The sequence below is a fragment of the Actinomyces timonensis DSM 23838 genome (assembly GCF_000295095.1).
GTDB lineage: Bacteria > Actinomycetota > Actinomycetes > Actinomycetales > Actinomycetaceae > Actinomyces > Actinomyces timonensis.
In genome coordinates this window covers 112262-168937 of sequence record NZ_JH806633.1, presented here as the reverse complement: position 1 = coordinate 168937, position 56676 = coordinate 112262, and the positions used below count along the sequence as shown (strand labels likewise).

Here is a 56676-nt window from a genome sequence, read left to right as displayed (position 1 = left end):
TCTGCGCCAGCTGGCGCGTCGTGGCATAGCGATGAGCCGCTAGCAGGGCCAGCAGCGCCCGATCGGTGGCATCGAGCCGCTCGGCGATCGCCCGCAGCTGGGCGCGGCCAATCCGGGCCGGAGCGCGGCGCTGAGACTTCGCTGCCTTTGTCTTCGCTGCTGCCTTCATCGTCGTTGGTGTCGTCGCGGACGTCGGCACTGTCAGACCGGTGTCTGTCTCGACGCTCGCGTATTCCGATGTCGATATCGCTGTGTTCATGACTGTTTCCTTTTTCGTGATCGTCATGTGGTTGATCGAGTCGCTGCTGCGAGCCAGGGGCCGTGAGGCTGGGGCCGTTGCCAGTGGTGATGGGATGGCCACACGGGGCCATCAGTCGCCTCCCGTAACCGCGCCTGTGCCGCACCACAGCGCCGATAGCCCCCACCTGCTCGCTGCAGCGATGCGTCTAGCGATTCGTCTCCCGACACGTCTCGGCAAGCCAGTGGTGGAGACAAGCGCAGGGGCCAGATAGGGGCGATACATCGCAGCGAACTTCGTAGCCCCGATGGTGTCTGAAGCGCTGCCCGGGCCGCCCTCCCTCCTCCGGAACGCTGTAAGGGTCGGCATTCACTGAATACCGTCCTCTTGCGCTGGGCTGAAAACCGCTCATTGCGATCGGTTTTCACACTCCTGCGGATTGAGGGACGGCCCGTCAGCGCCACCAACGCGCTGCGGAGGACACGCTCAATTCCTCCGCCTGTCATGCTGTTCCTCCATCCCGTCCAGGCCTGCGGCCGAACACCACGCCAGCTGTCGAGCCAGGTACGCCGTTCGCTGGCCCGCTGTCTCCGCCCGTGACTTCTCCCCCGAGCTCACCTGTCGCGTCGTCCGTTGCCATCTGAGCCATGTCATCACCGGTCATCTCGCCGTTCTGCCTGAGCCGCGCGAGCAGGGCGGCCTCAACCTGCGCGGCGTCCTGGCCGTAGCGCGCTTGGCTGCTGGCGCGTAGGGCCAGGGCGTCCTGCACCGGTGGGGTTGGTGGCAGGGTGGTGGCGTGGCACCAGGGATTCTCCCGCCCGTGGTGCATGGTGCGGGCGTAGACGCCAAAGCGCGGCAGCAGCTGGAAGTCGGTCGCCTCCAGGCCAATCGCCTGACGGGCCAGCTCGGCCGCGTCTGCCGCGCTCAGGGAGAAGATGATCTTGTTGCGCGCATTGGCATCGATCCCGGCTTTGAGCGCCGGGGGCAGCTGCCCCCGGTACTGATGCGCCAGGTGAAACGCCGCGCCCAGTGACCGGGCCTGAGCCAGAGCGTCGGCCAGGCTGCCCGGCAGCGACAGGTAGTCCTGTACCTCGTCAATGAAGACACTGACCACATGCCGCCGCGATGGCTCCACCGCTGCCCGGGCCAGGATGAGTGGCCAGAGCTGGCCGACCAGCAGCGACCCGAGCAGCCGCGCTGACTCCGCCCCCAGCACCCCCTTGTTGAGACTGACCAGCACAATCCGCCGCCGGGTGAACACCTCTCCCAGGTCGAACGACGGCGCGGCCTGACCCAGCGTGGCCCGCAGGTGGGGGCGGATGAGGAAAGGCTGGAGCCGCGTCAGCACCGGCCCAACCCACTGCTGACGCTGCGCCTCACTGAGCGCCTCATAGGCCGCCCAGAACTGCCCCGTCCCCAGTGGATCCGCCTCCGAGGCCGCAATGAGCCGCTGGCGGTAGGCCGTGTTCGTCAGCACAAGGGGCAGATCGACCAACGTCGCCCCCGGCGTGCGGGCGAGCGTCACCAGCGCCGCAGAGAGCACCTGCTCCACCCGCACACCCCACGACTCAGCGAACACCCCCTTCAACGTCGTCAGCACCGTATCGGCCACCAGCTCCGGCGACGCACCACCACCTGACACGCCGCTACATGATGACAATGCGCCGCTGCGCGTCATCTGCGTCCGGGCCAGCGGATTGATCCCCACCGGCCGGCTACTGGTCGGGTCGATCACCACCACGTCATCACGCCGCTGCTCAGGAATCCGCGCCAGAATGTCCGCCACCAGATCCGTCTTCGGATCGATCAGGAGCACACCCCGACCCGCCTGAATGTCCGCCAACGCCAGATGCGCCAAGGCGGTGGACTTACCTGCCCCCGTCGGCCCCAGCAGCACCGTGTGGTAGAGCGCATCACTAATCGAGATACCAAGCCGCTCACCCGCCTGATCCGCCACCCCCGTGGCAAACGCCCGCTGCGTCTCACGCGCCACAGGTAGCGGCAGCACCCGCGGATGAGCTGACGGCGTCGCCGGCAATGGCAGCTCACCCACCGGCCAACCAGCCATCCCGACCACCTCCGCCGCACCAAGCTCCAACCCCGCCCGCCACGGCCGCCGCACCGCATTGAGCTTGGCAGGGTGCTCCGTGCGGGCGCGCAGCCGCACCCCCGGCCCCTCCAGCAGACGCAGCGCTCCCAGCAGCCCCTGCAGCAGCACCCGCTGGCGCAGCGGGGAAGCTGCCCGCACCCCCAGACGCAGACACGCCGCCGCCCGATGCCGCCCCACCTGCGCCCGCAAGCGCCGACCCCGCTCACCACTAAGAGACGGAATCGGTACGAGGCCAAGCAGCTCCAGCCAGCCCTGCGGCTCCACCCGCCCCAAAGCCTGCGGGGCAAAGCGCTGCCCCAGCTGCAGCTGCACCACCAGCTCCTCGTCCTTAGCCGTCACCGCCAGTGCGGCCAGGACGGCCCGCACCACCGCGCTGAGGCGCTCCGTCGCCAGTCCCGCCCCGACTGGCCGGGCCGACACCACCACCGCTTGGCTCACCGCCCGCCGCGAGAACCCACGCGACACCCGGCAGCCCGGCACCAGCTCCCGCACCACCGAGACCAACCGCTCACCCGCGCTCGAGCCCACCGCCCATGTCGCCCGACCACCACAGGCCCGCAGCTCCAGCACCACCCGACCAAGCGAAGCGTCCGTTAGGATGCGCTCCACCAGACCCACCGCCGCGTCCTGGGCAAGCGGCAAGGCAAAGCGGAGTTGGTGCCACACCAAGGGGCGAGCGGGGCGGGCCATCACGGGGTACCTCCCGGGGTGGAGAACGGAGCCGCATCCTCGTGAGGTGAACGGTGAGCGCCATCATGACGCTGGCGAGAACACCGACCTGCCAAGACACCACTCCCAGGCAATGCCGACGCGGGCTCATTCGCAGCACAGCGCCCCACCGAGGCGACACCGCAAGCACTCTGCCCGCTATGAGCGCCAGCCCACGGAACCGCAGCATCACTTGCGGCAGCCGCCCCATCGCTGCTGCCAGGCTCACGCCCCGCGCAGAGCCCCGCACCTGAGGAAACCACCTCGTCAACCGCCGCCGACTCCACAGCCTCATCTACCGCCATCTGCCGCGCCAAAGCCAGCACAATCCGCGCCACCGCCCGGTGATCCATGCTGCTCTGCCGCACCGGCACCAAGCGCACCCGCCGCGACGAACCCGGGCGACCACCAAGGTGCGGGGCCATCATGAGTGCCTCCTTGGGGCATAAGGCCATCCACCGTTCTTCCGGTGACCTCCAGCCGTGGAGTGAGTGCATCGCTTCCGGCTGGCTGTCTCAGTATCAAGCGCGGGACTCGAACTGCGACCATCCCATTGCGACTGATGCCGTTGCTCAACCCGTTCCATCTGACGACGCCTATCCGTCTGCTGATGGCTTCTGAGCGGCTCCCTCACCACTCCCGTCGGCTGCGCCACCAGCGCACTGCCAGCCAGGCGGCGGCGCTCACGGCGAGCAGCCCGACGAGCCAGGGCCAGCTGCTTTGCACGATGGCGACGATCCACCTCAGCCCCATCGCGATCAGGAGCAGACCGACGCCGCATCGCAGCAGACTGCCAGCAGGCGAATGCCTCGAATCGCTCATCATCACCATCTCCTCGAAGACTGCCGATTGGGTACTTGTCATGCCACGGCCGACTCATCGCAGGGCCTCCTTGCCGTTACCGTCATCTCTGTCGTCACCACAGGACGCACCAGCCACCACCGTCTGCACCGGCTCCGTCCGCTCCGTTGCCGTGGTCGTTGTCTCGGCGTCTGCCTCACGCGCCCGCTCGCTATACCGCGGCACGGCAAAGCCGGGGATACGGATATCTGAGTCCACCTGGTCGCCCCACACCGCCCAGGGCTGGTTCGACTCTGGCCGGCGGCGGGCAAACAGCTCCAGGTACGGCCCAGGGCTGACCCGCTCGATGATGGCGAACTGCTCAGCCGGCTTGCGTGAGTGCTCGGTGACGGGGGCGTTGAACCAGGTCGGCTGGGAGCGCGAACCCAAGGGCGCCTTCCCCCGAGTGCAGAACAGCAGCTGCTCGGTGGCATTGCGCAGCTGGTAGCGGCCACCCAGGCCCAGGCGGAACTTCACCCAGGTCAGCGGGCTACGCACCGTAAAGCCCCAGGCCTCAGCCACCTCATACGCCCTCGGCAGCAAGGCATTCGTCGTCCAGAGCCACAGATGGGCATCACGGGCCGCCAGCGACCCCACCGGCAACGCCGTGATCCGCGCCAGGCTCATCGTCCGGTAGTGCTTCTCACCACTCTGCAGTGGCCAGGGCGGATCGACCAAGATGGTGGCGAAACCACCAGGCGGCAGGCCAGGGATGGCGGGTGATGAGCCAACGCCACCAGTCGGCACGCCGGCTTTCCCGCCGCTGCCGGCGGCTTTGCCTGGACTGTCTTGGCTGAGCACCGCAGCGCTGCTGGCAACGCCCCCAGAGTCACTTCGACCGGCCGAGCCAGGCCCATCGCTCATAGCGTCACCCGGTCGCGGCACACCAACGTTCTGACCTGCCAGTGATCCCGCCTGCCTGGCCGTCTCACCGTGCCGAGAGGCTGCTCCCCCAATGCATCGCCGGGCTGCTTGTTTTGTCTGCTGCATGATGTCCCTCCTTTTTGTTCATACGTGCTATTTGCTCCGGGCTATCCAGCCGCCAGATTTTCGCGCATCGGAAGCCGGTTGCCCTTATCCCATACATTCCACGAACACTTGTTTGTTGCAAGGCCTCCGGATTCAGATTGCAAAGCGACGCGACACGTACCGCCATCGACCGATTTCTGTGGTGCCACCCCAGGAAACAAAATGGACACGAATGCCATTTAGTGGCTATGAAAGTCGGTGCTGTAGTTTTTGCAACAAGTGGGAGAAAATGCTCAGAATGCGAGTGAGGAATGGAGCCGATCGCTCACGGCTGCCGCTCGTCCGACCGAGCCGGCCTGTGCTGCGTGCACCGCCTGGGACGCGGCCGCGGTGGGCGGCGCGAGGGCGCGTGAGCCGGCCAGGTAGGGCGGGCCGTTCCAGCCGCCGACTCACCACTGGTGCCGTCACCGTCCGATGCATCCGGCACCGCTCCAGGAGACGCACCACCATCGCTGGTGTCGCACCTTCCGCTGGCCGCACCAGCCTCCCACACCGCCTGCTCGTTGTCCTGCAGCACCTGGGCCATTGCTGCCTGCATGGCTCGGCCGGCTTCTTGGCGCTGCTGGCTCAGCTCACTACCCAGGGCCAGGGCGGCCGCCCAAGATGAGCCGGCTGGTATGCCCGCCGCGCGCCCCGCTCTGGCCGCCTGGTGTGCCGAGTGCCAGCTGGCTGCAACCTCACCGGCCAGCTGGCCGGCTTGGTAGCTGCTCGGCAGCGCGGCGGACAGCGACAGCGGCGGCTCACCAACGGGCACCGGCTGACTCGTTCCGCCCGGTGGCGCCTCCCGCCACTGGGCCAGGCCATCGCGCACCCCGTGGGCAAACGCCCAGCCGATTGCGCCCACCACCGCCAGACCGATGAGGGCCAGGATCCCGACTATTACCGTCATGATGCAGACCTCCGAAGATGAGAAGAAAAGAAGGAAGCGAAGAGAAGGAACGTGAGGAGACGTCGCGCCGTCCCTGGGGCTACAACTGCCCGATCCGCTGCCCAGCGCCCAGCGCATACCCCGTGATGATCGCTTCGTAGAACTGGGCACCGCCGGGGGCGATGCGGGTCTGGGCCTCGGCCTGAGTGACCAGCGTGGCGATGTTGGTCAGCACCTGGGAGGTCAGGAAGGCCCGGGCTTGCTCGGCCTGGGCGGCTACTTCTGCCTGGGCGGCGACCTGCTCGATCTCTCGCCTGGTCACCCGGGCCTGGCCATTGCCCAGCACCATCCCCATCCGGGTGCGCTGGGGCGAGAAGAGACTGAGATTGGTAGAGGCCATGAGGAGTCCTTTCGAGGAGAGAGGAAGAGAAGAGAGGAAGACGACCAGCCGGGCTGGTCATCTCGGGCCGACGGCCCGTGCTGCCGCTCTGGGGAGAGCGGGCCGTACCACCCGCCACTTGCCGCGCCAAGCCGGCGTTTTCCGCCGGTCTGGCCTCATGCTCGTGGCGTTGGTGAGAACGGTAGGCAGGCCGCGCCGCAGTGCCGTCAAAGTTGGAAGAAAGTTGGAAAAGAGGGCTCACTCAGGCGTCCACCACTGGCGCACACGAGCTGCTACGAGCCAGCCCCCTTGCGGTCGGCAGGCCAGCGACTACGCCGAGAAGCCAGTCCGCCAAGCCAGGAGCAGACACCTCGCCGCTGTTCTTCGGCCCCCCGCGCTATCTCCTAGTTTGTCCCGGCCGCTCGGTCTAGGCTGGCTTGCGGCCCGTCCCGTCCGCCGATGCCCGAGTCGCCACTCACGACAGGCCCGTCACAGCAGGCGTCTCAGCCAGCACCGGTACTGGCACCTCGGTCGCCTCGTCGCTGCCCTGCCCCAACGACGTCATCTCCGCTCATCCCGCTCCTGACTCCCGCCCTGCCCCTACTTCCCCAGGAGGCTTGCTCATGTCCCGCGCTCGTCTCGACGCCGATGATGCGGCTTCCTTGTTGCGTGAGCTGGCGTGGCTGCGTAAGCGCGGTGGGTTTACGGCGGCGCGGCTGGTGCACGCCCCGATCGTCGATGAGGTGCTCCGGGGCAGTTTGGAGGACTCCTTTGAGCGGCTACGGCATCGCTTTGTCTCAGCCATCCACAGCCTGAGTGAGAACGGGAGTGAGCAGGACGAGCCGCTGGTGGGTGTGCTGCTGGCGGCCTTTGCGCTTAGTCCTGAGACGGTGGGTAGTGGCAGTTTGCTAGATCGGCGGCGGGCGATGGCGAGCCGCTTGGGGTGCAGCATGGAGACGATCGCTTCTCGGGAGGAGGCAGGCCTGCGCCTGCTGCACAGCCGTCTGGTGGCTGGGCGCTACTCCCAGGCACCCTTGGTGCTGGATGTGCCGGAGATGCACGGTGGGATTGTCTATGAGGAGACCACCACGCTCATCGTGGTGGAGCAGCGTCAGTGGCGCGGCACGGTGGAGCACTACCGGCTGGCCAACATGGCCGGCGAGCTGGACTTCGTCACCATCTCCCGCTCCTACCCCGCCCATGTCACGGCGCAGCCGGGCGGGGAGTTCAGCGTCAACAGCCGCCCCGTCGAAGGCGCTGGGTGGAACGACCACTTCTGGCACATCGACCCGGCTACCGGCAGGCGCACCCCGATGCAAGACGCCACGCGCTACGACCTCGTTTTCCGAGCCGAGCCCCTGCCAGGCGAGGAGCCCACCACGCCGATCTCCTTGGCCAGTCGGGCCTTCCACGCCCGCTCGCTGCTGGCCACCATCCAGGTGCGCTTCATCGGGGAGGTGCCGTCCAGCATCTGGCAGTTCACTGGGGCTAGCCCCTTTGCCCGCCCACAGGCCGCCAGCCAGTACAACCGCACCAGCCTGGATGCCCAGCAGCGCGCCACTCTCACCCAGCGCGATGTGCATGGTGAGCTGTTTGGTGGGTTTGGGTGGGAGTGGTGAGGGGTGATGTGCCCAAAAGTGGGCCTCGCCGTTGGAGGGTTGTGCTAATTGCCGGTTGGTCAACTCTGGTATTCGTCAATGGTGATGCGCGCTACCAGGTTGCTAGCGTCAACATCGCCTGATCCACGCTCCTTTCCCCGACGGTTCGTGAGGACCCAGAGATGACACAGCCACCTGCTAACGGTGGCGGCTCGGTTACCGGAGTCGCCCCGCATCATCCCGACTCCATCGCCCAGCAGGCACCCGCCGGCGAGGTGCTACAAGTCGGCACCGTTGCCCTGATCGATGACCACGATGTCATCGCCCTGGGTGTGACAACCATGCTGGCGATGACCGCCAGCCTTCACTTTCGGGGAGGGTATCCCAGTGTTGCGCAGCTGCTGGAGGAGACGGCCGCGACGAAGGAGCGCTTGCCCGATGTAGTACTGCTCGACCTGCGCCTACCGGATGGCTCCGACCCCTCACACAACGCCCGTACCCTGCGCACGCGAGGCGCAGCGGTGATCGCCTACACCAGCGGCGATGACCCCTACCTGATCCGCCGCGCCTGTGAGGGCGGCGTCCTGGGTGTTGTTCGCAAGTCCGAGACACCGGATGTCCTGATCAGCACAATCCGGGCAGCGCTGCGTGGTGAGCTGACGCCATCACTGGACTGGGCAAGTGCTCTGGATGCAGACAGCGCATTCGTCACTTCTGCGCTCACGTCCAGCGAGCAGGAGGTGCTCTCGCTCTACGCCACCGGCGCGGAGGCGAGCTTCGTCGCCCGTCAGCTCAGCCTGTCGATCCACACCGTCAACACCTACGTCTCGCGCATCCGCCGCAAGTTCATGGACGCTGGCGTCCCCGCTGGTAGCCGCGTCGATTTGCTGGTACGGGCCCAGGCCGAGGGACTCGTGCCCACACTGGATCTCCAGCACTCGTTCTGAGCGCTATGGCAGCCTCCGCCGCTCCGTTCGCTGCCGACACCGGCTTGACCAGTGCTTCCCAGCAGAAGCGAACCGGCGTGGTCAACCGGATGCTACTCGATGGCACCAACCAAGACGCGTATCAGATCATCCTGATTATGGGGGCAAGCGCGTTCGCGCTTCTGTTTGAGCTCATGCATCAGCAACCGTCGCTCTTGCGGCAAGTCGTGGAGGCACCAACCTGGTACAAGTGGGGAGCTGGGTATCCTTTCTTGTGCGCGCCAGCCATCCCACTCATACTATGCCCAACTTCCCTCTTGGCATTGTCGCGGCGTTTTACAACACGGAGCGCTGCAGCTGCTTCAGGAGCCCGCTTGGGCGCCAAAGCATACTTGACCATTCACGTCTGGACATGCCTCGCCACCGCATTCCTGCACCATCTCGATACGGCCCAGCCGCATCTCGTATCAGGCATCCACGTCCTTCCCACATTTGCGCTGGTCGTACCGGCGGCACTCCTATCCTCGATATCCACATGGAGAACATCCGTTTGCGGACTTGGTGCACTTTTTATCCTCGAACTATACGTTCGGGCCACCATAGGAAACGAAAGCACCCTGACGATATGGTCACGGTCTATCTATAGCGCCGTCCTTGCTGGCGCTTACAGTTTGCCCATCAGTTGGCTCATCGAGCGCGCACGCCAGCTCGATCACCAAGAACAGCGAAATAGTTTAGAAGAGAGTCATATCGCCTCTCTCGGAGCCCGGTTGGCAGGAAGCCGCCATGCACGTAACCTTGCACACAACCATATTTTGGCTGCACTGGTGTCGGCATTTCCCGAGAGAGGGACACCCGCACAAAGACTTCGATCGGTCGCCAACGATGCGCTTAGCCTCATGGAGCAGCCAGAGTCAGGCCATGATGCCCACAACACCGCCGAACTTATCGATCAGCTACGCTCATGGTGCTGGCAGCAGCCACAGACCTATATCGAGTATGATGTTCATCCCGCGACATTCCCAGAAAACGACGATGCAGGATTTGACATAACGGAAGACGAGTACGCCGAGATCCTTGCAGCCGCTCTTGAAGCGCTACGAAACGTTGCTAGCCACGCAAGCGGTAAGAATGTGAGACAACACGTTCGCTGTACAGCATCCATATATCAAAGCGCTGACACGTTCTCACTTTCTATTGCCGACGACGGTGTCGGCTTTGATATAAATCAGTTGAGTCCGCTGCGGCTCGGACTAAAAAACTCCATTATTGCTCGCATGCAAAGCCTATCAGGTGGAGACGCATTCGTCTCTTCCGCAATAGGAAGCGGCACATCAGTAACACTCGAATTGAAGCGAGCAACTACCGCTGTTCCAGCGGAACCGTCACTTCCTCTCACCGGTGAGGGGCTGTCAGCTACCGTGCACGGTTCCTGGGGACGTATTGGAATCGCGGTCATCCTGCTATCCTGCTGGCTGCACGTCGCACGAGCAGCCGACTCTCAGATTCATCTCTACGCATCCGTTTTGTGTGCGACAGCGACCACCATCACGTTCACATTATTTGCCTGGCCACCCACTGGCCGGACGCGCATATTTCAGCAGTATGCCACACTCATATGTGTGGCGCTTGGCGTTATCCCATTTCTTGTTTGGGGGCCAGTCACACCAACACTTGAGTTAGCATCCTGGCCTCAGGGTCATCACGGTATCTTGATGGTGATCCTCCTACACCAACACCGTTGGAGGCTGATGCTAACCAGCCACTCCATCGCCGCAATGGCTCACACGATCCCCGTACTCGTTCTCCATGTTTCGGCCATGCCTTTCGTGCGTTCTATGGCGTTTCAAAGCATCAACATACTCACCGTCGCCACCGTCATTGCCCTGGTGCGCTCAATCGAGCCACGCATCACCGCCATGCAGCGCCAAGCCCACCAGGCACAGGTGCTCCGCACCGCCAGGCAAGCCCGCCTCGAGGCCGAAACCACCCTCCTGGCCGACGTCAGCCAACGTTCGCGCCCAGTGCTTGAGCAACTGAGTTCACTCACCGACGCTCCAAGCGACGCCTTGGTGCAACTGGCCCGGCGGGTCGAAGCCGAGCTGCGCGATCTGATTCGTGTCCCGCGCCTGGCTGGGCACCCATCCCTCGGTGATGCCGTTCGGCAGGCGCGCGATCGAGGCGTCGACGTCATCCAGCTCGACGACTCGCAGCAGGACACAGACCTCACCATCACACCACCACCGCTCCCCACCACGCTGGTCGACACCGCCACTCGCATGCTGCACCGCGCGAAGAACGGCGAGTCAGTCGTCCTTCGCCTCTGCCCGCAGCACTCGCCGTACGCCGCCACCATCCAATGCCATAGCGCAGCGGGGGCGATCGCGCTAGAGCGGATTCGGCGCACGAGTTGACGTTGGCATCAGCGATTGACACACCCAGACAGCCCTCGAGCCCCAGCAGAGGCGTTCAGCGCCGCTCAGCCACGACTCACCAGTCGACACACACGCTGTAGGCGTTCTCGAGCTCTCAGCAGCCAGCAAACACGCACGTAGCACCCGCATACATGCATGACTCATACCGTTGCGAGCAAATCGATAAAGACTACGAATCAAACTTACGAGACCGCACTGCGCCAGACCTTCCCACCATTTGTCTAACAACTTGCAGTTGATACGACACCCAGCCTGGGACTTCCACACAGGACACACCAGCTCACGTTCACGTATCCCACAAACCGCGTTAATACCACACCGCAAACCACTGTCTCAGTACTCAGACTGGTCGATTACGCCACGGTCTCACTAATCTCGGTTCCGTCAAGCGAATGCGAGCCAGGACAGCACCGGTGCGTGTGCGCAACGATGCGTCTAGAGCTCGCTTCGCTTTCCTCTCCGAATCCCGAATCGTCGAGTAAGGAACCCCCGAGATGGCATATGAGCAGACTGTCGCCGTGGTCGACTACTACGAAAAGTTCAGCCAACATAATGCGACGCGGCCGCTAACACTAATCAACAACATAGGCACTCCGGTCTACAACCAGCATGCCGCCTGGCGCTAAACGTGTTACTTGCAAACAAAAACAACTTTAAGAAATCCCGACCGATGCGGTATTACACAACACCACACATACGCCGTCTACAATGGCATACCCGACTTCGAGTCGTCACGCTTCTGGCGGTCTTCTTCGTAGGCGCGTGCAGCAATCACGCAACTAGCCCTGCTTCTCCGTGGGCTCGGCCAGCGATGCCTATCGAGGCACCGACACTGCCTGATTTACAGTGTGTGCCAAACGGCGATGGATCATGCACAGCAACGTTGGACTCCGATACGCTGTTTGACACCGGCAAAGCAACATTAACGGCGGAGGCGATGACGATCGTCGACCAGCTAGCAAAAACCGTACGATCACAGAGTGCCTACGTACAGCTTGTCGGTCATGCTGACGGACAGGGCGACCACGCCAGCAACCAAGTGCTGAGTGAACATCGCGCCAATAGCATCAAGCAGGCCTTGATCGAGCGCGGGATTGCAGAAACCGCAATTAATACGTGTGGCGTCGGCGATACCGGAGCTGCGCCGCAGCAAGACGATCAGTCCTTCCGGCGCGTTGATGCACTGATCGCCAAGAGCAAACCATCCAGCTGTCCGGCACGGTAGGAGAAACCATGAAAAGAAGCCCACTCTCCCTCTTAGTAGCCGCTACATTTAGCTTTGCATGCTGCGCCCCTATTGCTGCCTGCGAGCAGCAAAGCGCAGATTGTAGTCAACTTGGCGTTAACTCGTCCGACGCACCCACATCTACCAACGCGCAGAGCGCAACCATAGTAGCTCTTATCGACTTGCCCAACAATGAACCCTCCACCATCCAACGGGCAACAGACGAGGTATACAGCGAAGTCGCACGCCAACTGGCAAACAAAACCGAGGTCACCTTGATCGGCGCGATCTATACCGGCGATGGTAATAGCGTCACGGAGTTGACATGCATGGATGGCGCTCATCGTTCGTTCACCTACATCCCCAAGCACAACAACCAAGTAGCTATGGAGCGAAAGAAACGTGACTACCTCGGCGAAGTCAAGAAAGACATCACCACTACGATGAAGTCGCTGAGCCTTGATAATAACCAACGAGGTGACTTCCGCAGCCTGTTGACCTGGACGAAGGACAGGGTGAAATCGCAAGGCAGTGCCGATGTCAACATTATCCTGTGGAGCAACTTTCTTTCCAATGGCACTGATTGTCTCGACATTGCCGATGCAGCGCCCGCTTCGTCAGAACTTGCGAAAGAGATCGTCCAACGATGCGCTGATCAACAACTGCTCCCCTCATTCGGTGAAACAAACATGACCGTCCTGGGAGCTGGCAACGTAAGCAATCCCGCCGTCACAACGTTCAGTACGCAACTAGCTGCCGAGTTCTGCGCCCAGCTATCTAAGCACTGTGTTGTTGCCCAGAAGGAGGAGTAATGAACACTGAAACGCTGCAACCAAATGAAGCTGCCGCCGAGATTAGATCCTTGCGGCTTTCGACACCGATTCTGTCGGCAATTGCGGGCGCAGTCGCCCTTCTGGCGGCCGCCTTGCCGGCCTGGATTATTCACGACCAGATCCCAAGCATGCTATGCGCAACGTCCGATCTATTCGCTTGCGGTAGCGCATTCTTGATGGGGAATGCTTTTCGCCTTCGGGACGCTCGATCAAGAGCTGGATACAAAGCACGTCTCGCAAATAGGCCACCAATTGAGACACTAAGCATGATTCCGCCCCAGCATGTCACATTTGCCCGCATGCGAGCAGCAAGACGTGGAGTACTTGCCTCAATGGCGATGCTGTTGGGAACGTTTTTGACAATCGCGTACACCCAAGATACTACCAAGACTATCGCCGCAATTGCTATTCTCGGCTTAGTTTCCGCAACGATCTGCTATCTATGCGGAACATGGACGCGTCCGCTCGATTGAACTTAGGGAAGAATAATGGCAAAGGGAACCAGGCTAGGTGCCACAGCAGCTCAGATTGTTACCATCGGAGATCTGGACGTGCTTGTCGATCGTGCAGGACACCAGAAAATCCTAGACGGAATCGAGCAAGTAGAACTGGCAGAAACCGAGCAACGGGCCGAACAATACGTTGGTCACATCGAAGCACGTATTCGACGCGTAGATCAACGTATCGACAGAAGAGATCAACGTCGACAGGAGGAGAACTCCACCACTATAGACAAACAAAACCTGGCACAAGCCTGGCGAGAATCTGGAATCCGATCTAAATTCGTACTGGTTGATGCCCCTTTTGTAGTACGATTTGTTTCCTGGATAGTTTTCGGAGCGGTAGACTTTTATCTATTTGCCACAGCAATGGCCATCGCCTTAAATGAAGATCAGTATGATGAGTCTGGTGTTCTTGGCATGTCTTCCGGGTTTTGGACTGGAGGAGTCATGGGGCTCATGGTATTCGCTATTGGCGTCGCTCTTGCTCATCTACTTCGTCAGTCAGACTACATAAGAGCGCAGCGAGAACTAAAACGTGAACTGAAGGAAAAGGGGCAAGAACTTATAGTTGGCGCAAATAGCTTACACCTCTACTGGTTCGTCGGCGTACTGTTTGGAATTCTGAATCTTGTAGCTCTGCTTGTTCGCGCTCAAAGCGTAGATTTCCGCTGGTGGCCGCTTGAATTCACAAAGATTGGGCCGTTACTCCTCCAGATGCTTGTTCCGTTTGTCGCGGTGGGGGCAGAGGCTATCATGTTTGATCCGACCGAAGTTCGACTACGAAAGCCCGGCCCTATCGACAGTCTTCTGTATCACCAACGGCGAAAGCTCGAAGAACGTCTCGAACAACGTCGACTTAAGGTGAGTAAATTCCGAGACATCATGGCTGCTCGCTACAACACGGAGAGAGCATCTCTGAAAGTATTCCACGACAGCCAAGGATTCCCAATCACGAACGATAATGACGGAGCCTGATACGCATGCCATCCCCACTCGGTAAAGGGCCATCAATTCATCGTTCGGCACGATCATTAAATAAAATGCTTTCGTCGCATATTGCGTTAGCGAAAGCAGGAAAACTTCCGGAGCCCTCTACCGCTAGCCTTGGGTCTACGACTATGTCTATCGCAAAGAAAGCGAAGCAAGCATTCCTCGGCCCCAACATTTATTTAACAACAGAAAGACATACGGTTGCTAAACAGCCGGATAGAACAGAGCATTCGGTGAGAGGCCCTCGCGTGAAGGACTCTGGGGTACTCGAAGGAAAGAATATAATGAACTTTGAAGCGTGGTGGAAGTTTCCTAAAAGCAGAAGAGGTCAAGACTGGAAGAAAGGAAACAAATTCTACAATGGTCATCTTGAAATAATTGATAACATTAACGGCGTCGACCCTCGAGGCAGCGAAACTTTCAAAAATGACTCTTGAACATCAGCTGGTTAAGTCGTTGATAATCAGCCAGCACTATGCTACTGTTAAATCTATGAAATCTCACTACACGTTACTGAAATTAAGCGACGATTGTCGGCATGTAGGCATCGATTGGACGCTAGACTCCGGCGGAACAATATGTAGAAATAAATTGACGTCTGACACCATTACTTTTGGCGCTAACAATAGATGCCCTTGGTGTATTGAACTTGGAGTCGACCTTGTTCAACTAAAAGGTGCCGGAATAACTGCTCCCCACCCTCTAGAACCTGGTCGCTACGCAATCGTTGTGTGTTCTCCATCATTCATTGACGACCCCTGCGGAACAATGTATTTCGGAGATGGTGATGTAGAACCACTGATTATGGACACGCTCAATTATGATGCTGTTTCTAACTTTGTTCAAGAGAAACTAAAGGAATACTTTTTTATATCCACGCCGGAGCATCCATACGGCGACGAAGCAGCCTTTCATAATGCCACAAAACATTGGCTTTGTGATGTAGATTGGAATGACTATCACTAGTCACCCTATCGCCGACTGACTAAATAGCTCACTCATCAAGTATAAGGTAATTTACAAACTGAGACCAATATAGTAGGTATTCACCATGCCATCCACCTACTCTCGAGGATAAATACCTTGCCTCTCTCCCCCGGCAGGTCGAGATTCCTCTCGCGACGCCAGGGCACTACATCACTGGCCTCTATGCCTTGAGCTTGGCTGCGCCGGAAGGTACTAGTGGGGACTGGCACGACGTCTTCCACTGGCAGGACGGCACTGAGCAGCCACGTGAGATTGTAAGGCCAGTTCCTGCCATACTCTCGATTGTGAACAGGCTCCCTGTGTGGTCTATAATCAAAGCCCACAGGATCGAACGGAGCATGGGAATGGCAGGGATCGATAATCTTGGCGCATACGGGCAGTTGACGAATGCGGCAAAGGCAGCTGGTGGTGTGGAGAAGTTGATCGCCAATCTCGAGTCAGCTGCCGTATCACGAGCGGCGATGGGGTTGCGCATGCAGGGCGTAGTTTTCACTGCGATCGGCGTGGGTATTGTTGGAGTTGCGTACAAGTTCTATCAGCGAAAGAAGCAAGTGAACGTTGAGTCACAGAAGACTGCTCGGGCTGAGCTACGTAAAGCCGTTGATGCAGGAGAGCAAGAACAGGACGATGATGCAGACGGCCAATGAATAATCTGGCTTACTGTCTGAGCCTGCAAAAGTCGATGGGCGGTTGTTTGTTCTCTAGCCTCGATCTTTCATTGGTTGGTTGAGTGGGGTGTGGGTGGCGTCGTTGCCGGTGTCGTGGCTGGGATTATGCCGGTTGGGTGTGACGGCTTGCCGCGTGTGGTCTCGCGGTGGTCGGGCCTTTCGGGGGGCCAGAGGGTTCTTCCTTCAGGATCGTGGTGGACAGGAGGCAGGAGCCGTGTGTCTACGGAGCCGGTAGGGCCTGGAGGTGCCCGAGGCCGTCAAGCAGAAGGCTGGTCCAGGGGTGGCGGGCCTTGTAGCGCAGGACGGTGCGGCGGGCGTGGTGGGCGATGACAGCGGGGATGCTCATCAGCCGCAGGCGGATCGTCCTGGGCTCCCAGGCGCGGGCGGGAGCGTCGGCCATGGCGAGCAGCTGGGAGAAGGCCAGCAGGTCACAGGCCAAGGCCACGATCAGGCACCAGACCCGGTTGGCCGCAAACCCCTGCAAGGGAAAGCGGTCAAGCCCGGTGTCCTTGGCGCAGCGGATACGGTCCTGGCAGCGGGCCCGCAGCCGGTGGCGCACCTCGAGATCGGCGAGCTGACCCACCCTCGTGCTGGTGGCGAAGGCGGTCAGCCGGTAGCCGCCCACGTCCTCGAAGCGCAGCTGGGCTCCCTGGTGGGGCCGCTCTCGGCGCATGATGACCCGCATCCCCTTGGGCCAAGCGGTCAGGTCCAGCAGGTCGGCGGGTCTCAGCGACGTCCGCACCCTGTCTGGGCTGGCCGTCAGCGTTGTAGGCCGGGGCCCAGGCAGTCTCAGGGGATGGTGCCCGTGGATCTGCGGCGTGTGCTCGGGAAGCGTGAACCCCGCGCTGTAGGACACCCGCCGACGGGCCAGGAACTCAGGTGGTCTCCTTCGTGCCTCCGGCCCCGTCGATGCGCACCAGCACCTTTCTACCGGGGCTGGGGCCGAGCCCGGCCTGGTCCAGTGCCCGGCGGATGATCTCGATGTGGTCGGCGCCAGTGTTTGATCCCGCGTTTCCAAAACGCAGCATGATCGCCGCGCGCTCACCGGCCCCCTGGCCGGGGCCGTGGTCGAACCATGCGGTCAAGGGGGTGGTAGCCGAACCCCTTCTTGAAGGTCGGGGCCGCCCCCTCTTTGTCTGAGTGGACGCCCACCAGGGTGGCGTCGACGTCGATCACCAACGGACGCTCAGCACTGATTCCAGCCGTTGGTCAGTGCTCGCCGGCCAGGTCCCACACCCGCTGCCTCACTGTCCTGCGGGCCCGGTTGACGGCGGCCTCGACAGCCTCGACGTGGTCGGCCAGGGCCCCCACAAGTCGCGAGACCGTCGGGTCAGAGCCAACAGGCCCGAAGACCTCCTTGTCGCACCGCAGCAGCGAAAGGTCAGACAGGCACCGACCTCCCAGGGCCACGCACACCGCCAGATCCAAGATGATCTTGCCCGGGTCGTGCACCGCCCACGACCGCCGCCACGCAGACAGGACCTGCGAGAGCTCGTCGCCCAGGCCCGTGACCCTGCTCGTCTCGGTCAGCAGCCTCGCCCCGGCCAGCCCCACCGCAGGAACACCCCCCGCACTCCACACCCACAACCGAATACAACCCGCTATTCTTCACCGCGAAGGTGTCCTTCCTCTGGAGTTCTCGGATCTCAGCAACCCGCATTATTCCAGGCGAAGCGACACCTTCACCCCATCTTCAACACCCCGACGATGAAAACTCGAGGCTAGAGCATATTCGGCGAGATAGTTGACGGCGGCTGCGTCGGCATAATGCAATTCAACACCGTTGTGGGGTGTCATACCGCAGCGGTATGACACCCCGCAACGACATCGATGGCGATTCTGGTCAGAATGCAACCTCACGCAGGTTCGGGTCAGCCTCTCTAAGAGCATCTTCGACGCTGCTTTTCAGTTTTAGGCTAGCCCCTTTAGAGATCTGGGTACCGATGTTCTGCTTAAAGGCAGTGGCGAGGAGAACTTCGGCAACACGATGCCACACCGCCGTGACGTTGATGACATTTGCATTCTCCTCTGGGTCAGCATTGACGGAGATCTGCACTCCCCCAAAGGTCCGAAAGCCCATCTTCTGCTCTGCATAAATTCCAATATCGTCCGGCTCTGCCAACGCGTCATATCCCAGCGAGTCGATGCTCGCGTTGGATAGAGGCCCTCGCAAAACGCTGCGAATGTCGGACTGCGAAAGACGTTTGGTGACGAAGGTGGATGTCTCTCGGTCGGCTGCCATGATCGTCCCTCTCTGTTGAAGCGGGCACCGCCCAGTTCTTGTCAACCGCGGCGGCAATGTACCGCCTACTACGCAGTAGGCGATGACATGAATCAAGCACGAGAAACAATCCGCTCGCAAGGCTTTGCAAAAGTCGTCTAACAACTTGTACCGCCAGCCGACACCAAACTTGCGAAACGCGACACAAGTAGGTGACCACATTTGTAGCATCACGACAACAATGCCCACTACTTCGATACCACTTGTTGTATAACCACTCGGACTGTCATCATGCGGTGCTGCATGGATAGCCTCGAGTCGTGTCTATCAAATGACGCCCGAGTTCTTTGACCACCTAAGGGGAACGGTACATGACTGACTACTCATCCGAAAATTCAACTCCTGTTGATTTCTACGCAGAGCTTGACATCGACAAGAGCGCTTCTATCGAGGATATACTGCATCATCTTGCCCTGCAGAAGGAACGGTTAAGCAGGCAGGCCCTATCTGGTAACAGTAAGCGAAGTGAAGCCGTCCGAGAGAAACTTGCTCATATCCGAGAAGCAAATAAAGTGTTTGCGACCGAAATTTCGCGGCAGGCTTACGATCACTCTTTAACGCAGCGCCCAGAGAAGCCTGCCAAAGTCGATTGGGTGAAGCGCGCCTGGCAGTCGTACTATGATAACGAAATCGGTACCGCCAGGATCGAGGCTGCTCACGCACGAGCCGATGACGACTCAGGCGCAGAAGCCTATATTGTCTCAGCGTGGATTGCCCAAAGCGTCGATAGCTACGAAGAGGCACTCACCTATACGGACGAAGCACTCTTTCGCAGTCCTACAACTGTCGAGAAGAGTGAGATTCATGAGGTCAGAGGCGCAATCTACCTCGGCATGGAGCGCCTTCACGAATCGATCAAAGAATCTCGCCAAGCGATTATCGACCAGCCCGACGAGTTTATCGTTCTCGACATCAAGACGAGGATCGTCAAAACTCTCATGCAACTGCATGATTACGACGCTGTTCTCGCCGAGGCTATGACGTTGCTCGAGACGACACCAAGGATGCCGCAATCCTGGCAGATCGAATTGGAAGCCGCCATTATTGCTACCATCGATAAAGCGTGCTTCGATAAGTACGACTTCGCTCATTCTGCTGCTGACTATCGCGAGTGGAGAACTAGAATAGCTAACAGCAATCTCCCTCATATCAGCCGGACAGCAATAACAACTGAGTTAGATAAGCAGATTCGGCGAACAGATCTCGTTGTTGAGGCTCTCGACACCCAGAACTCTCTTCCTAAAGATGATCCGAGTTTCACATTTTGGTGCATCATCTTCTTCCCACTGTGGATCGTGTACTTCATGCGCAAGCAAGAAATTCGCGAAGGCGAACGGCGACTCGCCGACCTCGATCGACAGATCATAGCATTGGACTTTGAGATGGAGAACGACGCACAGGAGTACGTCAATGGAAGGAGGCCACAATGACAGGCGTCGCAAACTTATTTCGCATTGGCCGAGATCAGTTTCCACTCATCGGCAACCACAATATCTGGGTCGACGACTCCGCGCCAGACCTCAGTTCGCTGGAGTTTTGTCAGTTTCTCGTTTGTGAAGCCCTGACGCGAACAAGTCCTGGGGAGCTGGAGGTGTTGGTCTATGATTCGGCGCTCTCTGGCATCGCTTCACCATTCCAGGAAGTCAACTCTAGCGGCGAGAAAGTTCTCAAGCAGATCAACGACGCTGAAGAACTGAAGGAGACACTGCGGTTCCTGCGCAATCACGTCCGGGACGTCCTCAATATTATTCAAGGACGCGCACCAAACTTACTCTCCTTCCGCGAGCAGTATCCGCAGGTCACAGAAGGCTACAAGCTGGTCGTCCTGTCTTCTTACTTCTTGGCTCTCGACGAAGAGATTCAAGGACAGGTGATGCAACTACTGCGTGCTGGCCCTCGCGCCGGCGTGACCTTCCTCATCCACTCGCTGACTGATGAGGATCAAAACGTCATCGAAGAACTCGTCATTGACCAGTGCGACCACTACCAAACAAGTCCAGGAGGGAGAGTTACCACAGGCAATAATTATGCGGGCTATGCCGATATCAAGACCATAGAGACACTCATTTCATCATCACAGCAAGTCGCACGAGACATCGCTAACTCAACAGTACAACCGCTGAACTTCAAGGAAGTCGAAAGCCTGTCAGACACCTGGACAGAATCCAGCCGCGATGCACTGACCTTTGTCATTGGTCGCCACGGCCTGTCAACAATGGAGGTCACCCTTGGCGACGAGCTCAACCAGCGCCACAACGCCCTGATCACCGGCGCGGTCGGGCAGGGCAAGTCCAACCTCATCTCGGTGGTGGTGCACTCCCTGTGCCAGCGCTACTCCCCTAGCGAGGTCGAGTTCTACATGCTCGACTTCAAGGAAGGCGTCACCCTCCAGGCCTTCGCCCCAGACCCGCACACCGGCTCGTTCCTGCCGCACGCCCGTGTGCTGGGGCTGGACGCGGACAGGGAGTACGGCGTCAACGTCCTGCGGCATCTTTTCGCCATCTACCGCCAGCGCATGGCCACCTTCAAGGCCGCTGGCGTGCAGAACATCCGCCAGTACCGCCTGGCGGATCCTGAGGCCGTCATGCCCCGCATCGTGGTGGTTATCGACGAGTTCCAGATGCTCTTCGGCGAGGACGACGACACTGCCGAGAGCGCGGTCGACTTGCTGGTTAAGGGTGCCCGGCTGTTCCGCGCCTGCGGCATCCACTTCATCCTGGCCTCCCAGACGATCAGCAGCGGCTACCTCTTGGGTGGCACCGCAGGCGAAGGGCTCTTCGGCCAGGTGCCGGTGCGCATCGCTCTGAAGAACTCCCTGGCGGAGTCCCACGCTACGCTGGGGTTCAAGAACGACGCTGCCAGCCACCTGCGCTCCAGAGAGGCCATCGTCAACCTTGACTACGGCGAGCTGTCGTCTAACCGTAAGACCACCATCGCCTACGCCGACGACGCCATCTTGGCCGAGCTGCGCACCGCCTGGTGGCAGCAGGCCCAAGGCACCGTCAACCCACCAGAGGTCTTCGAGGGTGAACGCCGCCTCAGCCTGCACAACGACGCACGCGTCTTGCCGTCGCTCCACGCCGGCCAGGCGATGCTTGGCAGACGCATCAGCGTCGGTGCCGCGCCACTCACGGTCGACTTCACGACCGACGTCGGCCGCAACCTGGCGCTGCTTGGCACCGGCCCGGGCCACGCCGTCCTGCTCAACACTGCGCTCTCCCTCCTGCACAGCACGCCCGCTGCCGAGTTCATTCTTCTCGACCTGATCGGCGACTGGCACCTACCGGCTCGTGACTCTGTGCGCGCCGCCTTCGAGCAGCAGCTCACCAAGATCGGCGGCACCTACCGCATTGTCGACAAGCACCAGGCAGATGCTCTCGTCGACGAACTGGCCGAGCGAGCCGCATTCACAGCCGACGATGCCAGCGCGCCACCGGTCTACGTCATCGGCCTCGGCTTAGAGCGTTGGCGCAGCGACACCACCAAGATCAAGGCGCTCTTCGCCAATGCTCCGTTGGCTGGCATCCACCTCCTGGGCTGGTGGAACAAATACTTCTCCTTCAAAGCCATGGTCGGGCTCGGCGGCGACAACAACTTCGACATCCGCATGGCCATGCACCTCGACCATTCCTCAGCCCGCGAGGCCTTCAAGCAGCCCATCCTGCGCTGGACGCCGCAGGACAACCGCGCCCTCGTCTGGGACAGCGCCACCATGAGCAACCCACAGCTCGTCATCCCGTACAGCCGCATCAGCTGACAGAACCCACCGCTCCACCAGGCTCAGCATCTCCCTCTCTCTACCACCGTGTCGAAAGGTACCCACACTATGTCTCTCGCCGACGTCCTCGCCACCGTCGAGTCCATCAAGCAGCAGATCGAAGACCAGCTCTCGCAGATCGCCAGCTTCAAGACCAAGACCGAGGACTCCATCACCCTCGTCACGTCCGAGCTGGAAGGCGACAACGCCGGCCACGAGCAGCGCATGCTCGCCGCGCTCAGCCAGGCACTCGACAGCCTCGGCGGTGCCGAAAGCGCGCTCAACGCCTCTGCAGACGGCTGCCAGCAAGTCATCAACCTCTAAGACAAGAAACAGGAGCACCGCTATGCCCGCCCTCGCCAACGTCGTCGCTGCTGCCCAGCAGATCGGCAGCAACGCCACCCAGCTCAGCACCGGTACTAGCGCCACCGCCCAGTCCCTGTCTCAGAAGGCAGATGAGCTGCAGTCCGTCACTGCTCCCTCCCAAACGGGCGAGAGCGCCGCCCAGCAAGTTCGCACCGCCAGCCAAGCTCTCGAGAGCTGCGCAGCCGCCATGAGCCAGCTCAGCTCCGCCGTCGACGACTTCGTCCAGCACGCTCAGCAGTAGCCCCACCTCATGCCAGAAACCATTAGCGAAGAGGCAAAGCAGAAACTTCTCCAGCAGCTACAGGACGCACTTGGCTTGGTGAAAAACGCCGATACCAGCGCCCACGACGTAGCCGCAATTACCCACAGCGTTGCCGACGGCCATCAACTCACCGAGGTGATGCTGCAGCAAATGGCGGGGGTAAAAGGATACCTGGAAAACTGTCGAGCAAGCATCAACGACGCAATAGGTAATATCGAAGCGATTCCACTTGACCCACCGCCGGAAGACTAGCACCAAGGACAGCACGCAATGTCGCACAACTTTCAGGAAGTGATTGACGAACTACATCGAGGCCGAGAACTACTCACTTCGACCAGTGGCACGCAAGGAACACTCAGCCGACTTAGCGACATTATCAGCGATGTCTCCAGTCAACTATCCAAATACTGCAGCGACGACGCCTGGATAGCGACGATCAATCTCAAGACAGCTCAATATATCATAGACAACATCACCAGAGGCTGCATCACTGCATACAACAATGCTAACGACGAGCTAATCATCAGAATTCAAGGTCACCCCGCTGTTGCCAACACCGTAACCCAAGCTATAGGCACACTAGCAGTGCGCCAGTACGTCACTGAGGTAACAATATTAAAAGCCTGGGTAACTGAACAAAAAAAACGCTGGAGGACGAGAGTCATTGACCCTACCACCGACAGCGTGTATGGCCTAGCCACGGGGAACTTAGCCACCGACAGACGCACCAACCACATTCTTTACGGCCCCTTAGATGACATTCAATACAAAGAAAGGCCGAAGATCATCAAAGGACACTTGTATCCAGGAGTAAGTAGCAAAAACGCATTCCCTAAAGAGTGGACAGCCCAGAAAATAATGAAAGTTACATCACAGATAGTAATTAACCCGTCAACGAACTGGAAACCCACCACCCCTACTGACGCAACACTTAAAAAAGCCAGACAACAACACGAACATATCAGAACGAGATGGAAAGCAAAGTTCATGGTCGACGAGGTTGAAGTAAACGTCATCATAGAGCCTTCTGGTGAAGGTATAATCACCTCGCACCCAACAGACAACTATAGGCATAAATAACCTTGGCAAATCAATTGGAGCGTGTTATATTATGTCCATGAGCGAACAAGTTAAACAAACGATAGCACTTTACAGTTATATTGACGAATCTCCTTACTTGTCTCAATCACAAGCCGAAGAAGCGAGAGAATACGCCAGGGTCGGCGAGTGGGCAATTTCACTAGAGCACATATGTCTCTGCGTTGCCTCTAACTTATCTAAGCAAAACAAACACTTGTCAGAAACAGAAATTAAAACACTCGAAACCTTAGTCTCCATTGTAGAAGAAGAGGAGGGGGAGGCGTTTCATCGCGACTACTTTGACTTTGTTGTAGGATGCTAGCCATCAACACAAAAACTAATCTGCCTGAGGCGATCATTCATACAATAAGGCCTATTCACAGCATCCGGCAAAGGTGCTTTGACCTGCGCAGATGCTGGAGCCAGCTAACCCTGTGAATAAACCTCAATGTAATTAACTGGCGTTAATATGTACTTCTATTGCATGGCATAACTGTGAATAGAATTTCTACCCCTCAACAGACAAGAGCCATTGATTACTACCAGGAATTCGGGTTCAAGCGGCAAGAATCAACAGATCAACTACGCCAAGACGTTGAACGCGTTCAGCGTCAATGGCGACGGAGAGCCTCTCTCACCAGCAAAGATGGTGTGAGAGGCAAGTGATAGCCTCAGTTTCCTGACATGAGCTTTACTTTCGACGAAGCTGAGTCGATTCTCTCGCAGCGACACTCGCAATGATTTCCCCATCAGTTTTCTCCTCCGATAGGTCAACCGAATAATAGAAACTCAAGTTCGAGTCATCTTTAAACTTGGCATAGAGCTCTGGGCGCAAGAACTCGCTCTTTTGTGAGTTGAAGGGCGAACGCTTTTTCAAGCTGCCGTCACTCTTCTTGCCGGTTCGTCTCACGTCTATGCAGTAGATCTTGTCGGGATCGTCGCTAGCATCCGAGATGCCTAGTTGTCGCACAACGGCTTTCTTTTGTCCCTCGCTCAGATCCTTGATTTCGACAGGAATCCACTTGCCAAACTGCTCAGTGAACTGATGTAAGAGGTCACCTAAGTTGTCCGCCCACTCGATGCCGAAGAACTCTCTTAGTGTTTGCGCGTCTACCATAAGCCCGTTCTGATTCGCAGGCACCGAGAGAGAGTCTGCGATATCTGACTTCCTCATGAAGCACAGGTGAACGAGCGCATAGTCATCCGGCTTTGGACTGTTGATGTAGTCGGTAACTGTGACGTAGTACCCCTGCTTTTTGTAGGTAAAGTCAAAGCACGTCACCACCCATCTTTGCTTCCGCATGGCGTCTCGCAGTGCCTTCAGATTTCGTAGCGGCAAGGACATAGTAGCGACCCCTTCGTGTACCAACTGATGATGCATCATCCTACCGAGCAGTCAGCAGAAATACAGGCTACTGTCATCAATGCTGACAAACATCAGCAGCCCTGCTCTCCCACCCCCTTCAACCCTCCACTACTTCTGCAGGAGCGTCAGAGCTTCCACCCCAATCTGCTCGGCCATCTTCTCCAGGCTCTTGAGGGTGAGGTTGCGCTCGCCACGCTCCACTCCGCCCATGTAGGTGCGGTGGACGCCAAGAACGTCTGCGAAGGCTTCTTGGCTCAGGCCTCTCTCCAGCCGGTAGGCACGCAGGTTCCTACCCACCGTCTTCTGGAGATCACCAACAGCCACATCTCTCAGCCTGGCCGCCTGCTACTTGAAGGTCTACAGACTGATGAGTAGCATCAAGTGGGATGAGCGGCAGATGATGTGCGGTATCAGAGAGGGAGGGACACCATGACCATCATCCTCCAGGCCCTGGCCGAGGCCCACATCTCCACTATCCTCGAGGCGTGCGCGCACTGGCCGGAGCTGGCGCAGTATGGCCCGCCGTACTGGCGGCCCAGGAGCAGCGCAGAGTTGCGCCGCAAGATCGCCGATACAGCGGGCCCGCAGCCTGCGACGGCCTACAGCTTCGTCTTGGCAGATAGCGAAGGGCGGCTGGTCGGTGAGGCCTCGATCCATGCCATCGACTGGCGTAGCCGTGTCGCCCAGGTGGGCATCTGCATCTGGCGGCCGAACGATCGAGGCCAGGGCTATGGCGCGGCGGGCAGCCGGGCAGTCATCGACTGGGCGGTTGGCCACCTGGGGCTGCATCGCCTGGAGGCGTGGATCGTGGCGGGTAACGCCGCTTCGCTCGGTCTCTTCCGCAGCCTCGGTTTCGTCGAAGAAGGCCGGCTGACGCAGCGCTGCCTGGTGGGCGGCCAGTACGTGGACATGCTGGTGCTGGCGCGCATCACTGGAGTGTAGGGAGATGGACGCGGGGGAGTGGATGGTCGGCGGTGGCCAGCTGCTCCCTGTTCCCTGCTTCTAAGTCCAATGTCGCTGTTCTCCGTTGGCTGCTGCCGCTGGCCTGGCTTTCGCGCCTCGCGTTGCGGTTGGCTGCGGTCGTGCAAGCAGACGGAGCTTGGGGGAGAGGAGGCAGCGTGCGGCCTGAGCAGCCAGCAGGTGAAGCGGAGCGATGCCCTGCGTGGTGCGTCGTCAACCATGATGTGGCGAGTGATGAGCTTGATGGTGTCGTCCACGAGAGTGCTCATCTCCCCGTGGCGGGCGTCGTCCCCCAGCGCGGGCACGGCAGCGACGGTGTACCCCAGCGGCAGGCAGTACCGACCGAGCTCTACCTGGTGCGCTACCAGTACGCCGGTGAAGCGGATGAGTGGCTCTACCTCGGCGACGGGCACCACGGGCTGGACGTCAGCCCTGAGACGGCGCAGCGGCTCAGATGGGTGATTGGCCGAATGATGGATAGTGAAGCCGAGCGCCGTTGAGTTAGCGCTAGCAGTACCTACGCTCCCTGCTGCCCTAGTTCGGGAAAGTGGGCTTCCACCAGGCGGAGGCGACGATCAAGGTCGCGGTAGTGGCTGTCTTGCGTGGTGAAGACGCTCTCGTGCATCGTGTCGCGCACGCCGGCTTCGACGACCATCTTGCGGTTGATCCGTGCGATGTCGTGCTGGATGCTCGCCTGCGTTGCCTTCATGTCGGTGAAGTCCTCCTCCAGCTTGGCACCCTGCTCTTCCACGGTGTGCTGCAGGTCAGCCTGCATCTTGGCGATGGTCTTCTGTGCATTGACGATGTGACCCTGCTTCTCGTTCAGCTCATCGTATTTAGCACGCAGATCGTCCTGGCCGGCCTTCAGATCGTCGTATTTCATGACCAGATCGTCGTACTTAGCACGCAGGTCATCCTGCCCCGCCTGCAACTTGTCGAGCCGCCCATCGATTCCTTCAAGCCGCTTGTCGATCTCGTTAAATTTTTCGGTTACGGTTGTTGTGAGTGCTGCAATTTGCTGTGAGAGTTCTTCGTTTGTCATAGTTCTATTTAAACACAAAGCGGGCATGCAAACAATGTCGGGATGCTTATTTCTGTCGCATTCGAAACTGGTGCTGACCTGTGCAAATGCGGGGGTGTCGTGTGTGAGTACCACTTCTAATGACACCCTTTACGGCGGGATTGTCTACGGTATATTGCCCTGCTGCTCGACTTACCTGCGCTCCATTTGCCATACTCTGACAACACTGCTCACGTTTGCTCTTTTTGTTCATGTTTTGTTATACTATATCTATTCATGGCCAGCAAAGATGTACTACCGCTGTATCGTCGGCTGCTCAAGACCAAAGCAGCGTTGCTGGCCGTCTCATTCACCTTGATCGGTATTCTGCTCATCATGCTCAACGCCTGGCTGGCGACGCTGAGCCTGGGCGACTGGAGCTGGCTGCATCATCTGCCGCTGGATGAGGTCGGTGGCCCATTGCTTGGGGCTGGCCTGGTCTCCACCGTTCTGGACTACTCCTACCGGCGCGACCAAGAGGACGTCGCCATCCAGCGCACCCAGCAGGCCATTGTCGACCTGTCGCCGGCCAAGCTGTGGAGCGCCCTGTGCGAGGGCCTTACCCGCCACCCTGCAGAGCTGGCTCGCCTGACCACGCCCGAACGGCTCGACGATGCGGCGGCGGCCATCATGGCGCAGCGACTGGGCGACGAGCAGTTCGCCCGCGAGATCTATGCCGACATCCGCGACCAAGCCATCCGCGCCGCCGAGCGGTGGTACGACGTCGAGGCACGCGTTCGGCTCTCTACTGCAGTAGAGAGGAGTACCGCAGGTACTCCTCTGCTCGACGTGACGGTGGAGTGGGAGTACACCACCGTGCCCAGTGGTAGTGAGCGCCGCTTCGCTTGCGTATCCGATCGGGCGGCGTACAACGCGCTGGTGATGGACACCCCCATCACGACGACGTGGCTCATGACTCCACGGCCCGGGATGGATGCCGCCAGCCGGCGTTGCTTCGAACTGCTGTCGTTCACCGTCGACGGCGAGGAGATGCCAATCCGCCGCACGGAACACGAGGGTGGACAGACCTACATTGTCGACACCTCTGTCTCCACCGCGGGCAACCCCGTCCGCATCCGTCACGTTTACCGCACCGTGACGCCTGCGTGGGGCCACCGCATCTACGTTGAGCTGCCGCAGCCAGCACGTGGCTTCAGCTTCGACCTGGACTACACCAACACCAGCATCGACAGCGTCAGCGTCACAGACATGGCTGCCAACGGGCGCGCAGCGCAGATCGTCCCATCGCCGAAGCGGGCAGCTGGCAGATCGCTCAGCCTCCGCGCACCTGGGTGGTTGCTGTCCAAGAGCGGATTCGCCGTCGTTTGGACGCTCGAAGACGAGCTGCCCCAGAGCGAGCGCTCCGAGGCAGCGTAGTGCTGAATGCTGTACACCTGCTCAGTCGCCACCACACATCACGGGGGTCCCTCCTCTCACCCTAAGATCTGCCGTCGTGACGCCGATGCTACTCATCAGTCTGTAGACCTTCAAGTAGCAGATGGCCAGGCTGAGAGATGTGGCTGTTGGTGATCTCCAGAAGACGGTGGGTAGGAACCTGCGTGCCTACCGGCTGGAGAGAGGCCTGAGCCAAGAAGCCTTCGCAGACGTTCTTGGCGTCCACCGCACCTACATGGGCGGAGTGGAGCGTGGCGAACGCAACCTCACCCTCAAGAGCCTGGAGAAGATGGCCGAGCAGATTGGGGTGGAAGCTCTGACGCTCCTGCAGAAGTAGTGGAGGGTTGAAGGGGGTGGGAGAGCAGGGCTGTGGTGGGCACAGACATGCCTCCCAAGCTAGCCGCAGCAAGGAATCGAAATTGCGACTAGTCTGAATCAACCAAACCTATCGCATTACTCGCACGCAATAAGACCACCTGACGCCGCGCCCTTGTGATCGCGACTCTCAACAGCCTCCGAGCGCTATCACGTTCCGACGCTGACGCATTGAGTCGAACGAATGCATGAGAACTCCGCGGATCACCATCAACAACGACTACGCCGTCAAACTCCTTGCCTTTCGCCTTGTGCACCGTCATCAGCGAGCATCCATAAGGCTCTCTATAATCAGCTTGCAGCGACTGCATTTCAAGCGGACGACGTAGCGCATTCGACGCCCCCAGATAACTTGCTTGTTCATCCCACAGATTACTCAAACATTCTCCGATCTGATCGGACGCTCGAAATAGTCGAACAAACTTCACATCATTATATAAGCTATCCAACTTGCCGATGTTGGTGTCGAATAAACTGCGAGCTCGCAACCAATCATCCCCAGGACTGCCACTAAATGCTTGCATAGTTTCGTAAGCTCTGCTGAAGTGCTTCGATAACTTATACTTCGGGGCATCATCATGACATAACCTGAACATATCACCTGACAACTTATCACTCATTTCTTTTGCATATTTCACACCACCAGACTTCGAAGCGTTCTTAACATCAAAGTACTCAGCGAGTAGCTCAAACGTTTGTATCAACGCAATGTCTTTTGGAAGTGCCGTCCATTCCAGGATGGAAGCGACAACAAGCGAGCCAGATATGGTGAGGGCAGTATCCCACAGAACATCATGCGCAACCGGCTTGAATGACTGCCCACTATAGACATGCTCCTGAGTAAGGTAATCGGAGACATTTGCAACCATCAAGTTGGTTCGCGCAAGAACAGCGACGGAAGGCTTTTCGAGCCCCTCTCTTCGCAGACTTGACAGCATCCATACGGCAGTCGCATGTACTTTCGCATCGATACCATTTCCACGGTATGGCGACACAACTACTTCAGGTACTGACGGAAGAGGAGTGTTTTGAAGTAGGGCGTTAGCGTAGGTGAGAATTCCTGAATTTGGGCTTCGATGATTGTCGTCACCGAGATCAAACTCAGCCGGACGAAGGTAATCACGAAGATGCTGTAGTCTCTCAGCACTCACATGCTCATCATATTCAAAAATCCGCTGATCGGGATCAGCAAGGAACATCAGGTGCGACCGCTGCGAAAGTGTCTTGACCAGCTCCCATTGTGAATCATCGGTGTCCTGAAATTCGTCGAGAATGATCACCGGGTACGTGTCTGCAATAAGTTCAGCAACTGCATTCGATCCCGAAATAAGTTGATTAGCAACCGCCGCAAACTCACTGAAAGCATAGCATCCTTCTTCTGACGCCATCCGCTTCAGCTCACTCGCCCAGTGACCCGAGAAACGCGATTTTAAAAGCGCTTCTTTGTTGGGAGATATGATCCGAGGGGGTTCTCCCGAAAGAAGCCGGCCATGAGTTTGAATGACATCCAGCGCAAAGGAGTGATAAGTACGCACCTCGATTGATCGCCGCTCCTGTTTGTCCAGTAGGTCACGGCATCTAATTTCGACCTGGCGAACAGCGGCTCGAGAAAAACTCAAGAACAGAACCGCCTGACCATCGGAAAGTTCCGATGCGTATGTTTTGGCCTTCACGAGGGATAAGGTTGTCTTGCCAGATCCAGGGCCGCCAAGTACCAGTACAGGGTATTCAGACTGTAGTGCGCTCTGGGCATCATTCGACATTTTCATGCGAACAACCTACAACTCTTCTTCGCCGATCTGATCATCTAAAGCAGAACCGTCTAATGACAACTCTTCCTGGCTAAACTCGGGAACACCAATGTATCCTTCTGACGGCTTCAGATACTCATCAATAAAGAGCAGCGCATCACGAATAAACGGCGGCAGTTCTTCCTCACTTTGACACTGTTCGATGAGGAATCCAGCATAGCCAAAGCCGTAGGAGTCTCCTTTTCTTGCTTTTAGTACCTTCTCCACAAGATATTTTAGATCGACATCCTCAATAAATGGGTCATAGTTGCAGTTTGCTGGATAGTCGTCACGTGTCGAGACTTCACTAAGAAAGCGATGCAGCACCTGATGAGGTGTTTCCTCGACGAGTATGCGCTCGATTCCTTTCTCTGGGGATTGCCAAAACTTGTCGAAATTGCCTATACTAACTGCTGCGTCAGGGGAATCCGGACTATTTGGTTCATCTCGCATACCGAACACTGGCTTCCCAAGAGCTTTGAAAATTGGCCCAAATTTTGGCGCCTCTCGATCATTCTCAGCATTGAATAATGAAACACCAGCTAAATCAATGTGAGAGTAACCCTTATGGAATTTCTCAAGCGCCGTCGACACGGCATTAACGGCCGCGACTTCGGTCGCACCTTCGACTACAAATACTGCCCTGCTGAGGATCGCCTCAGCAAACTGCCGACGTTGAGCGCGATAATTCTTTGGCTTAATTACATCAGCCTCAATCGGATTGCCTGAGAATTGATTCTCGCCACTACGACCTAAAATGACAACACTCTCGGCATCATACTGCTCAATAATGTATGGCGAATGGGAGGTGACTATAGATTGCCCCATTTTTTGGAGAACATATTTTACCACCCGACGTTGGATGTGGGGAGACAAAGCGATCTCAGGCTCTTCCATCACAAATATTGCCGAACTCTCTCCCTTCATGTCAGCAATGATCGTCAGCAACGCGAAAACGAGCAGATTGACTGCCCCAGTGCCTTGTCGGTTGAAAGGAACAGGATAGTTACTCGGTTGAGTCGCAACGAATAGCCTCACGACTTCACGCAGATTGTCTCGAGTTAGATTGGATGCATAGAAAGATGTCGGATCATTCTCAGAAGAGAGATTAACAAACTGACCAAGACGTTCCTGCAACCGATCGCGAATCGACTTAAGCTGCTCTATTTCTCCGATAGCTGGGTTAATCTCTTTAAGTGCCTGAAGAGTATCTGGCCACATCTTTGCGTCGCCTTCTTCTCCAAGGCGAAGGATAGTGTCCAACAGCGATCCTCGCTGGAGGCTCAAGGCTCGTGTTCCAGTACGCAATGCACGCAGGTAAATGAATCCGCAGATTCGCTTGTGGGCACGAGTAAACACCGAGCGTCCTCCTCCCAATGAAGCCTTTTCCTCGTCGTCGAGGTCATCCGGATGTTTTACTGGATGATCAAAGAATGTTCCCCCAACGAAGTCATCTTCTTCGGGATCATATCGACCGACAAATACCACCGGCAACGCCCAGGTGACGTTCTCGTTGTCGGCACGCGAAAGGCCGTTAACTTCTTCATCAACAAATTGAAGTGAAGCATCATCCCAACGACGAAGATGTTGTCGGAAACGTATCTGATGGGTTCGATCGAGGCTTGTTAGAACCACGCGAATAACAATGTCCCGCGATGAGCCATCATCTTCTTCATATCTTCCATTATGAAAGTCGTGCTCGTCAATGACCGGACGTCGGTACAGACGTTCCGGACCCAACACCAGATCCAAAGCCTCGCAAACGGTTGATTTACCAATGTTGTTGCCACCAACAAGCAATGAATGTTGCCGAAATATGACATCCCCGTTAGCGATGCCTCGAAAGTTGTCAATAGTTAGCGTACGGATTTGCATTTTGGTTGCCAATGGGTGAGACGGGACAGATCTCACCCAGATTATACCCTATTTGAGGCTAGACGCACCGTTTTCAGGTCGTTAATGTATCGATTTGGTAAAACCGCTGTTGTTCAGGATCGTCCTGGGTCGTCCTACCGTTGCGAGAGCCATCAGGCCTGAGTTTGCTGTTCGTTACCGCTCGGTCGCCAGATGCTTGCTCACCGTATCCCGCCCGAAGCCGAGCTCCAGGCCGATCTCGATGTAGGTACGCCCCTGAGCGTGGAGCTGCCGAGCACGCTGGAGGTCATCAGTAGTGAAGCGTCGCCTGTGGCGGGGCGGCTGCGTGGCCTGGCGGCAGGTAGCACGGACAGTGGTCTCTGCGACGCCGACCTCCGCAGCGATCTGACTGACACCCATACCTGTGCGGGCCAGATCGAGAATCTGCTGCTTCTTCGTTGCGTCGATCGGTCGGCAGGCCGTGTTGCGGATGCGGCGGGTACTCGTGGTCTCGCTAGCCGCCGCAGTAGGCGCTACGCTAGCCGTGCTCGATTCCGTAGCCACCTCGCCCGCGATGAGGCGCCTACGGAAGGCGAGCAGGGGTAGCCAGTTGTTCGGATTGATGCTCCCCAGGTGTACTGCCCTCGCGCGGGCACGGCTCCGGCCCGGTAGCCTGTCCCGCGTGACTACGACTGGCTTCACCCGCAAGGACGGGCGCGCGACCAACGAGCTGCGCCCCGTCACCATCACCCGCCGCTGGCTCGACCACGCCGAGGGCAGCGTCCTCATCAGTTTCGGGCGCACCCGCGTGCTGTGCGCCGCCTCCTTCACCGAGGGCGTGCCGCGCTGGCGCAAGGGCAGCGGCGAGGGCTGGGTGACCGCCGAGTACGCGATGCTCCCCCGTGCCGGATCCGAGCGCAGCGGGCGCGAGTCCGTGCGCGGCAAGGTCGGCGGCCGCACCCACGAGATCTCCCGCCTCATCGGCCGCTCCCTGCGCGGCATCATCGATGTCGGTGCCCTGGGCGAGAACACGATCGCCCTGGACTGCGACGTCCTGCAGGCCGACGGCGGCACCCGCACCGCCGCCATCACCGGGGCGTACATCGCCCTTGCCGACGCCGTCGCCTGGGGCACCGAGCGCGGCCTCATCAAGCCCCGCGCCGGGCGGCCCGTGCTCGCCGACTCACTGAGCGCCATCAGCGTCGGCATCATCGACGGCGTTCCCTGCCTCGACCTGCCCTACGAGGAGGACGTGCGCGCCCAGACCGACATGAACGTCGTCCAGACCGGCGACGGCCGCTTCATCGAGGTCCAGGGCACCGCTGAGCACGCCCCCTTCGACCGCGACGAGCTCGGCGCCCTGCTCGACCTGGCCGCCGCGGGCAACGCCGAGCTGGCCGAGCTCCAGCGCCAGGCGCTGGCAGAGCGCGCCGACGGGCCCATGACGGTCTCGTCGGGCACGGGGGCCTGACAATGGGCGTGGCTCCCAGCGGCGAGCAGTCCGTGGGCTCCCCCGCCGTCGAGGTCCCGGATGGCGCCCGCCTCGTCCTGGCCACCCATAACCCCGGAAAGCTCGCCGAGCTGCGGGAGATCCTGGCGCCGCTCGTGCCCGGGCTCGCGCCGGAGGCGATCATCTCCGCGGCCGAGCTGAGCGCGCCCGAGCCGGTCGAGGACGGACTCAGCTTCTCGGAGAACTCCCTCATCAAGGCGCGCGCGCTGGCGCGGGCCACCGGGCTGCCCGCCGTCGCCGACGACTCGGGGCTGTGCGTGGATGTGCTCGGTGGGTCGCCGGGGATCTTCTCCGCCCGCTGGTCCGGCCGCCACGGCGACGACGAGGCCAACCTGCGCCTCCTCCTGGACCAGATCAGCGCCGTCGCGGATCCGCATCGGACCGCGCGCTTCACCTGCGCCGCCGTCCTCGTCGTCCCCGGGGAGGGTGGCGGCGCGGGCAGCGAGGAGGTCATCGAGCGCTCGATGGAGGGGCGGCTCATCACGGAGCCGATCGGCGAGGGGGGCTTCGGCTACGACCCGATCTTCGTGCCCGCCAGTGAGGACGAGCCGGGGGCGGCCGGGCGCACGAGCGCCGAGCTCAGCCCGGCGGAGAAGAACGCGATCTCGCACCGCGGCCAGGCCTTCCGAGCCCTAGCGCCCATCCTCGCCGACCTCCTCACTCATCGCCTCCCCCAATAACTGGGAGGCGTCGAGGCGGCGCTGGATGCCTTTGGGGGTGAGCGACTCGTGCGCCTTGCCGAAGCCGTAGAGCCACCGCCAGCCGATGAGGACCGCCACGAGCAGCACTCCCGTCATGAGACCCCATGACACGAGCCCCGCGCCGCCACGGGCGGCAGCCCGCATGATCGTCCAGGCGACCCATGCCAGGGCGACGACGGCGCCGCCCTCCGGCCAGGGCCGCTCGAGGTGGTGCTCTCGCCCGCGCACCAGCACCCAGGCAACCACCCAGGCGACAACGACAGCCGCGATCCCCTGGGCCAGCGCCGTCGGGATCGCGGCGGGCTCATGCGCACCCGCCGCCCCCAGCACGGCCACCGCGGCGGCCCCGAGAGCGTCGGCGGGCAGGACGAGACACCAGCGCGTGAGGCGATCACGGGTCCAGGGGCAGTCGGCGCCGTCGGGGACGGCGGGGGCCCAGTCGATGAGGCTCCCCGTCCCGGCAGCCGGGGAGGCGGGATCGCCCTCGCCCGCGGAGGCGCCCGCGGCAGTGGTCCCGCGCTCGCTCACAGCTCCCACACCATCGAGCTCATGGCGGCGTCCACCGGGCCCGAGTAGGCGCGGCGCGCCTCGGCCAGCGGGATGGCGGGGTCCGTCCAGGGCTGGATGTGGGTGAGGATGAGGCGCCCCACGCGCCCCTCGGCGGCGAGCTCGCCGGCGCGCAGCCCTGTCAGGTGCATGCCGCGCACGGCCTCCCCGCCCTCGACGAAGGCGGCCTCCGACAGGAGGAGGTCGACGCCCTCGGCCATGGCGGTCATGCCCTCGCAGGAGTCAGTGTCACCGGTGAAGGCCATGGTGACGATGCGCGATCCATCCTCGCTGGGCCCCTCGATGCGGAAGCCGTAGGCCTCCACCGGGTGGAGCGCCGTGTAGGGGGTGATCGTCATGGGGCCGACGCGCACGGGCCGTCCCGGTGTCACGGTGCGCACATCGAACTCGGTGCGGTAGTCCTCGTCGGTCTTCTCCGTGCCGTCGACGCCGCGCAGGCGCTCCAGCAGGTTCGAGGGGCCCAGGGTGAGGACGGGGCCAAGCGGGCCGGTGGGGTTCCAGCGGCGGTAGACGTGCATGCCGACGAGGTCGACCATGTGGTCCGCGTGGCAGTGGGAGATGCAGATGGCGTCGAGGTCGGCGGGGTCCACATGGTTGAGGAGGCGTCCCATCGAGCCCGGGCCGAGGTCGAGGATGACGGACCAGGTGTGCTCGGCGCCGACCGGGCCCAGGGGGTCACCGCCGCTGGCCTGCACCAAGTAGGAGGAGGCGGAGGAGCCTGGTCCCGACATGGAGCCGGAGCAGCCGATGATCGTGAGCCTCATGCGCTCTCCTCGTCAGACGCGGCGGGGACGGGCACGGCCTGCTCAGACTGCGCTGACTGCTCGGTGCGCTCCGCCGGCCGCGCCGACGGCGCCGGGTGGCCAGCGCGGGAGACCTCGCCGACCTCGGGGCCCAGGAAGCGGCGGGCGAGCACGGCGAAGGCCTCCGGGTCCCCCGTGGAGCGGAAGTCGTGCCGGGGGGCGGGGGCGGCGGGGTCGCGGAGGAGGTCGCCGGCGGCGAGGGCGCGGTAGACGTCCTTGGCCGTCTCATCGGAGGAGGCGACGAGCCGCACGTCCTCCCCCATGACGTAGGAGATGGGGCCCACGAGCAGCGGGTAGTGCGTGCAGCCGAGGATGAGGGTGTCGACCCCGGCGTCGCGCATCGGCGCCAGGTACTCCTCGGCGACGCCGAGCGCCTCGGGGCCGGTGGTGATCCCGCGCTCGGCGAGCTCCACGAAGCGCGGGCAGGCCTGGCTGATGAGCTCGACGCCCGGGACGGCTGACAGGGCGTCGGAGTAGGCGCGCGAGTCCACGGTGCCCTGGGTGGCGATGAGGCCGATGCGCCCGTTGCGGGTGACGCGGGCGGCTGCGCGGGCGGCGGGATGGATCACCTCGATGACCGGCACGCCCTTGCCAAGGGTGTAGCGGGCCCGGGCGTCGTGGAGCACGGCCGCCGACGCCGTGTTGCAGGCGATGACGAGGAGCTTGACGCCGGAATCGACGAGCTCGTCCATCACCCCCAGGGCGAGGGCGCGCACCTCGTCGATGGGACGCGGCCCGTAGGGGGTGTTCGCGGTGTCGCCGATGTAGAGGATCCTCTCCCCCGGGAGCTGATCCAGGACGGCGCGCGCCACCGTGAGCCCGCCGACCCCGGAGTCGAACATTCCGATGGCGGCGTCATTCATGGACCCGAGACTATGCGGCGCTCAGTCCCCGAGGAGCCCTGAGACCAGTGATTCCTGCCACCAGGTGAGCATCGTGTAGAGGATCGCCGCCGCATGTCGCTCCCTGACCTGCGGATCCGCGTCCCTGCCAGGCGCCGAGTCAGCGAGGGAGTGAATCGCCTCAGCGGCCTCGGGGCTATCGATCCCCAGGCGCCGGGCGAGGAGGAGTCGGGCGTCGTTGAGCGCCCCCAGCCACGCGCCCTCCGCTCCCGCCGCCACCCGGACGGCGCCGCCGGAGCCGGAGGGGGCCAGGAGCTCGGCGACGACGTCGCGCGCCCGGGAGTCCTTGAGGTCGCGCAGATCCGCGCGCCTGAGGGCGGAGATGGCGACGGCGACCTCCGGGTCCTCCGAGGCATCGGGCAGGAGGGTCTCGCGGGCGAGGGCGGCCTCGGCCCGGAGCGCGAGGTCCGCCGAGGTCTCGGCGGGGTGGTCGTCGTCGGCGCGCAGGACGGTGGCCACCTGCAGGAGGAGGCCGGCCAGGGCCTCGCGCTCCCAGGCGGCCAGCTGGCTCTCCCATCCGCCGTCGACGGCGGCGAAGGCCCTCATCGGTCCTCTCCCCCGCCGTCGGGCAGGCCCGCCAGTGGCTCAATGGTGGCGCGCAGCCCATAGGAGTGCATGGCGGTGACGTCGGCCTCCATGCGGGGGCGCTCGCCGCGGGAGACGGTGGCCCGGCCTGTCATGTGGACCTGCATCATGAGGTGGGCGGCCTTGGAGCGGGGGTAGCCGAAGTAGCTGGCGAAGACCCAGGTGACGTAGTCCATGGTGTTGATGGGGTCGTCGTGGACGACAGTGGCCCACAGGCGATGGGCGCTGGTGCGCTCATCTGCCTGGATGATCGGTTCCGCGACCGGCACGGCGGGGCTCATGCTGTCAGCGTAGCCGGAGGTGGCGGGCATGCGGCGCGCATTCCGTTGGGACTAGGCTGTTGTCATGACGATCACGCCCGGCGCTCTGCCCGCCTCGCTGCCCACCGCGGCCTCGACCTCGCTCATGACCGACATGTACGAGCTCACCATGCTCCAGTCGGCGCTTCGGGCCGGCACCGCCGAGCGGGACAGCGTCTTCGAGCTCTTCGGCCGCAAGCTGCCAGGCTCCCGGCGCTTCGGCGTGGTGGCCGGCACGGGGCGCCTCCTGGACGCCATCGAGGCCTTCACCTTCGCCCCCGAGCAGATCGACTTCCTGCACCGCACCGGGGTCGTCGACGACGCCACGCTGGACTTCCTGCGCGGCTACCGGTTCCGGGGAACGATCCGGGGCTACGCGGAGGGCGAGTGCTATCTGGCCGGCTCGCCCCTGCTCACGGTGGAGGGCACGTTCGCGGAGGCCTGCATCATCGAGACGCTGGCGCTGTCGATCTACAACTACGACTGCGCGGTGGCCTCGGCGGCCTCGCGCATGACGATCGCCGCCCACGGGCGCCCCTGCGCGGACTTCGGGGCGCGCCGAGCGCATGAGGAGGCTGCTGTCGCGGCGGCGCGGGCGGCCGTCATCGGCGGCTTCACGGCGACCTCGAACCTGGAGGCGGGCATGCGCTTCGGGATCCCGACGGTCGGGACCTCCGCGCATTCCTTCACCCTCCTGCATGACAGTGAGGAGGAGGCCTTCGCCGCGCAGGTGGCCTCGCTGGGCCCGGGCACGACGATCCTCGTGGACACCTACGACATCGCCACGGGCGTGGAGCGGGCCGTCAAGGCCGCCCGGGCGGCCGGCGGCGAGCTCGGCGCGGTGCGCCTGGACTCCGGCGACCTCGTGGCCGAGGCCTTCAAGGTGCGCGCGCAGCTCGACGCCCTGGGGGCGACGTCGACGAGGATCACGGTGACGAACGACCTCGATGAGCACGCGATCGCCGCGCTCGGCGCCGCGCCCGTGGACTCCTACGGCGTGGGCACGAAGCTCGTGACGGGCTCGGGGCGCCCGACGGCGGCCCTGGTCTACAAGCTCGTGGAGCGCCGGGGGGCCGACGGCGAGATGGCCGAGGTCGCGAAGTTCTCCTCGGGCGGCAAGTCGACGGTGGGCGGCCGCAAGTGGGCAGGGCGCGTCATCGACGGCGCGGGAACCGCCACGGAGGAGCTGCTCGTCTCGGCGCGCACCGAGGCCGAGGGCCTGGCGGCGCTGGAGGAGGCGGGGGCGCGCCCCCTGCAGGTGCCGCTCGTCATCGATGGGCGGATCGTGGAGGAGCACCGGGGCGCCGGTGCGCTGGCGGCCGCGGCGGAGCGCCACCAGGTGGCGCGCGCGGAGCTGCCCTACGAGGCGTGGAGGCTCAGCGACGGCGACGCCGCGATCCCGACCCGCTATCTCGACCTCGACGGCCGCACCGCGACCCGGCGCTGAGGCGCTGGGTCGCGGACGGGCGTCGACCGGCGCTTGAGGGACGGCGCTGCCCGCCGTCGTCGGCCCCTTCCGCCGTATCGGGCGCGGGCCTGACCCTCGGCCGCCTCAGCGCTTGCCGACGAACCAGCGGCGCAGGGTGCCCACGCGCTTCTCGATCTGCTCGGTGGTGGCCTGGGCGACCTCCGGGCCCCCGCACACGCGGCGCAGCTCGTTGTGGACGGCGCCGTGGGGCTGGCCCGAGCGGCGGGCCCAGGCGGACACGAGCGAGCTGAGCTCCTTGCGGGCGGCGGCGCGCTTGCGGGCGTCGTCGACGCCGGAGTTGGCGCGGCGCTGGGCGGCAGCGGCGGCCTGGCGCTTCTGGGACTTGATCTGCTTGTCCTGGCGGGCACGCAGCAGGGCGGTCACCTGCTCGGGCTCGAGGAGGCCCGGCAGGCCCAGGTAGTCCTGCTCCTCCACGGAGCCGACCATGGCGCCGGTGCCGAACTCGCCGCCGTCGAAGAGGACGCGGTCGAACTCGGCGGTGGAGTTCATGGCCTCGAAGGCGCCGAAGAGGTCGTCGGAGGCCTTCTCCTCCTTGTTGGCCTCGGCGATGAGGCGGTCCTCGGGGTAGCCGAAGACCTCGTCCTCGTTGGAGCGCGGCTTGCCGAGCACGTGGTCGCGGGCGACCTCCATCTCATTGGCCAGGCCCAGCAGCGGGGTGACCGAGGGCAGGAAGACGCTGGCGGTCTCGCCGCGCGCCCGCGAGCGCACGAAGCGCCCGACGGCCTGGGCGAAGAACAGGGGCGTGGAGGTGGAGGTCGCGTACACGCCGACGGCCAGGCGCGGGACGTCCACGCCCTCGGAGACCATGCGCACGGCCACCATCCAGCGGTCAGTGGACTCGGCGAAAGTCTCGATGCGGCTGGAGGCACCTGAGTCGTCGGAGAGGACCACGGTGGGTGACTCCCCCGTGATCGCCCTCAGCTGGCGGGCGTAGGCGCGGGCGCGCTCCTGGTCGGTGGCGATGACCAGTCCCCCGGCATCGGGCACCTGGCGGCGCACCTCGCTCAGGCGCTGGTCCGCGGCGGCCAGGACCGCGGGGATCCACTCCCCCTTGGGGTCGAGGGCGGTGCGCCAGGCCTGGGCCTCCAGGTCCTTGGTCAGGGGCTCGCCCAGACGGGCGGCCACCTCGTCCCCTGCGCGGGTGCGCCAGCGCATCTCGCCCGAGTAGGACATGAACATGACCGGGCGGACGACGCCGTCGCGCAACGCGTCGGAGTAGCCGTAGGAGTAGTCGGCCTTGGAGCGCTTGATGCCCCCGGCCTCCTCGGCGTAGGTGACGAAGGGGATCGGGGCGGTGTCCGAGCGGAAGGGCGTGCCGGTCAGGGCCAGGCGGCGCCGGGCGGGGGTGAAGGCCTCGCGGATGGCGTCGCCCCAGCTGAGGGCGTCGCCGCCGTGGTGGATCTCGTCGAGGATGACGAGGGTGCGGATGGAGTCGGTGCGGGCGCGGTGCAGCGCCGGGTTGGCGGCGACCTGCGCGTAGGTGAGCGCCACGCCGTCGAAGCGCGATCCGAGCGCCCCCTGCCCGTTGGAGTAGGAGGGGTCGATGTGGATGCCGACCTTCGCGGCGGCCTCGGCCCACTGGTACTTCAGGTGCTCGGTGGGGCACACGATGGTGACCTTGTGGGCCTCGCCCAGGCGCAGGAGCTCGACGGCGATGCGCAGCGCGAAGGTGGTCTTGCCGGCTCCCGGCGTGGCCACGGCCAGGAAGTCCTGCGGCATGGCCGACATGTACTTCTCGAGGGCGGCGGCCTGCCAGGCGCGCAGGGAGCGCGTCGTGCCCCAGGCGGCGCGCTGCGGGTAGGCCGGGGAGAGGTGCTCCGCGGCGAAGATCGAGGGCTGGGTCGGGTTGTGCTGGGCCTGGCTCCCGCGCGCGGGGCTCACTGACCGCCTCGGCCGAAGGGGAACCGCGGGCGGCGCGGGCCCCCTGAGGAGCCGCCATCACCGGAGCGCATGGACTCCATGATCTCCTTGCAGGTGGGGCACACGGGGTACTTCGACGGGTCGCGCCCGGGCGTCCACACCTTGCCGCACAGGGCGACGACGGGACGGCCGGTGGCGGCCGCGGCGGCGATCTTGTCCTTGCGCACGTAGTGGGCGAAGCGGTCGGCGTCGCCGTCGTCCGTGGACTGCAGCTCCTCGCGCTCCAGGACGGCCGTGCCGACGGAGCGCCCGGGCTCGGCGCCCGGGTCCGCGGGGCTACCAGGATCAGCAGGATCGGAGCTCATGCGGGGAAGGATCATGCGGCCAGTCTAGGCCCGCTCCCCGGCGCGCTCCGAGCCAGCCGCCTGTGCGATAACTCGCCCGCCCCGCCCCTCCGCCGAGACCGGGCGAACAGCACGCCGAGACCGGGCGAACAGCACCGCGAGATGCGAAACCACCCGGCAATTCAAAATCTCGCGGTGCTGTTCGCCCGGTCTCGGTAATAGGGAGGATCAATGGGTGAGGAGGGAGGCGGCGGCGGGGTCGACGAGGACGAGGGCGTCGGGGTGGTTCTGCATGACAGTGCAGGGCCACTGGGCGCTGACCTCCCCCTCGACGAGCTGGCGGATGGCCTCGGCCTTGCCCGCCCCGGTCGCGATGAGCACGAGCTTCCTCGCCCTCATGATCGTCCCCAGCCCCTGGGTGATGCAGTGCGTGGGGACGGCGTCGATATCGCCGTCGAAGAAGCGGGCGTTGTCGCGGCGGGTCTGCTCGGTCAGGACATCGACGTGCGTGGGCGAGTCCAGCGGACCGCCGGGCTCGTTGAAGGCGATGTGCCCGTCGGAGCCGATGCCCAGGATCTGCAGGTCGCAGTAGCCGGCCTCGGCCATCTGGCGCTCGTAGTCGGCGCAGGCCGCCTGGAGGTCGTCGGCCAGGGCGTCCGGGCCGTGGAGGGCGCCGGGGCGCATGTCGACGCGGGAGCGCAGGTTGCGCTCCATGAAGGTGGCGTAGCGCTCGGGGTGCTCGTCAGGGAGCCCCACGTACTCGTCGAGCATGAAGCCGGTGACTCGGGCGAAGGACAGCCGTCCGGCGGCGCAGCGGCGCACGAGCTCGTCGTAGAGGGGCAGGGGGCTGGAGCCGGTGGCGGTACCGAGGACGGCATCCGGCTTGGAGGCCAGCAGCTCCTCGATGGCGTCGGCGGCGCGCTCGGCGATGGCCTCGGGGGTGTCCAGGACAACGAGTTCCATGGTTGCTCTCCTCGATCAGTGGGATCTCATGCGGGATGGGCGCCTGCGCGCTCCTGATTGAATTGTAGGATGTTCGATCACCAGACGTCATGTCGTGAAGACCGTCCGCCCCTTCCATCACCCGGACGCCGGCATGCCGCATCCGCGCATGTCACAGGCCCGGGCCTCCGTCTCAGCGCACCTCCATATGCCCCGGCCAGGACGAGATAGTGGCGAGAACCGCAACCTCGCGCCGATCCAGCGCCCTCCCGCCGGCGGCGACGCCCACCGCGACGCCGGCGACGCCCCAGAGCACCCCGCCCACGAGCACGGCCCAGCCCCAGGCCCACGCGCCCGCCGAGGCCACCGCGATCGCGGGACCCCAGACCGGCGCGCTGATGAGCGGGATCACGAGAAAGCCCACTGCCTGCTGGAGCCCCGCGACGAAAACGGTGCCCGAGGTCCTCGACTTCAAAGGGCTCTCCCCAGGGGCGTTGACCTCGCAGAGGACGAGCGTGCTCACGACGCAGGACCATGCCAGCGCCGTGCCGTGAATCGCCGCCATCGCGCCGAGTATGAGCGGCACCATGGCCCAGCGCCCCGTCCACCCGGCGAGGGCGAGGAGCGTCCCCGTCAGGACGGGGACCTGCCACAGGAGCGCCGCCACCACGCGGCCGAGGCGGTCATCGCGCCCCCGCAGGCCAGCGCTGATATGCGACCACAGCGCCGTCGAGTCGTAGCCGAGGTCGTTCAGGAGGGACCAGCCGGCGATGATCGCCATGAACGCGGGCCCGATGGCCATGGTCACCACATCCGATGGAGAGGCGTCGCGCCCGGAGCTCGATGCCGCCGTGGCGGCGTGGAGGCTTCCGACGACCGCCAGCATGACGGGCACGAGGACCACGCCGAGCGCCTGCGTGAGATAGCGGGGATCCGCGCGCCAGTACCTCAGGCACCTCGCGGCGACGGCGGCCGCGGGAGAGGGCATGAGCCGTGACAGGCGCTTGTGCCAGGCCAGCGCGTCCACCGCTGAAGCCCCTCCGCGCGCGGCCCTCGCCGAGGCGTAGGCGTCAGCGCGTCCGGCGCTCCGGGCGGGCCCTGTCATGACGCGGGCCATGACCCGCTCCCAGAGGGGGATGAGGAGCGCGACGAGCGCGACCGACCCGATCGCCTCGCCCAGGGCGACCCCGGGCCTGCCCTGCGCCAGCTCCCCGGGGGCCGCGAGCGTCCACCCCAGGGGGCTCGCGCCGAGGGCCCGCGCCGCCGCGCGCAGGCCCTCGAGGGACACGCCCTGCGCGCGATTCGCGAGCGCGTTGAACGCGTTGATGAGGAGCACTCCCCCGATGACGAGCACGGCGGCGATGACACCACTGGCGTCCCGGCCGCGCCGCGTCGTCGAGACCCCGAGTCCGATGACCACGATCCGCGACAGGAGCACGCAGGTGGCCAGCGCCACCGGCGCCATGAGCAGCGCGAGCAGGGCCGCGAGCCAGTGGCCGGCGACCATCCAGGTGATCGCGGGCAGCAGGACGACGACACTGGTGACGATCCCCGGGATCCCGAGGGCCCCGGCGACGGCCAGGCCGACGGCGAGGGGGCGCGAGGGCGCGATCCACGCGGCCATGGCCCGCGGGTCGAGAGTCGAGTCGACTCCCACGACGAGCAGGGGGACGAGCGCCCAGCCCAGCACCAGCAGGGCGCCGACAGCGCCGAGGACGAGGGCGGCGTCGCCGGTTCCCGCCCTGGCGCCGAGGAGCACGGAGCCCGGGATCACCCCGCCCAGGACCGAGAGCCCCCACAGCGCGCCGAGGACGGCGGCGACCGTCGTCCAGGCGTTCCGCGTGATGGCGTTGAGGGTGAGCCTCCACCTCAGTCGGATGAGGGTCGCAGCCATGACAGCCCCTCCGTCGTCGTCGGGCCGCCCACGAGCTGGGCGAACCGGGTATCGAGGTCCTCCCCCGCGGCGACCTCGTCGGTGGTGCCCGCGGCCAGGACCCGTCCGGCGCCGATGACGCCCACGTGTGTGCAGAAGCGCTGGACCGTGGCCATGACGTGGCTGGAGATGATGACCGTGCCGCCGGCCTGAGCGAAGTCGCGCAGGATCGTCTGGATGGACCTCGCCGCGACGGGGTCGACGGCCTCGAAGGGCTCGTCGAGGACGAGCACGGAGGGCGAGTGGACGAGCGCGCAGGCCAGGTGGACCTTCTTGCGCATTCCCGCGGAGTAGTCGGCCACGAGGGTCTTGCCCGCGTCCCACAGCTCCAGGACGTGGAGCAGCTCGGTGGCCCGCTCGGTGACGACGTCGCGGTCCATGCCGCGCAGCAGCCCCGAGTAGGTGACGAGCTCGAGGCCGTTGAGGCGGTCGAAGGTGCGCAGACCGTCGGGCAGGACGCCGAGGAGCGTCTTCGCCCCGGCGGGGTCCGCCCACACGTCGACGCCGTGGACGAGGGCGCGGCCGGCGTCGGGGCGCAGGAGGCCGGTGCACATGGACAGCGTCGTCGTCTTGCCCGCCCCATTGGGGCCGACGACGCCGTAGATGGAGCCCGTGCGGACTGACAGGCTGAGCATGTTGACGGCGATCTTCTGGCCGAAGGCCTTGCACAGCCCCTCCATGAGAAGGGCCGGGGGGATCCCGGATGTTGTCTGGCTCATATCACCAGGCTACGAGGGGCGCGACGAACCGGTCCTCGTCCGCGTGGACGATGTCGCCCATGATGCCTCCTCCCGCGGAGCGACGAGAAGGGGTGCGCCACCGTCTCGGTGGCGCACCCCTTGAGGTCATCTGGACGGCTCAGGGACGCCTCTCGCGTCCCGCAGCCCTCTCGGCCGGACTCACTTGTCGGCGACGGCCTTCTTGAGGGCCGAGCCCACGGTCAGCTTGACGCCGTAGCCCGCGGGGATCTGGATCTCCTCACCGGTGCGGGGGTTGCGGCCAGTGCGGGCAGCGCGCTTGACGCGCTCCACACCCATCAGGCCCGTGATCTTGACAGCCTCGCCCTTCGAGACACTCTCGACGAGGACGTCCTGGAAGGCGGCGAGGAACGCGTCGGCCTCGGTCTTCTTCAGATCGGTCTTGGCGGCGATGGCTGCGATGAGCTCGGTGCGGTTGACGGACATGTCTTGCCTCTCGGTCGTGGAGCGGCACCTCGGTTGGGTGGTGCCACTGGCCGCAACGCTATGCACAAGTGAGGCGTTTTGTCAGTTGCTGAGCCGATTTTCGGCGTATGACACACCAGATCAGCGCCTCAATCGCCCCGCGAGCCCCATGAGCCCCACGCGTCCCGGCATGGCCTCCCACCTGGGAATCCGCAATGAGCGCTCAGGCGGCGCCCTCACTGCCCCTGCCGGCTCCCCCCACGGCGCTGACGAACCAGGAGGCGATGGTCGTGGGGTGGGTGATCGCGGTGCCCACGACGACGGCGAAGGCGCCATGCTCCATGGCGGAGGCGGCCTGTGCGGGGGTGTGGACCCGCCCCTCGACGACGAGCGGCAGACAGGCGAAGCCGACGATCTCGTCGACGAGCTCGAGGTCGGGCCCGTCGGTCTTGGGCCGCTCGCCGGTGTACCCGGCCAGGGTGGTGCCCAGGATGTCTACGCCGGCGTCCTGCGCGGCGCGGGCGTCGTCGGCCGATCCGCAGTCGGCCATGATGAGGGTGCCCGGGCGGGCGGCGCGCAGCCCCTCGACGGTCTGGGCGAGGGTGAGCCCGTCGGGTCGGGGGCGCCGGGTGCCGTCGAGGGCGACGATCTGGCTGCCGGTGGCGGCCACGGCGATGGCGTGGGTGAGGGTTGGGGTGATGAAGACGCCGTCGTGCCCGTCCTTCCACAGACCGATGACGGGGACGTCGACGTGCTGGCAGATGAGGGCGAGGTCCGCCAGGCCCTGGGCGCGGATCCCGACGGCGCCGCCGGCCACGCAGGCCTGGGCGACCTCGTCCATGGTGCGGGGGTCGCGCATGGGCTCGCCGGGGTAGGCCTGGGCGGAGGCGATGAGGCCCCCCTTGAGGCGGTCGAGGAGGGCCTGGCCGGGCTCGGTCTCGTTCGTGGCGGTCATGGCGTGGCCTTCTTTCGTGGGGCGTTCATGGGGCGGGACGTGGGATGCGGTCGGGGGCCGGGCGCCGCGGGGCGCTGGCGGCTCAGTCGAGGAGGGCGAGGGCGCCCCTGGCGGCGCCGATGATGGGGGCGGTGGTGCCGAGCTCGGCGGGGACGATCCCGATGCCGGCCAGGGGCTCGATGATCTCCGAGGCGAAGGTCTCGCGCAGAGGGCCCCACCACAGCTCGCCGGCCCTGGCCAGGCCGCCGGAGATGATGACGCGCTCGGGGTCGAGGACGGTGGCCACTCCGGCGATGGCCTGGGCCAGGGCGACGGCGGCCTCCCGGTAGACGCGCGCGGCGAGCTCGTCGCCCGCCTGGGCGCGCTGCTCGACGTCGTAGGCGTTGGCGGCGGAGGGGTCCCCGCCGGCGGCGAGGTAGCGGCGGTGGATCTGGGGGCCCGCGGCGATGGGCTCGAGGTGGCCTCGGCGCCCGCAGGTGCAGGTCTCGGCCGCGGCGAGGCCGGAGGGCATGTGCCCGATCTCCCCGGCGACGTGGTGGGCGCCGCGCAGGGGGGCGCCGTCGAGCAGGACGGAGCCGCCCACACCGGTGCCCACGGCGACCATGAGGGCGCAGCGCGTGCCGCGCCCGGCGCCGAGCCAGGCCTCCCCCGCCGCGTAGGCGTCGACGTCGTTCTCGACGTGGATGGGCAGGCGGCCCAGGCCCCCTGCCTCCAGGCGGGCCTGGACGCCCTCGGCGACGCGCGTGCCGGCCCAGGCGGTGATGGCGTCGGTGGCCGAGACGATCTCCCCGCGCTCGACGTCGACGACGCCGGCGGTGCCGATGCCCACCGCGCTGATGGCCACGGGCCCGCCAGGCCCCTCCCCCGCGCTGGCAGCGCCCGCGCGCGCCGCCTCCATGACGAGGGAGGCGATGGCGTCGAGCATGGCGCCCGGGCCGTCGTGGGCGGGGGTGGGGATGGAGGCGATGGGGCCGAGCAGGGCGCCGTCGGCTCCCACGAGGGCGGCCGCCATCTTGGTGCCGCCCAGGTCGAGCCCGACGACGACCGGGGAGCCAGCCTCGCCGCTGGCCCTGGGCGCGCCCGGGGCGGGCGCCTGGCCGGACGCATCGGTGGGGGCCATGGGAGTCCTTTCGTCGTCGGCCCGGGCGGGCGCGGTGGAGAAGCGGGCGGAGAAGCGGGGCAGTCGTTCGGGGAAGAGGAGAGGGAGGGTGGGGGCTCGGGTCCGGGCGCGCGCCCGGACCCGAGCCCCATGGGCATTTAGATGAGGCCCTCCTCCTTCATGATGGCCACGACGGCCTCCTTGTTGGCGCCCTCGAGGGGCTTGATCGGGAAGGCCATGTTGTTGGACTTGATGATGCCGAGCTCGACCATGGCGGTCTTGAAGGCGCCGATGCCGGTGGCGTCGCCTGAGCGGCCCTTGACGGCGAAGACGGTCTCGAAGTCGGCGGCGATCTTGTCCTGGATGTCGCGCACGCGGGCCCAGTCTCCCTCGCGGGAGGCGTCCCACATCTCGCGGTAGGGGCGCGGCTCGACGTTGCCGTAGCCGGGGACGAAGCCGTCGGCGCCCAGCAGGAGCATCCCGTCGACCATGAGCTCGTGCCCGGACAGGAGGGCCAGGGGGTGGCCGGCCTTCTTGTTGGCGGCCACGAGGCGGCGGAAGCCGACGTCGTCACCGGAGGAGTCCTTGACGCCGGCGATGACGCCCTCGGTGCCCAGGCGCACGAGGAGGTCGCGGGACAGCTTCCTGCCCCCCAGGCGCACGGGGACGTCGTAGGCGAAGACGGGGATCGACACCGCGGCGGCGATGGCGCGGAAGTGGGCGGCGAACTCCTCCTCGTCGTTGATGGCGTAGAAGGGGCAGGTCGCCACGATGCCGCCGGCGCCCAGGGCCTCGGCGCGCTTGGCGTGCTCGATGACGCGCTTGGCGGTGGTGTCGATGGCGCCGGCGAGGACCGGCACGCGGCCGGCGGCGCGGGCGACGGTCCGCTTGACGATCTCGTCGCGCTCGGCGTCGGTGAGGTAGGCGACCTCGCCGGAGGAGCCGAGCACGAACAGGCCGTGCATGCCGCCATCGATGAGGTGGTCGATGATCTTGTCGAGGTCGTCGTAGTCGACGTCGCCGCTGGCGGTGAAGGGGGTGATGACCGGCGGGATGACGCCGGTGAAGCGGGTGTCCATGAGGATGTTCTTCCTGATTGCTGGGATGGGTTGGGGAAGGCCGAGCGCCGGCAGCGGCGGCGCTCAGCCCTCGAGGAGGGAGGGCACGGCGGACAGCAGCGTCTTCGTGTAGTTCTCCTGGGGGTTGTTGAAGATCTCCGCCGTCGTGTTCATCTCGAGGATCCGGCCGTAGTACATGACGGCGATCTTGTCCGAGACGTAGCGGACGGTGTTGATGTCGTGGCTGATGAACACCAATCCCAGGCCGAGGGTGGCCTTGAGGTCCTGGAGGAGGTTGAGCACCTGGGCCCGCACGGAGACGTCGAGGGCGGAGGTGGGCTCGTCGGCCACGATGATGTCCGGGTCCAGGGCCAGGGCGCGGGCGATGGCCACGCGCTGGCGCTGACCGCCGGAGATCTGGCGGGGCAGGACGTCCAGGGCGGAGGGCGGCAGGCCCACGAGGTGGAGGAGGTCGCGCACGCGCGCCTCCCTCTCCTTGGGGCTGCCGACGCCGTGGACGTTGAGCGGGTCGATGAGCGTGTCGTGCACGATCATGCGCGGGTTGAGCGCGGTGGCGGGGTCCTGGAAGACCACGGACACCGAGCGCCCGAGGGCCTTGCGGTCGGCCGCGGAGTGGCCGATCCTCTTGCCCTTGAAGTAGACCTCGCCCTTGGTCAGGGGCTGGAGGCCCACCATGACGCGCGCCGTCGTCGACTTGCCGCACCCGGACTCGCCCACGAGGCCGAGGGTCTCGCCGCGGCGCACCGTCAGGGAGACGTCATTGACGGCGTGGACGGTGTCGGGCTTGAACAGGCTGCCAGTGCGCGAGGTGTGGATGACGTGAGCGTTCTTCAGCTCAATGACGGGATCGGCCTCGGTCCAGGCGCCGGAAGCGGTGCTGCCGGTGCCACGAGAGGATGTGCGTGCGGCCATCAGTGGGCCTCCTTCGCGAGGATCGCCTCGAGCTCGGGGGTGATGGCGAAGACGTGATCCGGGTTGCCATCGACCGGCTTGAGGGTGGGGCGGGTCTCGAGGCCCACGGTGGGGTGGGAGGAGCGCGGAGCGAAGCGGTCCCCGGAGACGAACTCGGAGGGGCTGGGCACGGTGCCGCGGACCTGGTGGAGGCGGTTGGAGCCCGCCTCGATGGAGAGCACGGCGCCAAGCAGGCCCCGGGTGTACTCGTGGGTCGGGTTGACCAGGAGCTCGGTGGTCTCGGCCTGCTCGACCACCTGGCCGGCGTACATGACGGTGATCCGGTGGGCGAGCTTGGCGACGAGCGCCAGGTCGTGGGAGACGAACACCATCGCGAAGCCGAGCTTCTCGCGCAGGTCGTTGAGGAGGTCGACGACCTGCTTCTGGACGGTGACGTCCAGGGCGGTGGTGGGCTCGTCGGCCATGACGAGGCTGGGGTCGCGGGTCAGGGCCATGGCGATGAGGACGCGCTGGCGCTGGCCGCCGGAGAGCTCGTGCGGGTAGCTCTTGAGGGTGCGCTCGGGGTCGAGGCCCACGAGCTCGAGGAGCTCGGCGGCGGTGCGCTTGCCCCCGCGGGAGGTCAGCTGCTTCATCTGGGCGCTGATGAGCATGGAGGGGTTGAGGGACGACAGCGCGTCCTGGTAGATCATGCTCATCTCGTGCCCGCGCAGGGCGTTGTGCTGCTCGGGGGTCATCTCGAGGATGTTCTTGCCCTTGAACAGGATCTCGCCGGTGATGCGGGCGGTGGGCGGCAGGAGGCCCATGACGGCCATCGAGGAGATCGACTTTCCGCAGCCGGACTCGCCGACCAGGCCCATCGTCTCGCCGGGGCGCACCGAGAAGGAGACGTCGTCGACGATGTTGACCTCGCCGTGCTGGGCGGGGAAGGCGATGGACAGGTTCTTGACCTCCAGGACCGGCTCGGCGCCGGTGTCGGTGTAGACGAGGCGGTCGCCGCGCTGGCGCTCGGCCACGGCCAGCTGCTGGAGGCGCTCGGCCAGCGGCACGTCCTCGGCGGCGGGCTCGGCCAGCCCGGTGAGGCTGCTCATCTCCCCGCCCTTGGCGGCGCCCGCGGGGACCGAGGCGTGGGCCTCGACGGCGGCGCCGGCCTCGTCCCAGGCCTTGGCGGTCTCGACGGCCTCCATGGCCTCCTCATCGGCCTGGACGTCGACCTTGCGGCGGATGCGCGGCGAGGCCATGGCGTCGGTGAGGCCCTCGGACAGGACGTTGAGGCACAGGGTGGTGATGAGGATCATGAGGCCGGGGAAGAAGGTCGGCCACCAGGCCCCCTGCAGGAGGAGCTCCTTGCCCTCGGAGAGCATGTTGCCCCAGGTGGGGGTGTTGACGGACTTGATGCCCGCGCCGATGAAGGACAGCGAGGCCTCGAAGACGATCGCGTCTGCCACCAGGACGGTCGCGAAGACCATGATCGGGGCGATGCAGTTGCGGGCGACGTGCTTGGCGAGGATCCAGGGCACGGAGGCCCCCATGACCTTCGAGGCCGCCACGTAGTCCTCCCCGAACTGGGACAGGATGTTGGCGCGCACGACGCGGGTGAGCTGCGGGATGTAGAGGATGGCGATCGACACGATGATCACCGGGAGCATCGGCAGGCTCTGGGACAGGGCCGACACGAGCACGGCCGCCAGGGCGATGCCCGGGAAGGACATGACGATGTCGAGCACGCGCATGAGGACCTCGGAGACCCACTTGCGCGCGGTGGCGGCGATCGCGCCCAGGACCACGGCGACGGCCAGGGCGAGGGCCGTGGCGGACAGGCCGACGACGATGGAGACGCGCGAGCCGTAGACGACGCGGGAGAAGACGTCGCGCCCGGTCTTGTCAGTGCCGAAGAGCTGCTCGCCATTGGGCTCGACGGTCACCGTGGTGATCTCGCCGATGCCCTCCTGGTAGGTGGTGCCCTCGGCGAGGCCCGTGGTGGAGGGGTTGTAGGTGGCGATGAGCGGGGCGAGGAGCCCCATGAGCACGATCGCGAGCAGGACGATGACGGCGATCTTGGAGCCGAGCGGCAGGGCCTTCCAGCCCTGGAAGCGCAGGCCGGGCTTGGCGGCCTTCTCGAGTGTGCGGCGGTGCAGCATCAGACGCTCCTGATTCGCGGGTTGACGAGGACGTAGAGCATGTCGACGATGATGTTGATGACGATGAACGCCAGCGCGACAGTGATCGAGACGCCCTGAACGATGTTGACCTCGTTGCGGGTGATGCCATCGAGGATGAGCTGGCCCATGCCCTTGATGTTGAAGATGATCTCGATGACGACGGCGCCACCCATCGAGTAGCCCACGCGCAGGCCCAGGACCGTCAGCGGGGTGATGAGCGCGTTGCGCAGGACGTTGCGGGCCACGACGACGCGCTTGGGGATGCCGGCGCCGATGGCGGTGCGCACGTAGTCGCGGTCGAGCTCCTCGACCATGGCGGTGCGCACGACACGGGTGAGCGAGCCGATGTTGGGCACGGCGATGGCAAGCGCCGGCAGGAAGACCTGGCGGACATACTCGCCGGGGTCGTCGGAGAAGTGGACCCAGTCGGTGATGAGGGCGGGGAAGATCCCCGCGCCCCCGGGCACGTCGGTGAGCCACTGGATGAGCAGGAGCGCCAGCCAGAACGAGGGGGTGGCCAGGCAGGCGATGGAGACGACGCGGATGACCTGGTCGGGCCAGCGGTCGCGGTACAGCGCCGCGACGACGCCGAGGATCGCGGCGACGATGATCGCCACGGCCAGGCCGATGAGGGTGAGCTGGAGGGTGATGGGGAAGGCGTCTGAGATGAGCCGGCTGATGTCGACGCCGGTGAAGCTCTGCCCGAGGTCACCGTGGACGAGGCCGACGAGGTAGTCCCAGAACCTGGTCAGGAGGGGGTCGTTGAGGTGGTGGTCGATCCGGTACTGCTCGAGGGCCTCCGCCGATGCCGCCTCGCCCAGCGCCAGGCGCGCGGGGTCTGCCGAGGAGAATGACATGACGACGAAGACGAGCAGCGTCACACCCAGCACCATGACGGGCAGCGCCAGGAGGCGCCGTCCGATCAGGCGGATGAGGTTGGACACTGGAGTGCTCCTTTGCTTCGGTGTCCCGCCCGGGAGGGCGGTGGTCGGCCTACTGGCCCGCCTCCGGCGCCCATGGGAGGCGCGGAGGCCTGGCGGTCGGCCTCAGGTCTATTGTCTGACGTCTGACAAGTAATGGCAAGTCGGTGCCCATCACACCAACCGCGGCGCGCGCGGCGCTCCCCCGACGAACGGAGGAGCGCCGCGCGCGCCTCAGGCGGACGAGGCCATGAGCCTCAGTTGTTGTTGGAGCCGACCCCGGTGAAGGACAGGCCGGTCAGTGTGATCGGCTTGAAGTTGACCAGGGTGTCGCCGTTCCAGGCGGTCGGGGTCTTGCGGTGGAAGATCGGGTAGAGCGGAACGACCTCGGAGATGGTGTCGAAGATCTCCTGCCAGGCGGTCACCTGCTCATCGCCGGTCTTCTGCACGGCGGCGTCGAGCAGCTCCTGGACCTTGGTCTGCGACTCCTGGCCCTTCCAGTGCATGCGCTTGTCGATCCAGGTGTCACCGGCGTACCACCAGCGCAGGAGCAGGTCCGCGTCATTGCCGAACACCGAGGGGTCGCCGGGGGCCACGACGATGTCGTAGGCCTCGGGGTTGCCGTCGATGGTGTTGTAGACGTCGGCGGACTTCTTCTCCTCGTAGGTGACCGTCAGGCCCGCGGCCTCGAGGTTCTCCTTGATGATCGGGCGGACCGAGGAGAACCAGCCGTGGTCGGAGCACAGCAGGCGCACGGTCGTCAGGCCGGTCTCGGCCAGGAGGGCCTTGGCCTTCTCGACGCCGCCGGTGGAGTAGTCGACCTTGGCGGCGCGGTAGGCGGGGTGCTCCTTCTGGACGAAGCAGGTGGCCGGGGTGGCCAGGCCGGCCATGCCGTTCTTGCAGATCGAGGCGTAGTCGAGGGCGTAGAGGATCGCCTGGCGGTTCTTGACCTCCTTCATGGGCTCGGAGCCGCAGTTGAACATCGCGAACAGGAGGCCGAAGCCCTGCTCCGCGCTGACCTTGATCGGGGCGGACATGGTGGTGAGCTGGGCGGCCGGGACGGCGTCGATCGCCTGGACGGTGCCGTTGCTCATCGCGTTGGTGCGCGTGGTGTCATCGGGCAGGACCTGCCAGGTCATGGACTTGGCCAGGGCGGGCTTGGGGCCGTTGTACTTGTCGTTGCGCTCGAAGACGACGGTCTTGGAGGCGGCGCCGTTGTCCTTCATGACGTAGGGGCCGGTGCCCACGGGCATCTGGTCGAAGGCCTTCGCATCGGCCTCGACGACCGCCTTCGGGACGATCTTGACCACGGCGATGCGTTCGGCGACCAGCGAGAAGGCGTACTTGAGCGTGAGGGTGACGGTCTTGTCGTCCTTCTTCTCCACCTTGTCCAGGAAGGGGAGGAAGGAGGCGTAGAGGGACTTGTTGTCCGGGTTGAGGACGCGCTCGAAGGAGAAGACGACGTCCTCGACGGTGACGGCGGTGCCGTCGGAGAAGACCGCGCCGTCGCGCAGGGCGACCTCGTAGCTCGTGTCGCTGACCTTCGTGGGCAGCGCGGCGCCGAGGGCGGGGTAGCACTCGCGGGTGGCGGGGTGGATCTCGGTCAGGCCCTCCATGGTGTGCCAGTTGGCGGCGACGGTCAGGGCCGACGTCGTCGTCATCGGGTCATAGCCGTTGGTGCCGAGCTCGTAGGAGATGCCGGCGGTGATGACGCCGTCCTTGTTGGTCACCTCGACATCGGGGGCCGCCGAGGAGCCAGCGCCAGTGCTGGACTTCTTGGTGCTCCCGCCACCGCAGGCGGCAAGGGTTGCGGCGATGCCTGCGGCCAGGCCCATGGTGGAGCTGATCTTGATGAAGTCGCGCCGGGATGCGCGGGGAACTGAAATCGCCATTGATGGACTCCTGAAGATCTGACGTCTTATGTCCGACGTTGGTAGGATGACTGTATCAGGTTCGACCCACTCCTAGCCAACCGTTGACAGAACCGTGTCAGAATCTCTATAGGACCTTGGCCGACGAAGGCCCGATCATCGAGCAGAAGAGTGAGAGAGTGAGGTGCGCCACAATGGCCCCTGGAGAAGCCCCGCGCAACACCTATGCCGCATTGTCCCCGGCGCCGATGACCCAAGCGTCCACCGCGATGAGCACGATTAAGGACTACATACTCTCCCACCACCTCCGACCAGGCGACCCGCTGCCCACGGAGTCCAGGCTGTGCGCGGACCTCGGCGTGTCGCGCTCCTCCGTGCGCGAGGCGGTGCGCACGCTCGTCGCGCTGGACATCGTCGAGGTCCGCCATGGCCACGGCATGTTCGTCGGGCAGGTCTCCATGCGCCCGATGGTCGAGTCGCTCGTCTTCCGTGGCCTGCTGACCCCGGGCGATGACTACGCGAGCCTGCGCGACGTCGTCGAGGTGCGCACCACCCTGGACATCGCCCTGGCCGACCAGGTCGTCGAGGCCTGGAAGGACCGCCCCGACCCCGTCCTCGACGGCTACATCGAGGACATGGAGGAGCTCGCCGGGGAGGGCAAGACCTTCTCCGAGCAGGACCGGGCCTTCCACGCGCGCATCCTGGAGCCCCTGCCCAACCATCTGTGGGCCCACCTCATCGACGCCTTCTGGGCGGTCCACACCCTGACCGTCCCGCTCATGGACGCCCCGGCGGCCGAGGACATCATCATCACGGCCAAGGCGCACCGCGAGATGCTCGAGGCCGCCAGGAAGGGCGACGCCGAGGCCTACCGCGCGGCGACCCGCAAGCACTACGCCCCGCTGGTCTCCGCTCTGAGCGCCTGAGCGCCCGGGCGTCCGTCGGGACGCCGCCGCCTGGCCCTGCCCGCGCCCTGGCGCCGGCGGGGCCGGTTTCTCTCCACAGGCCGGGGCGGGCCACAATGTCGCTGTTCTTGTCCCTCTCCGCACTCCCGGGAGACCGCATGACACAGGGCACCGCCCTCAGCACCACCCCAGCCGCTCCTGCCCGGCGCCTCGACCCGGTCGACGCCGTGCCCCCGATCGGCAGGCTCTCGATCCTCTCCATCCAGCACGTGCTCGCCTTCTACGCGGGCGCCGTCGTCGTCCCGCTGGTCATCTCCTCCGGGCTCAACCTGGATGCGAAGACCACCATCCACCTCATCAACGCCGACCTGTTCACCTGCGGCATCGCCACGATCATCCAGTCGGCCGGGCTCGGCCCCAAGATCGGCGTGCGCCTGCCCCTCATCCAGGGAGTGACCTTCACCGCGGTCTCGCCCCTCATCGCCATCGGCATGGCGGCCTCCGGGGGCCAGGGAGGGACCGCGGGCCTGGCCACGATGTACGGCTCGATCATCGCCGCCGGCATCCTCACCTTCCTCGCGGCGCCGTGGTTCGCCCGGCTGCTGCGCTTCTTCCCCCCGGTGGTCACCGGCACGCTGCTGACCGTCATGGGCACGACCCTCATGAGCGTGTCCGCGGGAGACATCGTCTCCTGGGGCACGAACGCCCCGGAGGGCTCCACCGACGCGCAGGTCGCCGCCCTGACGATCAAGGGGCTGCTCTACGCCCTGGGCACGCTGGGCGTCATCGTCCTCG

The 56676-nt window shown here is 63.9% G+C and carries 55 protein-coding genes and 1 pseudogene (2 of these 56 only partly in view); 26 read left to right on the top strand and 30 right to left on the bottom strand.

Annotation, left to right across the window (positions count from 1 at the left end):
• From A1QA_RS0107205 to A1QA_RS0107185, 5 genes are all read right to left on the bottom strand, one after another.
• Positions 1 to 286, bottom strand: the 5' portion of a protein-coding gene (locus A1QA_RS0107205; RefSeq protein ID WP_154652322.1) for a replication-relaxation family protein. 692 nt of this gene lie to the left of the window's left edge; 286 of the gene's 978 nt are visible here — the first part of the coding sequence; the start codon lies at positions 284 to 286; its stop codon lies beyond the left edge, outside the window.
• Between the two features lie 454 nt (positions 287 to 740).
• A complete protein-coding gene (locus A1QA_RS0107200) occupies positions 741 to 3038 on the bottom strand; it encodes a type IV secretory system conjugative DNA transfer family protein (protein WP_208853908.1) in 2298 nt (765 codons plus the stop codon).
• 648 nt (positions 3039 to 3686) lie between these two features.
• Complete coding sequence (locus A1QA_RS0107195) at positions 3687 to 3878, bottom strand: hypothetical protein (RefSeq protein ID WP_244266113.1); 192 nt, start codon at positions 3876 to 3878, stop codon at positions 3687 to 3689.
• 54 nt (positions 3879 to 3932) lie between these two features.
• On the bottom strand, positions 3933 to 4697 hold the full coding sequence (locus tag A1QA_RS0107190) for an MT-A70 family methyltransferase (RefSeq protein WP_244266112.1): 765 nt from the start codon (positions 4695 to 4697) through the stop codon (positions 3933 to 3935).
• 1196 nt (positions 4698 to 5893) lie between these two features.
• Positions 5894 to 6193, bottom strand: coding sequence for a hypothetical protein (locus A1QA_RS0107185; RefSeq protein WP_017178241.1), 300 nt, complete (start codon positions 6191 to 6193; stop codon positions 5894 to 5896).
• A 602-nt stretch (positions 6194 to 6795) separates the two neighbouring features.
• On the opposite strand from A1QA_RS0107185, the gene A1QA_RS0107175 reads away from it, so the two are divergent.
• From A1QA_RS0107175 to A1QA_RS15880, 10 genes are all read left to right on the top strand, one after another.
• A complete protein-coding gene (locus tag A1QA_RS0107175; protein ID WP_017178239.1) occupies positions 6796 to 7791 on the top strand; it encodes a hypothetical protein in 996 nt (331 codons plus the stop codon).
• Between the two features lie 161 nt (positions 7792 to 7952).
• Positions 7953 to 8717 (top strand): response regulator, encoded by a 765-nt coding sequence (locus A1QA_RS0107170; RefSeq protein WP_017178238.1) that lies wholly within the window; start codon positions 7953 to 7955, stop codon positions 8715 to 8717.
• Between the two features lie 5 nt (positions 8718 to 8722).
• Positions 8723 to 11110 (top strand): ATP-binding protein, encoded by a 2388-nt coding sequence (locus A1QA_RS13960; protein ID WP_043508375.1) that lies wholly within the window; start codon positions 8723 to 8725, stop codon positions 11108 to 11110.
• A 904-nt stretch (positions 11111 to 12014) separates the two neighbouring features.
• A complete protein-coding gene (locus A1QA_RS16175) occupies positions 12015 to 12356 on the top strand; it encodes an OmpA family protein (protein ID WP_167320646.1) in 342 nt (113 codons plus the stop codon).
• Positions 12357 to 12538: 182 nt separating this feature from the next.
• Complete coding sequence (locus A1QA_RS15905; protein WP_208853907.1) at positions 12539 to 13168, top strand: hypothetical protein; 630 nt, start codon at positions 12539 to 12541, stop codon at positions 13166 to 13168.
• Complete coding sequence (locus tag A1QA_RS15900) at positions 13168 to 13662, top strand: hypothetical protein (RefSeq protein WP_154652320.1); 495 nt, start codon at positions 13168 to 13170, stop codon at positions 13660 to 13662. The genes A1QA_RS15905 and A1QA_RS15900 overlap by 1 nt, the downstream gene beginning before the upstream one ends.
• Before the next feature lie 15 nt (positions 13663 to 13677).
• Positions 13678 to 14667, top strand: a complete 990-nt coding sequence (locus A1QA_RS15895; protein WP_154652319.1) for a hypothetical protein — start codon at positions 13678 to 13680, stop codon at positions 14665 to 14667.
• A 143-nt stretch (positions 14668 to 14810) separates the two neighbouring features.
• On the top strand, positions 14811 to 15119 hold the full coding sequence (locus A1QA_RS15890; RefSeq protein WP_208853906.1) for a hypothetical protein: 309 nt from the start codon (positions 14811 to 14813) through the stop codon (positions 15117 to 15119).
• On the top strand, positions 15109 to 15648 hold the full coding sequence (locus A1QA_RS15885; RefSeq protein ID WP_154652317.1) for a hypothetical protein: 540 nt from the start codon (positions 15109 to 15111) through the stop codon (positions 15646 to 15648). The genes A1QA_RS15890 and A1QA_RS15885 overlap by 11 nt, the downstream gene beginning before the upstream one ends.
• Positions 15649 to 16013: 365 nt before the next feature.
• Positions 16014 to 16316 (top strand): hypothetical protein, encoded by a 303-nt coding sequence (locus tag A1QA_RS15880; RefSeq protein ID WP_154652316.1) that lies wholly within the window; start codon positions 16014 to 16016, stop codon positions 16314 to 16316.
• Between the two features lie 241 nt (positions 16317 to 16557).
• Here the strand turns inward: A1QA_RS15880 and A1QA_RS16745 are convergent.
• Positions 16558 to 17997, bottom strand: a pseudogene (locus A1QA_RS16745) (IS1380 family transposase).
• A gap of 183 nt (positions 17998 to 18180) precedes the next feature.
• Positions 18181 to 18579: a hypothetical protein gene (locus tag A1QA_RS15875; protein ID WP_154652315.1), complete on the bottom strand. Its 399-nt coding sequence runs from the start codon at positions 18577 to 18579 to the stop codon at positions 18181 to 18183.
• Positions 18580 to 18929: 350 nt separating this feature from the next.
• On the opposite strand from A1QA_RS15875, the gene A1QA_RS15870 reads away from it, so the two are divergent.
• The 7 genes from A1QA_RS15870 (at position 18930) to A1QA_RS15860 (ending at position 24405) form a co-directional block, all read left to right on the top strand.
• Positions 18930 to 20048, top strand: a complete 1119-nt coding sequence (locus A1QA_RS15870; RefSeq protein ID WP_154652314.1) for a tetratricopeptide repeat protein — start codon at positions 18930 to 18932, stop codon at positions 20046 to 20048.
• On the top strand, positions 20045 to 22375 hold the full coding sequence (locus A1QA_RS0107125) for an FtsK/SpoIIIE domain-containing protein (protein ID WP_026048767.1): 2331 nt from the start codon (positions 20045 to 20047) through the stop codon (positions 22373 to 22375). Before A1QA_RS15870 ends, A1QA_RS0107125 begins: the two co-directional genes overlap by 4 nt.
• Before the next feature lie 69 nt (positions 22376 to 22444).
• Entirely contained in the window at positions 22445 to 22699 is a 255-nt protein-coding gene (locus A1QA_RS0107120; RefSeq protein ID WP_017178228.1) for a hypothetical protein, read from the top strand.
• Between the two features lie 22 nt (positions 22700 to 22721).
• On the top strand, positions 22722 to 22982 hold the full coding sequence (locus A1QA_RS0107115; protein ID WP_017178227.1) for a hypothetical protein: 261 nt from the start codon (positions 22722 to 22724) through the stop codon (positions 22980 to 22982).
• Positions 22983 to 22991: 9 nt separating this feature from the next.
• Positions 22992 to 23255 carry a hypothetical protein gene (locus A1QA_RS15865; RefSeq protein ID WP_154652313.1) on the top strand — a complete coding sequence of 88 codons (264 nt, stop codon included), beginning with the start codon at positions 22992 to 22994 and terminating at the stop codon, positions 23253 to 23255.
• Positions 23256 to 23273: 18 nt separating this feature from the next.
• On the top strand, positions 23274 to 24083 hold the full coding sequence (locus A1QA_RS15360; RefSeq protein ID WP_082181173.1) for an EndoU domain-containing protein: 810 nt from the start codon (positions 23274 to 23276) through the stop codon (positions 24081 to 24083).
• 37 nt (positions 24084 to 24120) lie between these two features.
• Complete coding sequence (locus A1QA_RS15860; RefSeq protein ID WP_154652312.1) at positions 24121 to 24405, top strand: hypothetical protein; 285 nt, start codon at positions 24121 to 24123, stop codon at positions 24403 to 24405.
• Between the two features lie 369 nt (positions 24406 to 24774).
• Here A1QA_RS15860 and A1QA_RS15855 read toward each other — a convergent pair whose 3' ends face one another.
• Together A1QA_RS15855 and A1QA_RS0107110 are read right to left on the bottom strand one after the other, a co-directional pair.
• Positions 24775 to 25428, bottom strand: a complete 654-nt coding sequence (locus tag A1QA_RS15855; RefSeq protein WP_154652311.1) for a DUF6037 family protein — start codon at positions 25426 to 25428, stop codon at positions 24775 to 24777.
• Positions 25429 to 25557: 129 nt separating this feature from the next.
• Entirely contained in the window at positions 25558 to 25773 is a 216-nt protein-coding gene (locus A1QA_RS0107110; protein ID WP_017178222.1) for a helix-turn-helix domain-containing protein, read from the bottom strand.
• A 105-nt stretch (positions 25774 to 25878) separates the two neighbouring features.
• Here A1QA_RS0107110 and A1QA_RS0107105 point away from each other — a divergent pair, with 105 nt between their 5' ends.
• Positions 25879 to 26391: a GNAT family N-acetyltransferase gene (locus A1QA_RS0107105; protein ID WP_017178226.1), complete on the top strand. Its 513-nt coding sequence runs from the start codon at positions 25879 to 25881 to the stop codon at positions 26389 to 26391.
• Between the two features lie 176 nt (positions 26392 to 26567).
• Positions 26568 to 26909, top strand: coding sequence for a hypothetical protein (locus A1QA_RS0107100; RefSeq protein ID WP_154652310.1), 342 nt, complete (start codon positions 26568 to 26570; stop codon positions 26907 to 26909).
• 17 nt (positions 26910 to 26926) lie between these two features.
• Here A1QA_RS0107100 and A1QA_RS0107095 read toward each other — a convergent pair whose 3' ends face one another.
• The gene (locus A1QA_RS0107095; RefSeq protein ID WP_154652309.1) at positions 26927 to 27451 is read right to left on the bottom strand and encodes a hypothetical protein; all 525 of its coding nucleotides are present in this window, start codon (positions 27449 to 27451) and stop codon (positions 26927 to 26929) included.
• A 255-nt stretch (positions 27452 to 27706) separates the two neighbouring features.
• Between A1QA_RS0107095 and A1QA_RS0107090 the strand changes: the two genes are divergently transcribed.
• Both A1QA_RS0107090 and A1QA_RS0107085 read left to right on the top strand, forming a co-directional pair.
• Positions 27707 to 28846: a hypothetical protein gene (locus A1QA_RS0107090; RefSeq protein WP_026048766.1), complete on the top strand. Its 1140-nt coding sequence runs from the start codon at positions 27707 to 27709 to the stop codon at positions 28844 to 28846.
• A 121-nt stretch (positions 28847 to 28967) separates the two neighbouring features.
• Positions 28968 to 29201, top strand: a complete 234-nt coding sequence (locus A1QA_RS0107085; RefSeq protein ID WP_043508373.1) for a helix-turn-helix domain-containing protein — start codon at positions 28968 to 28970, stop codon at positions 29199 to 29201.
• Positions 29202 to 29289: 88 nt separating this feature from the next.
• Here the strand turns inward: A1QA_RS0107085 and A1QA_RS15355 are convergent, their stop codons facing one another.
• Positions 29290 to 31008 (bottom strand): UvrD-helicase domain-containing protein, encoded by a 1719-nt coding sequence (locus A1QA_RS15355; protein ID WP_082181208.1) that lies wholly within the window; start codon positions 31006 to 31008, stop codon positions 29290 to 29292.
• Positions 31009 to 31017: 9 nt separating this feature from the next.
• Positions 31018 to 32904, bottom strand: coding sequence for an ATP-dependent nuclease (locus A1QA_RS15350; protein WP_082181207.1), 1887 nt, complete (start codon positions 32902 to 32904; stop codon positions 31018 to 31020).
• 661 nt (positions 32905 to 33565) lie between these two features.
• Here A1QA_RS15350 and rph point away from each other — a divergent pair.
• Both rph and rdgB read left to right on the top strand, forming a co-directional pair.
• On the top strand, positions 33566 to 34354 hold the full coding sequence (gene rph, locus A1QA_RS0107070; RefSeq protein ID WP_017178219.1) for a ribonuclease PH: 789 nt from the start codon (positions 33566 to 33568) through the stop codon (positions 34352 to 34354).
• A gap of 2 nt (positions 34355 to 34356) precedes the next feature.
• A complete protein-coding gene (gene rdgB, locus A1QA_RS0107065) occupies positions 34357 to 35073 on the top strand; it encodes an RdgB/HAM1 family non-canonical purine NTP pyrophosphatase (RefSeq protein WP_017178218.1) in 717 nt (238 codons plus the stop codon).
• Here rdgB and A1QA_RS0107060 read toward each other — a convergent pair.
• Genes A1QA_RS0107060 through clpS form a run of 5 tightly spaced genes read right to left on the bottom strand, consistent with a single transcriptional unit; the run spans position 35026 to position 38262 of the window.
• Complete coding sequence (locus A1QA_RS0107060; protein ID WP_017178217.1) at positions 35026 to 35622, bottom strand: DUF3054 family protein; 597 nt, start codon at positions 35620 to 35622, stop codon at positions 35026 to 35028. The genes rdgB and A1QA_RS0107060 overlap by 48 nt on opposite strands.
• Entirely contained in the window at positions 35619 to 36425 is an 807-nt protein-coding gene (locus A1QA_RS0107055; RefSeq protein WP_017178216.1) for an MBL fold metallo-hydrolase, read from the bottom strand. Before A1QA_RS0107055 ends, A1QA_RS0107060 begins: the two co-directional genes overlap by 4 nt.
• Positions 36422 to 37306 (bottom strand): glutamate racemase, encoded by an 885-nt coding sequence (gene murI, locus A1QA_RS13950; protein ID WP_017178215.1) that lies wholly within the window; start codon positions 37304 to 37306, stop codon positions 36422 to 36424. The genes A1QA_RS0107055 and murI overlap by 4 nt, the downstream gene beginning before the upstream one ends.
• Before the next feature lie 42 nt (positions 37307 to 37348).
• Positions 37349 to 37912: a DUF2017 family protein gene (locus tag A1QA_RS0107045; RefSeq protein ID WP_017178214.1), complete on the bottom strand. Its 564-nt coding sequence runs from the start codon at positions 37910 to 37912 to the stop codon at positions 37349 to 37351.
• Positions 37909 to 38262, bottom strand: coding sequence for an ATP-dependent Clp protease adapter ClpS (gene clpS, locus A1QA_RS0107040; RefSeq protein ID WP_017178213.1), 354 nt, complete (start codon positions 38260 to 38262; stop codon positions 37909 to 37911). The genes A1QA_RS0107045 and clpS overlap by 4 nt, the downstream gene beginning before the upstream one ends.
• 34 nt (positions 38263 to 38296) lie before the next feature.
• On the opposite strand from clpS, the gene A1QA_RS0107035 reads away from it, so the two are divergent.
• Positions 38297 to 39697, top strand: a complete 1401-nt coding sequence (locus A1QA_RS0107035; RefSeq protein ID WP_017178212.1) for a nicotinate phosphoribosyltransferase — start codon at positions 38297 to 38299, stop codon at positions 39695 to 39697.
• Between the two features lie 105 nt (positions 39698 to 39802).
• Here the strand turns inward: A1QA_RS0107035 and A1QA_RS0107030 are convergent, their stop codons facing one another.
• From A1QA_RS0107030 to A1QA_RS0106970, 13 genes are all read right to left on the bottom strand, one after another.
• The gene (locus tag A1QA_RS0107030) at positions 39803 to 41620 is read right to left on the bottom strand and encodes a DEAD/DEAH box helicase (RefSeq protein WP_017178211.1); all 1818 of its coding nucleotides are present in this window, start codon (positions 41618 to 41620) and stop codon (positions 39803 to 39805) included.
• Positions 41617 to 41964: a DUF3039 domain-containing protein gene (locus A1QA_RS0107025; RefSeq protein ID WP_017178210.1), complete on the bottom strand. Its 348-nt coding sequence runs from the start codon at positions 41962 to 41964 to the stop codon at positions 41617 to 41619. Before A1QA_RS0107025 ends, A1QA_RS0107030 begins: the two co-directional genes overlap by 4 nt.
• Positions 41965 to 42171: 207 nt before the next feature.
• Positions 42172 to 42906, bottom strand: a complete 735-nt coding sequence (gene nagB / locus A1QA_RS0107020) for a glucosamine-6-phosphate deaminase (RefSeq protein WP_017178209.1) — start codon at positions 42904 to 42906, stop codon at positions 42172 to 42174.
• A 172-nt stretch (positions 42907 to 43078) separates the two neighbouring features.
• A complete protein-coding gene (locus A1QA_RS0107015; protein ID WP_017178208.1) occupies positions 43079 to 44779 on the bottom strand; it encodes a hypothetical protein in 1701 nt (566 codons plus the stop codon).
• Positions 44755 to 45537 carry an ABC transporter ATP-binding protein gene (locus A1QA_RS0107010; protein WP_244266109.1) on the bottom strand — a complete coding sequence of 261 codons (783 nt, stop codon included), beginning with the start codon at positions 45535 to 45537 and terminating at the stop codon, positions 44755 to 44757. The genes A1QA_RS0107015 and A1QA_RS0107010 overlap by 25 nt, the downstream gene beginning before the upstream one ends.
• A gap of 180 nt (positions 45538 to 45717) precedes the next feature.
• On the bottom strand, positions 45718 to 46002 hold the full coding sequence (locus tag A1QA_RS0107005; RefSeq protein ID WP_017178206.1) for an HU family DNA-binding protein: 285 nt from the start codon (positions 46000 to 46002) through the stop codon (positions 45718 to 45720).
• A 202-nt stretch (positions 46003 to 46204) separates the two neighbouring features.
• Positions 46205 to 46936, bottom strand: coding sequence for an N-acetylmannosamine-6-phosphate 2-epimerase (locus A1QA_RS0107000; RefSeq protein ID WP_017178205.1), 732 nt, complete (start codon positions 46934 to 46936; stop codon positions 46205 to 46207).
• An 82-nt stretch (positions 46937 to 47018) separates the two neighbouring features.
• A complete protein-coding gene (locus tag A1QA_RS0106995; protein WP_017178204.1) occupies positions 47019 to 48056 on the bottom strand; it encodes an ROK family protein in 1038 nt (345 codons plus the stop codon).
• A 137-nt stretch (positions 48057 to 48193) separates the two neighbouring features.
• Positions 48194 to 49114: a dihydrodipicolinate synthase family protein gene (locus A1QA_RS0106990; RefSeq protein WP_017178203.1), complete on the bottom strand. Its 921-nt coding sequence runs from the start codon at positions 49112 to 49114 to the stop codon at positions 48194 to 48196.
• Between the two features lie 63 nt (positions 49115 to 49177).
• Positions 49178 to 50026: an ATP-binding cassette domain-containing protein gene (locus A1QA_RS0106985; protein ID WP_017178202.1), complete on the bottom strand. Its 849-nt coding sequence runs from the start codon at positions 50024 to 50026 to the stop codon at positions 49178 to 49180.
• Complete coding sequence (locus tag A1QA_RS0106980; protein WP_017178201.1) at positions 50026 to 52164, bottom strand: dipeptide/oligopeptide/nickel ABC transporter permease/ATP-binding protein; 2139 nt, start codon at positions 52162 to 52164, stop codon at positions 50026 to 50028. Before A1QA_RS0106980 ends, A1QA_RS0106985 begins: the two co-directional genes overlap by 1 nt.
• A complete protein-coding gene (locus tag A1QA_RS0106975; protein WP_017178200.1) occupies positions 52164 to 53129 on the bottom strand; it encodes an ABC transporter permease in 966 nt (321 codons plus the stop codon). Before A1QA_RS0106975 ends, A1QA_RS0106980 begins: the two co-directional genes overlap by 1 nt.
• Positions 53130 to 53362: 233 nt before the next feature.
• The gene (locus A1QA_RS0106970; protein ID WP_017178199.1) at positions 53363 to 54997 is read right to left on the bottom strand and encodes an ABC transporter substrate-binding protein; all 1635 of its coding nucleotides are present in this window, start codon (positions 54995 to 54997) and stop codon (positions 53363 to 53365) included.
• Between the two features lie 248 nt (positions 54998 to 55245).
• Here A1QA_RS0106970 and A1QA_RS0106965 point away from each other — a divergent pair, with 248 nt between their 5' ends.
• Positions 55246 to 55902 (top strand): GntR family transcriptional regulator, encoded by a 657-nt coding sequence (locus A1QA_RS0106965; protein WP_017178198.1) that lies wholly within the window; start codon positions 55246 to 55248, stop codon positions 55900 to 55902.
• 137 nt (positions 55903 to 56039) lie between these two features.
• On the top strand, positions 56040 to 56676 hold the 5' portion of the coding sequence (locus A1QA_RS0106960) for a solute carrier family 23 protein (protein ID WP_017178197.1). It continues 1346 nt past the right edge of the window; the window shows 637 of its 1983 coding nt (coding positions 1-637); the start codon lies at positions 56040 to 56042; its stop codon lies off the right edge, out of view.

Coding starts and splice junctions, on each gene's coding strand:
- A1QA_RS0107200 (WP_208853908.1), bottom strand. CDS start 3,038: ATGGCCCGCCCCGCTCGCCCCTTGGTGTGGCACCAACTCCGCTTTGCC.
- A1QA_RS0107195 (WP_244266113.1), bottom strand. CDS start 3,878: ATGAGCGATTCGAGGCATTCGCCTGCTGGCAGTCTGCTGCGATGCGGC.
- A1QA_RS0107185 (WP_017178241.1), bottom strand. CDS start 6,193: ATGGCCTCTACCAATCTCAGTCTCTTCTCGCCCCAGCGCACCCGGATG.
- A1QA_RS0107175 (WP_017178239.1), top strand. CDS start 6,796: ATGTCCCGCGCTCGTCTCGACGCCGATGATGCGGCTTCCTTGTTGCGT.
- A1QA_RS0107170 (WP_017178238.1), top strand. CDS start 7,953: ATGACACAGCCACCTGCTAACGGTGGCGGCTCGGTTACCGGAGTCGCC.
- A1QA_RS13960 (WP_043508375.1), top strand. CDS start 8,723: ATGGCAGCCTCCGCCGCTCCGTTCGCTGCCGACACCGGCTTGACCAGT.
- A1QA_RS15900 (WP_154652320.1), top strand. CDS start 13,168: ATGAACACTGAAACGCTGCAACCAAATGAAGCTGCCGCCGAGATTAGA.
- A1QA_RS15895 (WP_154652319.1), top strand. CDS start 13,678: ATGGCAAAGGGAACCAGGCTAGGTGCCACAGCAGCTCAGATTGTTACC.
- A1QA_RS15890 (WP_208853906.1), top strand. CDS start 14,811: ATGTCTATCGCAAAGAAAGCGAAGCAAGCATTCCTCGGCCCCAACATT.
- A1QA_RS15885 (WP_154652317.1), top strand. CDS start 15,109: ATGACTCTTGAACATCAGCTGGTTAAGTCGTTGATAATCAGCCAGCAC.
- A1QA_RS15880 (WP_154652316.1), top strand. CDS start 16,014: ATGGCAGGGATCGATAATCTTGGCGCATACGGGCAGTTGACGAATGCG.
- A1QA_RS15875 (WP_154652315.1), bottom strand. CDS start 18,579: ATGGCAGCCGACCGAGAGACATCCACCTTCGTCACCAAACGTCTTTCG.
- A1QA_RS15870 (WP_154652314.1), top strand. CDS start 18,930: ATGACTGACTACTCATCCGAAAATTCAACTCCTGTTGATTTCTACGCA.
- A1QA_RS0107125 (WP_026048767.1), top strand. CDS start 20,045: ATGACAGGCGTCGCAAACTTATTTCGCATTGGCCGAGATCAGTTTCCA.
- A1QA_RS0107120 (WP_017178228.1), top strand. CDS start 22,445: ATGTCTCTCGCCGACGTCCTCGCCACCGTCGAGTCCATCAAGCAGCAG.
- A1QA_RS0107115 (WP_017178227.1), top strand. CDS start 22,722: ATGCCCGCCCTCGCCAACGTCGTCGCTGCTGCCCAGCAGATCGGCAGC.
- A1QA_RS15865 (WP_154652313.1), top strand. CDS start 22,992: ATGCCAGAAACCATTAGCGAAGAGGCAAAGCAGAAACTTCTCCAGCAG.
- A1QA_RS15360 (WP_082181173.1), top strand. CDS start 23,274: ATGTCGCACAACTTTCAGGAAGTGATTGACGAACTACATCGAGGCCGA.
- A1QA_RS15860 (WP_154652312.1), top strand. CDS start 24,121: ATGAGCGAACAAGTTAAACAAACGATAGCACTTTACAGTTATATTGAC.
- A1QA_RS15855 (WP_154652311.1), bottom strand. CDS start 25,428: ATGTCCTTGCCGCTACGAAATCTGAAGGCACTGCGAGACGCCATGCGG.
- A1QA_RS0107105 (WP_017178226.1), top strand. CDS start 25,879: ATGACCATCATCCTCCAGGCCCTGGCCGAGGCCCACATCTCCACTATC.
- A1QA_RS0107095 (WP_154652309.1), bottom strand. CDS start 27,451: ATGACAAACGAAGAACTCTCACAGCAAATTGCAGCACTCACAACAACC.
- A1QA_RS0107090 (WP_026048766.1), top strand. CDS start 27,707: ATGGCCAGCAAAGATGTACTACCGCTGTATCGTCGGCTGCTCAAGACC.
- A1QA_RS0107085 (WP_043508373.1), top strand. CDS start 28,968: ATGGCCAGGCTGAGAGATGTGGCTGTTGGTGATCTCCAGAAGACGGTG.
- A1QA_RS15355 (WP_082181208.1), bottom strand. CDS start 31,008: ATGAAAATGTCGAATGATGCCCAGAGCGCACTACAGTCTGAATACCCT.
- A1QA_RS15350 (WP_082181207.1), bottom strand. CDS start 32,904: ATGCAAATCCGTACGCTAACTATTGACAACTTTCGAGGCATCGCTAAC.
- rdgB (WP_017178218.1), top strand. CDS start 34,357: ATGGGCGTGGCTCCCAGCGGCGAGCAGTCCGTGGGCTCCCCCGCCGTC.
- A1QA_RS0107055 (WP_017178216.1), bottom strand. CDS start 36,425: ATGAGGCTCACGATCATCGGCTGCTCCGGCTCCATGTCGGGACCAGGC.
- murI (WP_017178215.1), bottom strand. CDS start 37,306: ATGTTCGACTCCGGGGTCGGCGGGCTCACGGTGGCGCGCGCCGTCCTG.
- A1QA_RS0107045 (WP_017178214.1), bottom strand. CDS start 37,912: ATGAGGGCCTTCGCCGCCGTCGACGGCGGATGGGAGAGCCAGCTGGCC.
- clpS (WP_017178213.1), bottom strand. CDS start 38,262: ATGCCCGCCACCTCCGGCTACGCTGACAGCATGAGCCCCGCCGTGCCG.
- A1QA_RS0107035 (WP_017178212.1), top strand. CDS start 38,297: ATGACGATCACGCCCGGCGCTCTGCCCGCCTCGCTGCCCACCGCGGCC.
- A1QA_RS0107025 (WP_017178210.1), bottom strand. CDS start 41,964: ATGAGCTCCGATCCTGCTGATCCTGGTAGCCCCGCGGACCCGGGCGCC.
- nagB (WP_017178209.1), bottom strand. CDS start 42,906: ATGGAACTCGTTGTCCTGGACACCCCCGAGGCCATCGCCGAGCGCGCC.
- A1QA_RS0107015 (WP_017178208.1), bottom strand. CDS start 44,779: ATGGCTGCGACCCTCATCCGACTGAGGTGGAGGCTCACCCTCAACGCC.
- A1QA_RS0107010 (WP_244266109.1), bottom strand. CDS start 45,537: ATGAGCCAGACAACATCCGGGATCCCCCCGGCCCTTCTCATGGAGGGG.
- A1QA_RS0107005 (WP_017178206.1), bottom strand. CDS start 46,002: ATGTCCGTCAACCGCACCGAGCTCATCGCAGCCATCGCCGCCAAGACC.
- A1QA_RS0107000 (WP_017178205.1), bottom strand. CDS start 46,936: ATGACCGCCACGAACGAGACCGAGCCCGGCCAGGCCCTCCTCGACCGC.
- A1QA_RS0106995 (WP_017178204.1), bottom strand. CDS start 48,056: ATGGCCCCCACCGATGCGTCCGGCCAGGCGCCCGCCCCGGGCGCGCCC.
- A1QA_RS0106990 (WP_017178203.1), bottom strand. CDS start 49,114: ATGGACACCCGCTTCACCGGCGTCATCCCGCCGGTCATCACCCCCTTC.
- A1QA_RS0106985 (WP_017178202.1), bottom strand. CDS start 50,026: ATGGCCGCACGCACATCCTCTCGTGGCACCGGCAGCACCGCTTCCGGC.
- A1QA_RS0106980 (WP_017178201.1), bottom strand. CDS start 52,164: ATGCTGCACCGCCGCACACTCGAGAAGGCCGCCAAGCCCGGCCTGCGC.
- A1QA_RS0106970 (WP_017178199.1), bottom strand. CDS start 54,997: ATGGCGATTTCAGTTCCCCGCGCATCCCGGCGCGACTTCATCAAGATC.
- A1QA_RS0106965 (WP_017178198.1), top strand. CDS start 55,246: ATGAGCACGATTAAGGACTACATACTCTCCCACCACCTCCGACCAGGC.